Annotated in this window: 35 protein-coding genes (2 of these 35 running past the window's edge); 19 read left to right on the plus strand and 16 right to left on the minus strand. The window is 61.5% G+C overall.

Annotated features, from left to right (window positions below; genetic code table 11):
- The 3 genes from OVA06_RS12895 to OVA06_RS12905 all read right to left on the minus strand — a co-directional run.
- On the minus strand, nt 1-4,933 hold the 5' portion of the coding sequence (locus OVA06_RS12895) for a DUF3320 domain-containing protein (RefSeq protein WP_268158761.1). The gene continues 1,547 nt to the left of window position 1, outside the view; 4,933 of the gene's 6,480 nt are visible here — the first part of the coding sequence; its start codon is at nt 4,931-4,933; its stop codon lies off the left edge, out of view.
- 161 nt (nt 4,934-5,094) lie between these two features.
- Nucleotides 5,095-5,784, minus strand: coding sequence for a DUF6994 family protein (locus OVA06_RS12900; protein ID WP_268158764.1), 690 nt, complete (start codon nt 5,782-5,784; stop codon nt 5,095-5,097).
- Between the two features lie 540 nt (nt 5,785-6,324).
- A complete protein-coding gene (locus OVA06_RS12905) occupies nt 6,325-7,062 on the minus strand; it encodes a hypothetical protein (RefSeq protein WP_268158767.1) in 738 nt (245 codons plus the stop codon).
- Between the two features lie 258 nt (nt 7,063-7,320).
- Between OVA06_RS12905 and OVA06_RS12910 the strand changes: the two genes are divergently transcribed.
- The 4 genes from OVA06_RS12910 to OVA06_RS12925 all read left to right on the plus strand — a co-directional run bounded on the left by OVA06_RS12910 (nt 7,321) and on the right by OVA06_RS12925 (nt 8,927).
- The gene (locus OVA06_RS12910) at nt 7,321-7,539 is read left to right on the plus strand and encodes a hypothetical protein (protein WP_268158769.1); all 219 of its coding nucleotides are present in this window, start codon (nt 7,321-7,323) and stop codon (nt 7,537-7,539) included.
- A gap of 39 nt (nt 7,540-7,578) precedes the next feature.
- Nucleotides 7,579-8,193, plus strand: a complete 615-nt coding sequence (locus OVA06_RS12915; protein WP_268158771.1) for a hypothetical protein — start codon at nt 7,579-7,581, stop codon at nt 8,191-8,193.
- Entirely contained in the window at nt 8,157-8,513 is a 357-nt protein-coding gene (locus tag OVA06_RS12920; protein WP_268158774.1) for a hypothetical protein, read from the plus strand. The genes OVA06_RS12915 and OVA06_RS12920 overlap by 37 nt, the downstream gene beginning before the upstream one ends.
- A gap of 69 nt (nt 8,514-8,582) precedes the next feature.
- Nucleotides 8,583-8,927: a hypothetical protein gene (locus OVA06_RS12925; protein ID WP_268158776.1), complete on the plus strand. Its 345-nt coding sequence runs from the start codon at nt 8,583-8,585 to the stop codon at nt 8,925-8,927.
- Between the two features lie 7 nt (nt 8,928-8,934).
- Here the strand turns inward: OVA06_RS12925 and OVA06_RS12930 are convergent, their stop codons facing one another.
- Nucleotides 8,935-9,207: a hypothetical protein gene (locus OVA06_RS12930; protein WP_268158778.1), complete on the minus strand. Its 273-nt coding sequence runs from the start codon at nt 9,205-9,207 to the stop codon at nt 8,935-8,937.
- Between the two features lie 118 nt (nt 9,208-9,325).
- Between OVA06_RS12930 and OVA06_RS12935 the strand changes: the two genes are divergently transcribed.
- Nucleotides 9,326-10,615, plus strand: coding sequence for an ISL3 family transposase (locus tag OVA06_RS12935; RefSeq protein WP_268156385.1), 1,290 nt, complete (start codon nt 9,326-9,328; stop codon nt 10,613-10,615).
- Nucleotides 10,616-10,740: 125 nt separating this feature from the next.
- On the opposite strand, the gene OVA06_RS12940 is transcribed toward OVA06_RS12935, so the two are convergent.
- Together OVA06_RS12940 and OVA06_RS12945 are read right to left on the minus strand one after the other, a co-directional pair.
- Nucleotides 10,741-10,887 carry a hypothetical protein gene (locus OVA06_RS12940; protein ID WP_268158781.1) on the minus strand — a complete coding sequence of 49 codons (147 nt, stop codon included), beginning with the start codon at nt 10,885-10,887 and terminating at the stop codon, nt 10,741-10,743.
- 434 nt (nt 10,888-11,321) lie between these two features.
- Nucleotides 11,322-11,936: a hypothetical protein gene (locus OVA06_RS12945; protein WP_268158783.1), complete on the minus strand. Its 615-nt coding sequence runs from the start codon at nt 11,934-11,936 to the stop codon at nt 11,322-11,324.
- Between the two features lie 54 nt (nt 11,937-11,990).
- On the opposite strand from OVA06_RS12945, the gene OVA06_RS12950 reads away from it, so the two are divergent.
- The gene (locus tag OVA06_RS12950) at nt 11,991-12,128 is read left to right on the plus strand and encodes a hypothetical protein (RefSeq protein ID WP_268158785.1); all 138 of its coding nucleotides are present in this window, start codon (nt 11,991-11,993) and stop codon (nt 12,126-12,128) included.
- A 179-nt stretch (nt 12,129-12,307) separates the two neighbouring features.
- Here the strand turns inward: OVA06_RS12950 and OVA06_RS12955 are convergent, their stop codons facing one another.
- Nucleotides 12,308-13,009 carry a hypothetical protein gene (locus OVA06_RS12955; RefSeq protein WP_268158787.1) on the minus strand — a complete coding sequence of 234 codons (702 nt, stop codon included), beginning with the start codon at nt 13,007-13,009 and terminating at the stop codon, nt 12,308-12,310.
- 321 nt (nt 13,010-13,330) lie between these two features.
- On the opposite strand from OVA06_RS12955, the gene OVA06_RS12960 reads away from it, so the two are divergent.
- Together OVA06_RS12960 and OVA06_RS12965 are read left to right on the plus strand one after the other, a co-directional pair.
- Nucleotides 13,331-15,184: a DUF262 domain-containing protein gene (locus tag OVA06_RS12960; RefSeq protein ID WP_268158789.1), complete on the plus strand. Its 1,854-nt coding sequence runs from the start codon at nt 13,331-13,333 to the stop codon at nt 15,182-15,184.
- Between the two features lie 352 nt (nt 15,185-15,536).
- Complete coding sequence (locus OVA06_RS12965) at nt 15,537-15,857, plus strand: hypothetical protein (protein WP_268158791.1); 321 nt, start codon at nt 15,537-15,539, stop codon at nt 15,855-15,857.
- Here OVA06_RS12965 and OVA06_RS12970 read toward each other — a convergent pair.
- From OVA06_RS12970 to pglW, 7 genes are read right to left on the minus strand one after another with little or no spacing between them, the layout of a single operon-like run.
- The gene (locus OVA06_RS12970) at nt 15,854-17,974 is read right to left on the minus strand and encodes a DEAD/DEAH box helicase (protein ID WP_268158793.1); all 2,121 of its coding nucleotides are present in this window, start codon (nt 17,972-17,974) and stop codon (nt 15,854-15,856) included. The two genes, OVA06_RS12965 and OVA06_RS12970, sit on opposite strands and share 4 nt — an antisense overlap.
- Nucleotides 17,975-17,980: 6 nt before the next feature.
- Complete coding sequence (gene brxD / locus OVA06_RS12975) at nt 17,981-19,306, minus strand: BREX system ATP-binding protein BrxD (protein WP_268158795.1); 1,326 nt, start codon at nt 19,304-19,306, stop codon at nt 17,981-17,983.
- Entirely contained in the window at nt 19,303-22,050 is a 2,748-nt protein-coding gene (pglZ, locus tag OVA06_RS12980; RefSeq protein ID WP_268158797.1) for a BREX-2 system phosphatase PglZ, read from the minus strand. Before pglZ ends, brxD begins: the two co-directional genes overlap by 4 nt.
- Nucleotides 22,047-25,766, minus strand: a complete 3,720-nt coding sequence (locus tag OVA06_RS12985) for a DUF6079 family protein (protein WP_268158799.1) — start codon at nt 25,764-25,766, stop codon at nt 22,047-22,049. Before OVA06_RS12985 ends, pglZ begins: the two co-directional genes overlap by 4 nt.
- Before the next feature lie 45 nt (nt 25,767-25,811).
- A complete protein-coding gene (gene pglX / locus OVA06_RS12990; protein ID WP_268158801.1) occupies nt 25,812-29,357 on the minus strand; it encodes a BREX-2 system adenine-specific DNA-methyltransferase PglX in 3,546 nt (1,181 codons plus the stop codon).
- 49 nt (nt 29,358-29,406) lie between these two features.
- Nucleotides 29,407-32,979, minus strand: a complete 3,573-nt coding sequence (gene pglX / locus OVA06_RS12995; RefSeq protein WP_268158803.1) for a BREX-2 system adenine-specific DNA-methyltransferase PglX — start codon at nt 32,977-32,979, stop codon at nt 29,407-29,409.
- Nucleotides 32,976-37,226, minus strand: a complete 4,251-nt coding sequence (gene pglW, locus OVA06_RS13000) for a BREX system serine/threonine kinase PglW (protein WP_268158805.1) — start codon at nt 37,224-37,226, stop codon at nt 32,976-32,978. The genes pglX (OVA06_RS12995) and pglW overlap by 4 nt, the downstream gene beginning before the upstream one ends.
- Before the next feature lie 221 nt (nt 37,227-37,447).
- Here pglW and OVA06_RS13005 point away from each other — a divergent pair, with 221 nt between their 5' ends.
- From OVA06_RS13005 to OVA06_RS13020, 4 genes are all read left to right on the plus strand, one after another.
- A complete protein-coding gene (locus OVA06_RS13005; protein ID WP_268158807.1) occupies nt 37,448-40,075 on the plus strand; it encodes a sacsin N-terminal ATP-binding-like domain-containing protein in 2,628 nt (875 codons plus the stop codon).
- Between the two features lie 37 nt (nt 40,076-40,112).
- Nucleotides 40,113-41,984: a hypothetical protein gene (locus tag OVA06_RS13010; RefSeq protein ID WP_268158809.1), complete on the plus strand. Its 1,872-nt coding sequence runs from the start codon at nt 40,113-40,115 to the stop codon at nt 41,982-41,984.
- Between the two features lie 407 nt (nt 41,985-42,391).
- Nucleotides 42,392-45,730, plus strand: coding sequence for a helicase-related protein (locus tag OVA06_RS13015; protein ID WP_268158811.1), 3,339 nt, complete (start codon nt 42,392-42,394; stop codon nt 45,728-45,730).
- Nucleotides 45,731-45,734: 4 nt separating this feature from the next.
- Nucleotides 45,735-47,633: an AAA family ATPase gene (locus OVA06_RS13020; RefSeq protein ID WP_268158813.1), complete on the plus strand. Its 1,899-nt coding sequence runs from the start codon at nt 45,735-45,737 to the stop codon at nt 47,631-47,633.
- A gap of 78 nt (nt 47,634-47,711) precedes the next feature.
- On the opposite strand, the gene OVA06_RS13025 is transcribed toward OVA06_RS13020, so the two are convergent.
- The gene (locus tag OVA06_RS13025) at nt 47,712-50,450 is read right to left on the minus strand and encodes a DUF3427 domain-containing protein (protein ID WP_268160787.1); all 2,739 of its coding nucleotides are present in this window, start codon (nt 50,448-50,450) and stop codon (nt 47,712-47,714) included.
- Between the two features lie 174 nt (nt 50,451-50,624).
- On the opposite strand from OVA06_RS13025, the gene OVA06_RS13030 reads away from it, so the two are divergent.
- From OVA06_RS13030 to OVA06_RS13045, 4 genes are all read left to right on the plus strand, one after another.
- Complete coding sequence (locus OVA06_RS13030; protein WP_268158815.1) at nt 50,625-50,750, plus strand: hypothetical protein; 126 nt, start codon at nt 50,625-50,627, stop codon at nt 50,748-50,750.
- A gap of 170 nt (nt 50,751-50,920) precedes the next feature.
- Nucleotides 50,921-51,520, plus strand: coding sequence for a DUF7255 family protein (locus OVA06_RS13035; RefSeq protein WP_268158817.1), 600 nt, complete (start codon nt 50,921-50,923; stop codon nt 51,518-51,520).
- A gap of 52 nt (nt 51,521-51,572) precedes the next feature.
- Nucleotides 51,573-53,177 (plus strand): SIR2 family NAD-dependent protein deacylase, encoded by a 1,605-nt coding sequence (locus OVA06_RS13040; RefSeq protein ID WP_268158819.1) that lies wholly within the window; start codon nt 51,573-51,575, stop codon nt 53,175-53,177.
- On the plus strand, nt 53,167-54,054 hold the full coding sequence (locus tag OVA06_RS13045; protein ID WP_268158821.1) for a hypothetical protein: 888 nt from the start codon (nt 53,167-53,169) through the stop codon (nt 54,052-54,054). Before OVA06_RS13040 ends, OVA06_RS13045 begins: the two co-directional genes overlap by 11 nt.
- 46 nt (nt 54,055-54,100) lie before the next feature.
- On the opposite strand, the gene OVA06_RS13050 is transcribed toward OVA06_RS13045, so the two are convergent.
- A complete protein-coding gene (locus OVA06_RS13050) occupies nt 54,101-54,781 on the minus strand; it encodes an NUDIX hydrolase (RefSeq protein ID WP_268158823.1) in 681 nt (226 codons plus the stop codon).
- Nucleotides 54,782-54,874: 93 nt separating this feature from the next.
- Between OVA06_RS13050 and OVA06_RS13055 the strand changes: the two genes are divergently transcribed.
- The 3 genes in view from OVA06_RS13055 to OVA06_RS13065 are tightly spaced (at most 29 nt apart) and all read left to right on the plus strand, a layout consistent with a single transcriptional unit that may run on beyond the window.
- A complete protein-coding gene (locus OVA06_RS13055) occupies nt 54,875-55,840 on the plus strand; it encodes an ARPP-1 family domain-containing protein (RefSeq protein ID WP_268158824.1) in 966 nt (321 codons plus the stop codon).
- Nucleotides 55,837-57,366: an ADP-ribosylglycohydrolase family protein gene (locus OVA06_RS13060; protein WP_268158825.1), complete on the plus strand. Its 1,530-nt coding sequence runs from the start codon at nt 55,837-55,839 to the stop codon at nt 57,364-57,366. Before OVA06_RS13055 ends, OVA06_RS13060 begins: the two co-directional genes overlap by 4 nt.
- 29 nt (nt 57,367-57,395) lie before the next feature.
- A protein-coding gene (locus OVA06_RS13065) for a sigma factor-like helix-turn-helix DNA-binding protein (RefSeq protein ID WP_268158826.1) crosses the window boundary here: on the plus strand, nt 57,396-57,671 show its start. Its footprint extends 726 nt past the window's final position; the window shows 276 of its 1,002 coding nt (coding positions 1-276); its start codon is at nt 57,396-57,398; its stop codon lies off the right edge, out of view.

The raw sequence follows: 57,671 nt of genomic DNA on the forward strand, positions 1-57,671 counted from the left end.
GGATTTCGGCCACCACCGCAGCAGCCTCCTCGGGATTGGTCCGAAGGACCTTGGACGGTCCCGAACGGTGGAACTGGCCATCAACCCGGACGAAGTTCACGCCGTGCCCGCGGACACCGGCATTCGCTGCGCCGTGGGACGGGCCCGGGAACGAGGAAAGCTTGCTGTCGTAGTACTGCTGGTTACTGAAAGCAATCAGCGATTCGTCCTGGCTCCGGTAGTGCCAGGACAGCCACTGCCGCGGCACCCGCGCTTCCACGCATTCGGAAAGGATCGACTCCATGTCCTCCACCACGGAGATCTCGGCGTCACCGTCGCTGCCGGCGTCGGAGGAAATCTCCGCGAACGACGTGGGCGGCATCTGCTTGCTGTCACCCACCACTACCACTGAAGCACCACGACCCATGGCACCTACCGCGTCGGCAACCCGGATCTGTGAGGCCTCATCAAACACAACGATGTCGAACAGACCGGCCTTGGCAGGGAAGAACCGCGCCACCGAATCCGGGCTGACCAGCGTGCAGGGCATAATCCCCGTGATGAGATCTGCGTAGTGTTCCATCAGTTTCCGGACGGACAAGCCACCCCGCTGCCGGGTCAGTTGCCGTTGCAGCTCGCCCATGCGCCCCGAGGTCGACGACGACGAGACTGTCCGGGAGCGCAGGACCCCGGCGGCAAGGTTGGTTTTGAGCAGCTCACGTACGGTTTCGGCGCGCGAGGTGAACCGCTCAATGGTGCGCTCGTGCACCGTAGCATCAAAGTCGGCCAACCCTGTAGCGATGCGGCGTTCGGCCAGCGACCCGTCAGCTAGGCCGCGTTCAAAGGCTGCTGCTGCATCATCTGCTTCCAGCTCGCCGTCCAGGATGGCAATACGGGCGTCGATCAATCCCGCGGCACGCAGCGGTTCGACATGACGGATCAGCTCGAGCCACCGCGTCAGCGGGACCGACACCGCCGCGTCCAATCGCCGCGGCACCGACGTTTCCCACCATCGGGCTAGAAAACCTCGCTCACCGGTCCACGCACGCAGGTCATCGCTACCCACACCTTGGATCTTCAGGAATTCTTCCCAGGCATGGGAAAGCTCGCGCAGCCAGCCGACAACGTTCTGGTGGACGTCGGGGGCATCTTTCAGGAAGGTACGAAGCTCGGTCTGGAAGCTCACCGCGTCAGGCTTCGGGGACGGCTGCACCGCCTGCGCGGCCCAGCGAAGCCAGGAAATTCGGTGTCTCAGGTCGGCCTGTGCGTCCGGCGTCAGCGGGTTCCATCGCTGATCCGCAGGAAGCCCAGGCAAGGACCCCCGCGTTGCCCGCAGGCCGGAGACCTCCTGCTGGACGGCCACCAGTTTCTCCAGCAGCGGCACAAGCTCCTTGTGGCGGATCTCAGCTCCGGATACAAGCACGGGAGACAGTTCGGCGGCCACTGCCAGCAGCCGCTTCTTGCGTCCCCAAAACCCGGATGCTGCCGCCTGCTGCGCACGGCCGAGGATTTCCGGCAGCGGAAGATCCATAGCCCCCGGCGCTACCTGCTCAAGGCCCGGATGCTGAACGGACGCAAAGGCCGTAACCAGCTTCTCCAGCTGTTCAGCGTTAACCGACCAGTCCCCGGAGCGGACCACATCCAGTGTTCCCAGGGGGACGTTCCGGTCCTGCAGCAGCGTGGCAAGAGTTCCGACGTCGGCCGGCGTTTGCGCTGCGTCCAGAACCGACGAAAGCCCAGGCGTCGGCCGGAGGGCGTTCAGCGCCTCATTAAGGCGGCGTCCCACAGCCAGCAGCTGCTGCTCCTGCTGGTCGTCCGACGCAGCAGAGACGAAGCGCCATGGGTGGTCAGATCCAGGGCGGACGGGGTCGCTGAATTCCGGAAGTTCCCGGAACACCTGCCGAACCGAGCTCAGGGTTGAGTCGTTCAAGGACGCTGTCAGTTCCGGGCTGAGCGGAACCGTCGCATGGTCAGGTTCATAGGTCAGCGCCTTGGTCCGCGCGCTGTAGAGGGACAGCTGTGCACCATTCTCCTCATGGACGTTCTTGGCGTAGCGGATCAGTCCACGCCGGGCTGAGGCAAGATCGGTGGAGGCAGTCTCAAGCTGCTGCTTATTCGCAGACAGGCTCAGCTCCAGGGCATGTTTGATCTGCGCCCGCACCACCGCCGGCTTGCTGCCCTTGTCGTGCAGGTCAAGGGAGAACGGTCCCATTCCTACGTCGTCGAGCCGCTTCTGGACGACGTCGAGTGCTGCCCGCTTCTCGGCGACGAACAGGACCCGTTTGCCGTCGACAATGGCGCGGGTCAGGAGGTTGGTGATGGTCTGGGACTTGCCGGTGCCCGGAGGGCCTTCCAGGACGAACGTCTGGCCGGCGACCGCAGACGCGACTGCCTCCAGCTGCGACGAGTCCGCTGGTATTGGACACTGGGCAGCCAAGGCGTCCAGGTCGCCGTCGGGCGTGACGGCAACGCTGTCTGAATAGAGTTCCGTGGGGGTGCTGATCAGGTGTTTGACCAGGCTGTTGGCGGTGAATTCCTTCCAGTTCTCGTCAAGGTCCTTCCACAGGCGGAATTTGGCGAACTGCAACATGGACAGGTCCACGGTGTTTTCCACTCGGAAAGCCAGGCCCTTGGCCGAAACGGCGGCCCGCACAGCAGCGAACGCGGCGTCCAGATCGATTCCGGACCCATCTTCCTCCGGCTCCGCGAGGCCCGGAATGCGCAGGTCATGGGACTGCGCCAGCTTCTCGAGGAGGCAATAGTTCGGCGTGGACTGGCCGGTCTCATCGAGTGACACGCGGTACAGGCCGTTTTTCCCTGCAGAAGTCAGTTTGACCGGGACCAGAACCAGCGGGGACCGAAGCGCCCGGCCGTCCAGCTCCCACATCAGGCTGCCAATGGCCAGATAGAGGTTGTTGGCTCCCGTTTCCTCCAGCTGGGTCTTCGCCTTGTAGGCGAGCCCGCGCATCTTGGCGTTGTAGCCGTCTTCGCTGACCTCGGCGAACACTGCCTTTTTGGAGCTGAGCAGCTCCGCGAGTTCGTCCTGGGGAAGGTCTTTGCCGAAGCGGATGCCCCGCTCCTGGTGGATGGCACTGATCTGGTTGGAAGGTAGCAGGCTGACGGACGTGCCCTTGCTGATGAGGTCCTCGAAGGCCCCCATCCACGCTGTGGGCACTGCGAGTGGGAACCGGGCGGTGTCAGTGAAGTTGATGAGCCTGTTCCGCAGGCTCAGGTCCAGCAGGGCGTTCTTCCATTGGACCACCCGGGGTGGAACATCGGATGTGGTCCTGGCCGGTCCCCCGCTTGAGGCTGCTTTCTTCGGCAGCGCCGGCGCAGTCTTGGTCTCCGGGACGTAGTTGACCACGGTGTAGGTTCCGGCGTCGGACGTGGTCCGGGCCGGCAGCGGGTAGATGCCATCGAGGCGGGCGCGCCTGATGTCAGTCACCGCGTTGATCTCGTCATTGCCGCTTTCCACATAACGGTTCAGCGGGCTGCTGCGGAGTGCAGCCGCCGAGATCGGCTGACTGCCGGTGAGGAGCGTGGTTTCCACTAGGCCGATGAAGCCCCGCTGTACGAGGCTGACCAGCTCGGGCACTTCGTCGGAGGCCGCAGTGCTGAGGCTGCCTTCCTCGCGCCAGTAGCCGAGGAAGGCGTGGCCGTCCACCAGCCAGAGCAGAGGCCTGATGCCGCAGAATTCCAAAGCGGCGGCTAGGACCAGCGTGGTGTCCAGGCACGTGCCCAAACGGTTGTCAAGGACCTGCGCCGGCGTGCGTACCTGCTGGCCTTCCAGTCCCCAGCTGGCGGGTGGCATGCTGTAGCGGATGTCACGGGCGCTCATGGCCTGGGCGATGGCGAACACGATCTGGTCAACCCGGTCCCCGTCTTCCAGGTACCCGTCGAAGCTGCCGCTGCCCGTTGTTTGGGTGAGGATGTCGGCGGCCTCGGACATGAGCTGGGCGATGCTGGGGTGGTGCGGCTGCACGTACGCGGCCAGGAACTCATAGGAGACGAGTCCCCGTCCGGCGATCCACAATTGTGCGGGCAGGAGCGTCAGGTCTGTCTCTGCGCGGCCCAGCTCCCCCACGGCGGCATCGGCGCCCGCGGCGTGGACGGTCACCAGGACCTTCCCCATCTGGCGGTCAGCCAGTTCGTACATGGTGGCGGCCTGAACCGGGACGTTGAGGTCATCGAGCGTGATGGTTTGGCCTGCAGCAAGGTCCACATACTGCTGAAAGTCACCGGAGATCCGGCCTGACTGCGCGGAGGCCTCCACCTGGACCACTGCACCACGGATTTCCGCCCCCATGTTGGTGATCTTGACCTTCCTGACAAAGCGGAAGCCGTTGTGCGCCATCGCGTAGCTCAGAGCATCTGCTGTGGTCACCTCAACTAAAACGTGGGCAGCGGATGCAGCCGGTCCAGGGACCGAGGGCTCACCCGGAAGGCTCTCCTCCGGGTGGTCGGACTGCGCGACAGCGGCCGGCAGAGCCTGCTGGTCTTCTTCCGGTTGTTCCCGGTTCGGAGAGGACCGGTTCTGGTACTCGGTGAGAAGCACGACCAACTTGCTGTGAGTGTGGTCCAGCCCGAGCACTTTGGCCAGCCGACCTGCGGTGTCCAGGGCACGGAAGGTATCGGCGTCGTCGAAGCTCTCATTGTGGGCCCAGCGGTTCCGCGCCTGGCGCAGCTCGGAGGTGTGGCTGCGTGCCTCATGCGGGAGGTTGAAGGGGTAGCCAAGTGAGCCCATGGACTCAGTCATGATGCGCAGCTGCAGGCTGAGATCTGTGGGTGCGTAGGATTGCGCAGCGCGGCCGGCGTTCTCATCCTTGTGCTGAATGATCTTGGTCCAAGCCACGCCGGGGGCTACCTCAGAGAGCACTGCTGCGATGTAGGGCTCAAGGCCAACCGCCAGGGCCTCAAGGGCCCGGCCCACGTACTCGCGGTTGGACAGACTCATCACATTCCCCCATCTACGGCACCGCCATCAGTACCGTCATTCAATCAATGCAAACCAATCATGGCATCCGGCACTGACAATCCTGCTTGTTTGCTGGTTCTGGCGCCGCTCAGCGGTCCGGAAGACCGGTAGGTTACGGCCCGGACCAGTGGGTTTCCGGTTTATCGTGCGATCCGGCCTTCAAGTTCTTCGTCGATCCTTCGATTGCGTGCGGCGATGAAGGCGTTGCTGAGCCGCAGATACTCGAGGTATTCGTCACGGTCCTTCGGAACAGCTGGTGTGCTGAAGTCGGCGAACGAGTGGAAGAACCGGATGGTCTGTCCGTCGTCCTCCACGAGGTCTTCCAATAGAAAGAATCTGACGTACCCGGCGAAATCCCCGAACAGCGCGAAGAATTCCGCGTACCGGAGCAGGACTTCGGCGAGGGGGCTCGGCCCACCAAAATAGTGGCGGCGGATGCATTCCAGGGTCAGGTCGAAGCGGTCGGCGATCCTGGGGTGCAGTCCGCGAGCACCATTGACTGTCGGCCTTCTGCCGATCCTGTTGCCTGGAAACACGAGCGTGCTTCCGGCCGTGTAGCCGATGTACTTGGGTAGGTCGTCTTCCGGTATGTCACGGATGACGTTCCGAGCTTTCTTTCGCAGCCTGGTGGTGATCGTGTCGCTGGCGAGGAAGAAAACACCTGACGAGGAGCGGTGCACGAGGTACCTGCGGGGTTCCATAGCCAGGTGGAAGTGCTGGCCGGTGGGCAACTCTTTGCTCCACAGCAGCTGGTGGTACTTCCGCAAGGTGGGGCTGAAGGAGTCAGGGTCCTTGCCGGCCGGAGTATCGGAGTGGAAGTCGAAGCTCATCAGTGTCCCTGGAGTTTGATGCGGATTCCACGGCTGTGACTTTCACAAGTCTGAGCGTGCTGTGGTTGCGAGGCGCGCCTGGTGGCCACTTCAGTAGGCGCTATAAGAGCAGGCGCCAGCAATAATCTTTTATACTTCACTGTTGGAGACCCCCAAGTCGTGCGTTCTGCGCGTAGTGCGTGGATCGTCTCATGCGAACCCACTGGCAAAACCGGTCTTGATCCAATGCTTCCGCGTTCCTGCGCGAATGCTGAGAAGTGACCGGGCCCGTTTAATCTCTGACTCATTTCCCCGCAGGCAGACACGGAACGCGCGACGGCGGCACTCGCGTCCCGCCGTCGTCCTTCCTGACGCACGGACGCCAGAACCTACGGGTGCAGCGGAACCTTCACCGCCGTGTCCTTTTGATTGATGAGGGTGTCGAAGCCGTGCTCCATCAGGCCCTCCAACACGATGCAGCCGGTGATGGGTATCCGCCGCGATCTTCTCCGCTTAGCCCTCCCCACCGCCTGCCAGGTCACCCAGTCGGCGGCCCTGTTGTCAGGGCACTCCGGCTGCTGCTTCCGCCGCCGCCAGGGCCCGGGAAAACCGGTCCACCGCGAGCTTATACTCGGCCGGGTTACCTGCGGTTCTCTCGTGGTCGGCGGCGCGCATGGCCCTGAGCATGGCCGAAGTGGCCGGACGGGAAGTATCTGACATCGCGGGATAATCGAACTGCAGCTGCGGGTCCATCTCGTAGGTGAGCCACCGCCGCTTCAGCAGATCATGGCGGTTCGCGGTCCTTCCGTATTCCTTCAGGTCCGCCAGGGAAAAATCCGCTAGCAACACAGGGTCCACACCTGAGGCTTGGGACGCTGTTCGGACCGCCTCACGCTGGCGCCCCAGGGCGTCCTCGGTCCCCAGAGCCAAAGGCGTAACGCCCTTTTGGGCGAATTCTGCGTTGAATTGGTAGGCCCGGATCTCGGCCGGGGTCATGAAGTCCAGATCGGTCGGGGATTTCCTGGCAAACTCCCTGGCGCCGTAGGGGCTCGCGACACTGCTGCGGGGCACCGGGTAGAAGTACTTTCCGCCGAAAAACCCTGCCACCGTTGCAATCCAGAAAACAAGGTCGGGAGCATCGACCGACACTGCCCCGACCGCTGCGCCCATCGTGCAGGCGGCGTGGCCGGTCGTGAAGAGAATTTTGGACCGTCCCAGCCGGTGTACACGGCGGGGACGGTCTAGTTGTTTCTCATGGATTTTCTTGAGCCCCAATGCCCAATCACTGGCATTGCCCACCAGTCACGCTCCTCAGTAATTCCGGACGGCGCCTCCACCGTCAACTCGGACACCGGCAACGTGCTGCTGTGCGGCCTGCCGCGGTCAACCCGATCACCGGTGTAGGACTTGACCGTGTACGGTCCCCTCGCCAACAATACCTTCGTGGGCTGCCTCGGCTCGCGTGCGCCCAGATACAGAGCGAGGGTGACAGTCCGCGCGTGCCCTGCGCCGTGCGAACGAACTGGTCATCTCCGGTGTCCCGCGCGCGGAGATCCCGTGCCGCTGGTGGAGTCGTGGCGGCGGTCCATGGTGCTGGGCATCAGTCCGGACCAGCACAGCCCGCGGCACCTGCACGATCCGTCCGGGGTGGCGCAACTGCGGCGCGAGCACCGGCTGCAGAAGGTGATGCCGGCGCTGCAGGACCTGCTGGCGGACGATTCCAGTTCCGGCCGGCACCTGCTCGTTCTTACCGACGCCGGCGGCGAGGCCCTCTGACGGGTGGGCAGCCGCGAGGTGCTGCGCCGGGCGGATCGGGTGGAGTTCTCCGAGGGCGCCGACTGGTCCGAGGCGGGGATCGGCTCCAACGCCATCAGCGGGGCCCTGGTCACCGGCGGCTCGGTGCAGCTGTTCTCCGCCGAGCACCTGGTCCGAACCCACCACGACTGGGCCAGCACCGCGGCGCCAATCACGGCCCCGGCCACCGGCCGGCTGCTGGGCGTGCTGGATGTGTCGGGGCCGCTGGACACGATCAGGGCGGACACGCCAGGGATGGTGCGGTGCACGGTTCGGGTGGCCGAGTCGCTGCTGGGAACGTCCAACGGCGGTGCCTCCTTGGGTGGTTCGTCTTCTGGGCGTGCGGCGCGGCAGGGCGTGCGTGAGCATGGTGTTGCGGTTTCGTCGCCGGAGCTGCTCGATGACCGGCCCGCAGCGGTGTTTGCCGACGGGAGCCGGGTGCCGCTGACGCTGCGCCGCGCGGTGATCTTGGCACTGCTGGACTCCCGGTCGCAGGGGTGGAGCGCCGAGGAACTGGCGTACGAGCTGCACGGCGACGCGGCACCCCGCAGGCCATCCGGACGGAGATGTTCCGCGTGCGGTCGATGCTGGGCGACGCAGTGGAGTCGAACCCGTACCGGCTGGCTGCCGGCCTGACCGGGCGTTGGGATTCGGGGCGGGTGCTGCGGCTGTGGCGGGACGGGCGCGTGCCCGAGGCACTGGAGGCCTCCACCGCTCCCCTGCTCAGCCGCTCCGGAATCCTGGCCGTGCAGTCGCTGCGGGACCAGCTGGACCTCGCCGTCGGGTCAGCCGTCCGCGCCACCCGCGCTGTGTCGCTCCTGCTGCGCTGGCTCACCAGGCTATTGGGTCCGCGGATGCCGCGGCCGTCGAGGCGCTGGGCGTGCTTGTTGGTCCCGGCGACCCGCGGTACCTGGCTCAACGGGCCCGGCTGGTGGCGGCGGGGCGCTACGGAGTGATCCGGCCGAAGGGCCAGCGAAGCGGGCCCTTCGGCAAAGGCGCACCGCGTCTCGGCGACGCTGGCTGGCATGGACATTGAAGGCAGGCAGGTCTTGCATTCATGCGATACGCCTCCATGCGTTATCCCTGCCCACCTACGTCCTGACCTGAATGCCGAGAACGGCAAGGACATGACGGACCGCGGCCGCCAGGGCAAAGGCTCACACAAGCCGGCATCCAAAATGACCGAGGACCAAGTTCGCGGCGTCAAAGCTGCCATCCAGCTCGGCTGGCGGCACAAAGACATCGCGGCCAAGCTCGGCGTCTCTCGTTCGTGCATTACGATGATCGCGGTCGGCCGAACATGGAAGCACGTTACACATCCGGCGCCCCCTGTCGTCGCCCAGATGGCCGAGAATCTTCTCGAAACATGAGTAGTGGCTATCCCTTGGCTTCGACCGATTGTTCGAACGCTTCGTCTTCCCTGCCGAACATCCCGGCGAAAAGAACAAACAAGTGAACAAGGATCAGAAGCGTGCTAACGATTACAACCCAAGTTGTGAAGTCGCTCGGCGTCTTCGTCAGGACAACCCAGATGCAAAGGGAAAGCGAGAAGACTCCAGCAACGACCGACGCCTCGCGGGATTGGCGAAGCCATACGCGCCATCGTCTCGACGCAATCTTCTGTGGATTTAAGCGGTCCTCAAGTGCCACCAAAATGGCTCTTCGCGGTTGGTGGGGAAATGAGTTCGTGTCGTTGAAGACAAGGGGGCCCGTGGCCCTGTTGGGATGAGTGTGTCTAAGCATTCAACCTGGAACAGGACCACGAGCCTTGAACGAGCCTACCGGGGCCGCAGCCGATGCTGCCACCATCCTTTTCAACCTGCCCGACTACCGTGTCATCTCCACGACCATGTCCGCTGGCCGACGTCAGGTCATCGTCGAAACTGAGGCGCTACCGGGCTGCCCGAGCTGTGGGGTCATCGCCTCCCGGCGGAAGGAACGCCGGCTTCAACGACTCCGCGATATTCCCGTTGCCGGGCCGGTGGAGGTGCTCTGGTCCAAGTACCGCTGGTATTGCGAAGAAGCGGCGTGCGACCGGCTCTCGTTCTTCGAATCGACACCGCAAGTGCCGCGCCGTGCCCGCTCGACGAGTCGGTTGCGGGACCAGCTCGTGGACGCGGTCATCCGCTCCGGCCGGGCCGTGTCGGAGACCGCCGCCGGGTTCGCGGTGTCCTGGTGGATGGTCAGGGCGGCACTGAATGAGGCCTGTCTGCTGCAGCTGCCTGACGTGGACAAGCTCAGCCCGCGGATGCTGGGCATTGATGAACACCGGTTCCGGTCCGTGCGCTACTTCCAAGACCCGACCACGAAGACGTGGACACGCTTCGAGCCGTGGATGACAACCATCGTGGACTTGGACACCGGGCAGGTCCTTGGCGTGGTTGACGGCCGTGACCACAAGGGTGTCGGGGACTGGCTGTTCGCCCGGCCCCTGCAGTGGCGCCTGGCCGTGCAGGTCGTCGCAATCGACCCCTCCGCGGCGTTCCGCAAAGCCTTGCGGATGTGGCTGCCCCGCACCGCGGTCGCCGTCGATCACTTCCACCTCATCTCGCTTGCCAACCAGGCCATGACCGAGACCCGGCAGAACCTCTCTCAGCAGGTCAAGGGTCGCCGCGGCCGGGCCATCGACAAGGCCTGGGCGCACCGCATGCTCTTGCTGCGCGGCGGCGACACCCTCACCTGCCGGGCCGCCCTCCGACTCGAGGAAGTGTTCGCGCTGGACGATCCAACTGGCACGCTCCAGGCCGTCTGGAAGGTCAAGGAACAGCTCCGGGCCCTGTTGCGCACCGGCTCTTTGGAAGACGCCGCAGCAGCGAAGGAGATACTCGTGGAACTGGTGAAGGCAGCCGCACGGCCGGAGACGAACAGGCTCTACCGCACCGTCTGCAGGTGGTGGAAAGAGATCGAAGTGCTGATCATCACCGGCGCCACAACCGGAAAAGTCGAGGCAAACAACACGGCAATCAAGAACATCAAGCGAACCGCCCGCGGGTACCGCAACGCCGCCAATTACAAATCGGTTATTCTCTTGAGAAGTGCCGTCCGGACGGCGGCATGACGCTCATTCCAGGGATCCATTTCCCCACGAACCGCGAAGAGCCACCAAAATCAGCAAGGCTGGAATCACCTGCGCCAAAAGGCCAGCGGCATTTACATCAACTTCATATGCATGGTCAGGACCGACTACGGGGTGGACGGGCGGTCGGTAACTTTGGCAACCACAAAACCGACCATCGCGACAATTGTTGCGGCAATGACCTTCCAATACTCGGTCGGTTCGAAGCTTTCGACGCCAAGGATTGCAAGCTGGGCGCCAAATACAGTTGCCATAAGCAGGGGAATTATGAGCACCAAGATAGGAATCCACCACCACCCCCGCACGCGTCGCTTTTGCAACCCCGCTCCTAAGATTCCGATGACCGCTATGACAGCGAATAAGAAGGGGTGGGCCCCATTCAGCCCCTCAATAGCAAGCTCCGCAGCAAGGCCAACTAGGACCAATGCAACCGAGATCAATGGCGTCCACTCCGATAGGTTGGCTGGCCGTAAGCGTACAGGTGCAGGCGCGCTGGAATTATGAGACATGGGACCCCCAAATGTTGAATAGAGTGCGGCGCAAAATCCGCTTGTGCTTTCGCATCATATGTCAGCCCGCGCCATGTCATTTGCCGTGAAGAAACGTTCGCCGAAGCCGGAGCATCCCGCACATGACCTCGTGGCCTGCATGGCCGAGACACTGCAAGCTGCGTGACGGCCCGCAGCGCCTACTTAGCCTGAGGAGTTTGTACTTTGCCGTCCACCATGATCTCGAAACGCTCGACATCAGTAACTAGGTGCCGGTGCGCCTGCTTTATGGATGCCAATGCGTCAGATCTGTGGCCAAGTCTGGTCGACGAGAACTTAGGTAAGGCGATCATTGCGATAGTGCTCAGGTCACTGATACTTCGCAGGATGTCACTCGCGTACGGCTCTTCCCTTTTGACAGCAGTCTGGTAGCTGGCGATCAAGCGCCCCAGCTTTATTGGCCAAGTCAAGATAATCTCGCCGACAACCTCAGCGTCGCGACTGGACATCCAATATCTTGTGATGGCTGCCCTCATGGGAACCAGGTATGGGCGGGGGTCGAAAGGCTTGCCCGGTTGAACGTGAACGTAAACGACCCACTCCAGTTCCTCGATAGCGGCAACGATGTCGGAGACCGCCGCAATTTCGACAGTTCGTTCGACTCCTCGCCGCTGCTGTGCGTTCGTGAGTCGAACCACGATAAGAGCGACTCCGCCACCGATTACAGCCGCGACGAACGCGCCAACGGCTCCATTCCAGAAGGCGATCCAGGTACCGCAAGAGATACCCAGCGCGTCACCACAAACGATATTCATCCCCGGATCATATATGCGGGCAGGTCGCGGCCTGCCCGCGAAAGGACACACTCCATGGCGTGGTTCAACGCCGACGACAAGATGCACTCCCACACGAAGTCACGCTTGGCCGGGCTCGACGCCATGGGGCTCTGGCTGCTCGTCGGAACCTACTGCACGGACTACCTCACGTATGGCGCTGTGCCGCTCTGATTCGTGGAGTCCTGGCCGCGAGGCAAGCAACTGCTTATCAAGGCGGGGTTCTGGGAGGCCGGCGGGCGAAGGCTTCCAGTTCCTCTCCTGGTCGGAATACCAGCGCACAAAAGCGCAGGTGCTTGCGGACAAGAAGAAGGCCAGACTAGGGGTGCCGTCCATTGCGAGGCAAGAAAGCGTCATCTGTCGTCGTTATCCGGAATTAGGGTCGTGGCCTCCTCTCTCGCAGCTGTGATACGCCGTAGCGCCCATTCGTGAGTTTCGATGTTGTCCTGCTGAAACCAGGCAGCAACTGCTCCATTGACCGTTCCGGTCACTCTCTCCAATTTCAGGCGAATGTTCGCATCGGCAAGTATCTCTTCGGTTGTATCGTCGAACTCCGCGATGAAATCCAGAAGCGCTGCGGCAAGGCGCTTGTGTTCTGACTCCAGATAAAGACCATTGATGCCAACCAGGATTGAATCGACCTGATTCTTGAACTTCGATAAGGAGTCTTCAGCGCCGCGGTTCATGAGCCAAAGTCCGGACATGACAGCGGCGGCGGCTGCACTGGCTCGCTGCCGGGCTGCCTCGGCTTTCTGCGCCGCCAGCTGGCCGTAATGAAGCTGTTGGGAATGGTCCAGTTGGCGTTGATGGGTCGCTTCTTGATGTTCCAACGTGCGGCCCAGGACCCAGACAGCTACAGCACCGCCGGCCAACGAGCCGAAGAGTCCTGATAGCAACACGCCCCATTGGTGAGGTGTTACACCAAAGAAGTTTCCGAGAGCGCCAGAGTCGACCCTGAATCCCATATATCCAATAACGGTTCCCAGGCCTAGAACAAAGACTGATGCCGCTAGAAGCGCGAACCACCGCCCAGCATTGTTTTTGTTGTGAATCACCCCCAAATCTCACCACATGCTAGGACTCGAGGAGGCTCTCGATGGATGTTCCGGCTGGACTTGGTGAGCGTGGCGTTGCGTTATGGTGGTCGGTGTCCGGCCATGACGTCGCTCGTAATGCTCTCGTGCTTGAGGCGGCACGCCGCGCGGATCGCAGGAGGAAGCTAGCCGCCTATTATTACGGCCATACAATTCTGCGACACGCTCAAGTACCTCCGATTGGGATGACGCCGGGCCTATGGTAATCACGGGGGTTGGATAGGCCCTCAAGGGGCAATCACGAACTTGTGGTTCTACTGGTAACTACGCAGGAGTCCAACTGTGGCAAAAGATCGCAATCTTTCCGCTGACCCAGTCACGTTGCAGGATCGTCTAAAGGATGACGTGCAGCTGCTGTGTCCGCTTTTTCAACGGAAGTACGTCTGGAAGAAGCCCGAAATCGACCAGCTTTGGGACGATATCGATACAATTCTCGATGGCTCATCCGACCGCCGATTCCTTGGTGCTCTCGTCTTCGCCGATGTTGAAAACTCCTCTGCTACTAGCGCTGGTAAGTACCTGGTCATCGATGGCCAGCAACGAATGACAACATTGATCCTCTCGGTCATTGCGCTGGCTGAGCGCGCAGCAGGGCAGGGCCCTGCTGGCCTGGAGCTTGCAAAGGACCTTTACGAAACCTATGTGGTAAGTCGTAAAGCGAACACAAAGAATCAGCCCAAACTTGCCCCAACATTGGTCGATACGCGCCAATTCAACGAGATTCTGCGTAGTGCTTTCGGCTCCATCTTCTCTCTTGACGTGGACGGAACAAAGGAAGTCGGACCGGATCAGGGCACGATGACTAAGGCGTATTCCCTGATAAAGCAGAAGATTTCGAGCCGCACCCAGCCTGAGGACGATGTTGAGGATAAGAAGGCATCAGTCGTCCAAGGCTTAATACACCTAATGGAAACGATCCTCGATCGACTGGAATTCGTGGAAATTCTGCTTGGAGACGAGCACGACCCCAATGAAGTCTTCGATCGGCTGAACAAGGAGGGTGTCCGGCTTGGGATCGTAGATCTGGTGAGAAACGAAGTCCTGAAGCGTCTCAGCGATGATCCAAAGCAGGCCCTCCAACTGCACACTCAGGAGTGGTTGCCATTCGAGCAAGCATTTGGAGAATCTAGCGATGCTCTCAGCGGATATTTCTATCCGTTCGCATTGACGGTGGACAGCAAAGTTACCAAAGCTGCTACGTTCACCATGCTCACCCGACAGTGGAACAAGAGCTTCAAAGATCTTGACTTGTCCCCGGAGCAGCAGCTGAAGAAGATCATGGAGGAGCTGAAAAAACATGTCGTTTCCTACAACGCCATTGCATCAGGCCAGCTTGAAAAGATTGATCCTGAAGTATCCCCCTACGTAGCCCGGCTCGTACAACTGAATTGCCCCACCTCCGTATACCCGTATGTCATGCAGTTGCTGACGGCCCAGTCCGTCGAACAAGTGGACATTAGCGACGCGCAGATTTGCCTGAGGATAATTGAATCATTCTTGGTCCGACGAGGCTTCAGGGGCATCGAACCCACTGGTCTCCACGCCATATTCAAAGGCATGTGGGAATCCGCTGGTGCGGACCCGGTTAAGGTCCGGAAGGAAATTACGTCCCGAACAGTTGTCTTTCCAACGGATGAGGAACTCGAGGAAGCAATCACGACGTGGCCGGTGTACTCCCGCAAGGTTCTTCCGTACGCGATGCGCGAGTATGAACGCGCAGTTTCCACAGTGGAAGTAATGGACGTGCTCCCCCCGATTACCGTCGATCATCTGATGCCGCAGTCCCATAAGGGTGAATGGATAAACGCAGTATCGGTGGAAGATCATCAGCGTTTACTGGATACCTGGGGGAATTTGGTGCCGCTTTCCGGACCAGCCAATTCAGCGAAGAACTCCAAGAGTTGGAGCGAGGCTCGTCAACTTCTGCAGTCTGAGACAGTCTTTTCCTCGACGAAGCAGGTGTACATGCACCACGAGGTGTGGGATGCTTCCGCAATCGAGGCTCGCTCGGCAGCCCTCGCGGCATGGGCCGTCAACCGGTGGCCATCGTTTAGCGAATTGACCACCGAGAAGGCTCGGTCGGCTCTCGTTGCTGAACAAATGGAGCTCGTCGAGGCGGGCGAACTGAGCTCTTGAGCGCGCCACACGCTTGATGTCAACGTAATCGCTGCCCCATGGCAGAAAGAGTCGGTGCCGACCTCGAGCTGCTCTCCGAAAGTTGGGCTAAAAAATCAGCTCACACTCGGGGAGCAGTTCATTTCCAGCTGCGGCTCTTTCATTGCATACTCAGGCGCAGATGATGCGCTCCGGGGTCCAGATACGGCCGCACCGGTCTCAGCGGGCGGGTATTCATTGGAAGAGCAGTGGAACGTCCCGTTCACCGCAAGGGTTTATTTACAATCATCCGGGTTCTCAGGGACGGCTGCGGCTCAGGCCGCACCCCACCCCGAGCCGCCTACCCGCGGCACGTAACGGTATCCTCATCGTTGTGAATGACGTACTTTTCAACCTCGGCCCGGACGACGAACCGACTCAAAGCTTGACTCCGCCGGAGCTTCCCATTCGAGACGACCAGGTTCTCGCCATCCGCCAGGCATTCACCACCGCCGGGATCGATAGCCAGGAACGTCGCCAAGAAATTGCTCAAAGTTGCGTCGTGAGGCCGTTGGCTTCGCTTCGCGAACTGACAGCCGCCGAAGCCCATCGCGTTCTGAAGCGTATTAAGGAAAATGCGGCAGCGAAACCGCGGCCTGAAGGAGCGTCAGCCTGGGACCTCCGAGAAGAAGACACCTGGATCGACAAGCTCTAGCTCAAGTCAAGGAAGCCCCGAGAAGCGACTGCCTCTGCAGCCTCGTAGTCGGTCATGCGCTCTGCAACTGTTCGCATAGCGAGCTCCGGAGGCAGCATTTCGAAGAACTTAAGCTGTCTGACGGCTCGCTCATCAACACTCGGTACCACTCCGCGGAAGTCCGCTCCGAATTCGGCTTTGGCCGCGCTCACTGCGGATGCCACAGCACCCGCCGTTGCGTCACCCCGCAGGGCAATCTGCCAGTTATCGTAGGCGGTGGTCGTTTCGAAGAGCTCGGGGCGGACGGAAGAAAGCGCGGCCGTTAGAACTGCGTTACCTCTTGCACCAGCCCATGTCCACCATCGAACTCGGCTTCCTCCGCCGGCTCCAACGACAGTCCGGTTCTGGTCCACCCTGTTTGAGTACTCATCCCGGAGTTCCGACGTCATGTTCTCGGCCCTCTTCGTTGTTCGGACTCCTTGGGGATCCGCGCCCAGGAGCACGCGCCTGATCGCGTCGGAGAGCGCAAACGAGTACGGCTGCGGCATACTGGCCCATTTGACCACCCCTCCCTGACTCGAGGGCTCAACGTAGGCCCGTCGGCGCTTCCAATCGACGTATGTCACTTCCCAGGGCCTGCCGCCTAAAGTAATGAGTCTCGGCCCGTCCACCTTCCGTTGAAGCAACATAGGGTCCACGGCCCCGACCTCTTGCCTGCCATGAAGAATTGCGACCTGAGGATCCGCAGTAAAGACAGCCATCAGGTCCCTGTAATGAATGCGGCCGTATCGTTTTTCGGCTTCAGGCCCTGCAAATAGCATTCCGCCGTCCGAATCAAGGTGGCCTTGGTCGAGCAGCCACTCCTGGATCGACTGCCACTCCCCTGGCGTCGCCAGTTCGAGTCCTCCGAACCAGGACGGCCACGTGCGCTCACCAACGCGCCGTTCTTGGAGAGTGACGCCGAGTATTTGCTGTGCGGCGACGTGCCGAGGCGACAACGGCGGCACGACAGGCTCGACGTAGCCCTCAGACCAAAGCAACAGCAACCCGGAAGCTCGTAGGAACTCGGACTCTTCTGTTGCGAGGAACAACATATTTCGCGTCGTATCAGCGCGTCGGCCGGTTCTACCGAGCCTCTGCAGTAAGGAAGCCACCGTTCGAGGAGAGCCGAGCTGGATAACCCGGTCCAGGTCCCCTACGTCAATACCTAGCTCAAGCGTTGAGGTGGAGACGATGACGCAGTCACGCCCGACGGCGAAGGCCGCCTCCGAGCGACGCCGGGTGTCCACCGACAGCGAAGAATGGGAGACATGAGTCTCGACTCCATTGTCGTGCAGTCCCAATGCCAACTCTTCGACTACTCGGCGAGAGTCGGCAAAAACTAAGCGCTTCTCACCGCGGTGAAGTCCAGCGACAATCTTCGCCGCGTTCGAGGTGCTTCCCACGAAATCCAGGTCCATCTGCGGGGCAGCTGCCGCGCTGGTATCTGGAGACACCACTATCGCCGGTCTTCCTACCCCGCCTCCCTGCAACCAGTGAAGCAATTCGGGCGCGTTGCCAACCGTCGCGGAGAGACCAATTCGCTGGAGCGGCTGGCCCGACAATTTGGTTAGTCGTTCGAGAACACCAAGAAGGTGCCAGCCCCGGTCATCGCCGGCGAATGCGTGGACCTCGTCCACGACGACGGCGCGGAGATCAGCAAAGAATCGTTTTGGATCGCTGCTGGTGGAAACCAGCATGGACTCGAGCGACTCCGGGGTGGTTAGCAAGATATCTGGCGATTCCAAAAGCTGGCGTCGCCTCACGCCTGCCGTCGTGTCTCCATGTCTCACCGAAGCCGTGCGGCCCAGCCATGACGCGTAAGTGGCAATCCTGGGTTCCAAATTGTTCAGCAGCGCCCGCAGCGGACAAATGTAAAGGACCGATGTGCCGCGCCACTCCTCAACGGACATGCGAGATAGCAGTGGGAACATTGCTGCCTCGGTCTTGCCGCCGGCTGTGGGAGCGAGCAGCAGCGAGTCATCACCCCTTAGCAGAGGTTCTACAGCTTCATCCTGCAGCGGGCGAAGGGCCGGCCAGCCCAGGGAATTAACAATGTGATGCTGCACTGCAGGACTCAGCCGATCGAATCCGCTCATACCAGCTTAGAGTTCCAGCTCTATATCACCGGCTGAGAGATTGCCCGCGTTCTGCTCTACGTCACTCATGTCCTCGCGGGACAACGTCAATGAGTAGTGCTGGCGCGGGTCGAAGTCAGCAAACTGGTCGACGCGATCCAGTACGTCACCCACCAGCTTCTTCAAGAAAAGCCTGGGGGCAATGCCGACCCTTCCGCCCAGCCCGCCGGCGACTGCAGAAGCCAGATCCTTGAGGTAGGCGTCGTCCACCAGAGCCCCGATGCGGTCGCCAGAGGAACTTCCTGTCGCGTATAAATTTCTCGCGCGTTTGCCCAGGTCGACCAAGGAATCATGGTTGAAGCCGGTAAGCCTGATCTGGACGGCACGAGGGTTGTCGAAGCGACCGTCCGTAGCAAAGTCCGTGGCTAGCCGCTGTGCCAGCGGGGGCAGACGCGGTACGCCGGAGGGCCCGTCGAAGAAGGCAGGGGTGCCGGTCATGACAAGGTACAAGCCGGGGAACCTTCCAGAATCCACTTCATCCATGAGCTGGCGCAGGGCATTTAGCGCTTTGTCCCGCACGTCGCCCCGGACCCGCTGCAGGGTCTCGACCTCGTCCAAAACGACCAGCAGACCTGGATGCCCGGCATCCCTCAGGACAAGCAACAAGCCCTGAAGGAACCCAAGTGCACCGAAATGATCGAGGTCACCGCGGACTCCCGCGATACGTTTTGCTGCTGAGGAGACGTGGGGTTGGCCGCCAAGCCATGCGGCAAGCCCGTCGGCGGCTGGGGCATCCCCCGTGGCGACAGCGGAACGGTAACCGCGCAACGCCTGCGCGAATGCAGGCGTCTTGGCACTTACCGAGGCCAGCCGATCGTCCAACAGCCGGGCCGTCGCCGCTTCGAGCGCGGCCGCACCGGCGTCAGCGAGGCCTGGCTCCGCCGCCAAAGCGTCATCTTCCAGTGTGAACAACCAGGCATCCAGGACGGAACGGAATGCACTGGGGGCAACCGATGCAGTCCGAAGCGATTCTGTAATCCGTCTATAGACAGTTTCGAGCTTGTGGAGAGGTGTCTCCGTTTCCGAGATTTGCACTTCAGCCGTGGCGAAGCCGTTCTTCAATGCCAGCTCGGACAGGTATCGGGCGAAAAACGTCTTGCCTGTGCCATATTCGCCTCGTACTGCCTTGACCGTGGCGCCTCCGGATGCCACTGAGCTGAGCTCGTCGCTCAGTGCAACGTGGAATCGGTCCAGGCCTACGGCCAGCAGGTCCAGGCCGTTGGCAGGTACGGTACCGCGGCGGAGCGCGTCAATTACCTCCCTGCGGCGACGAGGCGAAACGTCGGCCGTCACGTCCCGACCTCAAATTGCTCGCGGAGCAGTGGTTCGTCGATGACAAGTGAATTCCCGTCAAGCCGCAGAACTGGGTAGCCTTCCACATTGAGCAGCTTCTGCAACTGTGCAACAGCACCAGAGATGCGCTGAATCGGAACGCCAATGGCGACCGCAGCAGCGTGAAGGGGCAACCGTGAACCTGCTGCAGTAACCGCAGCGTCGACGAAGGCTTCGATCTGTCCATCGAGGAGCGTCACGCGCCCAGCAATTTTTCTTTGGGACTTATAGCCCGAGGTGGCCACGACGCGAGCCCCCAAGTTGGCGGGCTTGTTTCCGGCTGTAGGCGCGTTCTCAGAGCCTTCCAGCTCCGAAAAGAGGTCCGGGCCTTCGTCACGGGCCTTCTTGCTTTTGGGCGGAAGCGGCGCGGGCCGGGGTTGAGTGGCGCCCGACGAAAGCGACCACCAAAGCGGTTCCTGGGGTGGCGCCAGTTCCCACCCGTCTGGCACCACTCCATCCGGAACGACGACGGCCAGCGGTACGACGACTTCAGCCGGTGATCCACCCCCATGGTATCCAGCCTTGAGAGGCCCGTACCTGAGTCCTTCGTCGACCGCCAGGATAGCCTTTCCTCCGTGGTCCAGAACTCGTGGCCCGCTCACGGCGATTTCGTCTGCACCAGGGGTTCCGAATGCTGCGCGGGACCGGGCGCTTGAGATTTCGTCATAGTTCCGCTGCGTCCCGGCGCGACGCTCCACCACGTGTCCGTGGTCGGCGGTCAGTACCACCGTTCGGCCGGCCGCGAGGGCGGCGGACAGGAGGGGTCGTAGGTGACGAACTGCGTCGTCGGTCCAGGAAGTGCCGGCGGGATCGCTGCGATCCAAGGCGTCGTCGATAGTATTCAGCACGGACCCGACGAGGGGAAGCCCCTGCGTGTCGGCGATGGCCGATGCCACATCGGCAGAGAGTAGGTGTCCGGGACGGGAGGAATCGAGCGGCTTCTTGTGAAAGAGCACCGAGCCCTTCAGGCCGGCTGATTTTGCGACGGCGGCGAACCCTGCCCGTTCCTCCGACTGGCCGCCCGAGAGTAGTCTTCCTGTCAAGAGGGACGTGCGGCTGTGCTCGGTAATCGTCGGGAGCACTGCCAGTCCGCAGGCTCGCCTGCTGGTCCCCTTAGCGACTATCTCGGCCCATCCGTCCGGACGAGCTAAGACGCTGGCCATCACCTGAGTCGCGACGCCTGTGCTCATGCCGTCGAGGACAAGCAGCAGGGTCGGGCTTTGCCTCGCGAGCTTGGCGACCATTTTGGGCAGGATATCTTCGATCAGCCAGACGGGCTCAAGCCTGGATGCGCCCTCGATGCGGCTCTCAGCAGAAGTGGCGATGGCCAGCTTCTGCGCGAATTCCCGGTCATGCAGGGTTCTGCGCTGCTGGGCTCTGAAAACCGTTGATTCGATAGAGCGCGCCAGCTCCGGTTCGTCGATCCCTTGTGCAGCTGTGTTGATCGCAGCATCAACCCAAGCGTCCGTATGGCTTTGCCGCCGGGCCAAGGAGGCCAGATCATTGCCGTTGGCAATATCCTCGGCCAGCCATCGCTCAAGCCGCACCGCGGCCTGGAACGGCTGCCGCCTGGAGTCCTGTGCGTCCTCGAGCCCCACGGCGCTCAGCGGGTGTTTGGTGACGAGTTCCCAGACAGCTTCTACCGACTGGATAGTCCCGCCGAGGGCGCAGCTAAGATCACGGTATGCCTGGTTAAGGGAGGACGGCAGCAGATAAGACTCGTTTGCGAATGGCTGGGCGTTGACGTCCTTCAACACGCGGTCAGCCGCCGCAAGTGCCGTCTGACCTGTGCGCCAGCTCTCCGGACGCGCCAGCATGTCCCTAACCACGCCGATGCACATGGCTCCGAAGGCCTGGAGTTCAGCGCCGGTGATGGACTCGCCTGCCCAACGGTGTTCCAGTCGCGCCAGGGCGAGTTCTGCCTGTGTCCGTCGCTCGCCCGCTCCGGTTGCCTTCGCAGACGTCAACACATGGAGGACGACACCGAGCGGCAACACGTGGTCTGGTTGTCCGCTTGTCAATAGGCGCAACATGGGGCGTTCGCCGTCGCCGAGCCGCGCAGCGAGCCAGTGGAGGACCGCATCGGCCAAGGCATCGCCCGCATCACGACGAAGGTCGCCGATCGTTGCCGCCGCCCCAAAGCCGGACGTCCAGGAGAGCACCGCAAAGGCATCGATCCCGTGAAACGGCAGACCAAGCTGCCTACTCGCCACAGAGCCGAGCGCGTGGTCGCGGGAAAGTACGCCGGCCGGCGCAGGCGGCCATCCGTCCTCGGGTGCCGTCCTAAGAAGCCCGTAGGCAATCTCCCCACGATTCCCTTCACGAAGCAGTGCGCGGTCCAGTGAAACGGCTGCGAACCTCTGCCGTACCGCATCCCAGGGATCGGGGTTGCGTAGCTGCTGCCAGACGAAATGCGAAAGGATTCCTGGACCGAGATCGGACTCGGTCCGGTCGGTGAGAATCACCAACCACTCTGCGTCACGTTGCTGATGCAATGCGTCCCGAACCGCCAGTGAGGAAACGCACGGCACCACGTCGATTCGCTGCCCCTTGTCCGCGAGCGTCGCGGCAGCGTCCGGATCAGGAAGCGCACGAATGCCAATGATGCCGCCCTTGCGTCGCCCATCCGTCCCCCTGGCCTTAGCAACCATCGCTTGAATTGCGGCCGGGGTAACGGAAACAGGCGCGGGCGCCAGTCCAATCATTCGATCACTCTCCACTGAACCTCAACGGACTTGACGCCGGACGAGAGAATTTTCTCTAGTTCAACCTCCAACAGGCTCAAAGCATCACCAGGCTCGAGAACTGTCTGCCGCCACTGGCCAGCTCCGCCGCCCGTCCCTCCGTTCGAGCTTCCCGTACCGCCCGCACCTGGACCTGGTGGTCTCACTGCTCCTGCTACCCAAGCAAAACCTTCTCTGTCAGCCTTCTCAAGTGCGGCAGTAGCCCGGTCCGACTGTTCGTTCGCCTGCAATGCCCCGCGAAGGTCGTCGAGGATGAGGCGCGCCCGAGCTGACCGCTGGTCCACACCTACGCTGCCCTGTCTCACCGGCCCGAGTCGCTCCCATTGGAAGTCCCGGAGTCCTTGGGCAACAAGACTTGCCGATGACAGGGATTTGGCGGCCTCTTCGTCTTGACCTGGCAGCTCGAGGCCAGCCAGGTGACTGATAAGGACGACGCCGCTTTGGTCTCGCAGCACGCCGACCAGTACGGAGGTGCGGCGTGCCATCTCGAGGCGGTCTCCGTTTGAGATTCCGAGCCTGGAGTAGGCGTCCTCGAGTCCTGAGACCAACGTCTGTGAGGGTTCGTACAGTGCCTTAGCGCGTTCCTGGACGTCGCCGGACAGAGCAGCAACCGCCGACGGCGTCAGGTAGGGACGGTCGGCAACACCAAAGATCGTGGCCGCACGCTTTCGCGCCTTGTTCCACTCCTCAGCCGTCGGCATCGGCTGAGGTCGCAGCTCCATCCCCGGCTGCAGTGTTCCAGGCACCGGCAGCCCGGCCTGTGGTGCGCCGAAGTTGAACCAGGCACGCTGGCGGAGTAGCCCCCACCCCAGAATCACCAGGTCAGCAACTTCCGGTCGCAGTCCTTGGGATGGTTCCACGGCATCGATGACGGCGCGCAGCTGCGCCACAGTTACGGGGCCGTCTTCATCCACGCCGTTGCGGGACAGACCGCGTACCAGCGTCGGGCCCCAGTCGCCGAAACGGTCATCGCCGAACAGGAAATGGGTCTCAGTGGCTTCGCCGACGCGGAGCGCGTTGGCCACGCGTCGGATACTCCGCGCGTCGCCTTCGAGCTGGACGCGATGCTCAGGGTCACCTGCAGCACGTTCGAGATGTGCGACAACGGCCTTCAGCTCAGGTTGGCGGACTTCGGCGTCGGCCGGTTCGAACTTGGGGTGCCCTGGATAGGTCGCATCGAAGGCCTTCGCTACGAACTGTTGAAAAGCGGATGCCAAGCTCGCGCCCACCGGCGGAGCAGGATCGAAGCCAGGGTCAAGGGACCACAGAACCTGGCCCGTGCCGCCGTCGTCCAGCAATGCCCCTGGCTCCGCAGACGCTGCACCGTACGCCTGCTGGATGACTCGAAGCAGGCTGTCACGTAGCGAGCTATGCTGCGCTTCCAGAATATTGCGTGCCTGGGCGCGGTCCACCTCTCCCAGGTGGTCCGCGTGGCTAGCCCACCGGTCACCGCTGCCACCGAGCAGCCAGTCAAGGATGACCAGTCGGCGCAAATCCTTCATACGGTCTCCGGAGAGGAAGCGTGGCAACCACAGCACCGTCCGCGAGGTGAAATTTCGGGACCGGAGCGAATCGATGCGCTGGATGTCCTCCGCCAACGAGTGCCCGGATTCATCAAACGGGTGGTCGATGACGAAGCGCCAAGCGCCTGCGCCTGCCTGAAGCCGGTCCTCCGTGATGTCCCCCGCATCACGGACATTCCCGAAGACGATTTCAATCTCGCGCTTGGAGCCACGCCAGATGACGCTGTGACGGTTTGCGCCGCTGATATCCGGTGAACCAAGATCAATTCCCAGGCTCTCCGTGACCAAGGCACGCAGCAGCTCGCGCTGCCTGCCCGCGTTATCTTCTCCCTTGGCACGCTCCACGATGGATTCGTAGTCCACATCCGAAAGTTGGACCCGAATGACTGGATTGCGAGGATCCGCATCCACGTGGATTTCAGGAATGTGGCGTGCCCAGTCGCGAACCTTGGACAACACAACTCCTGCCTCACCGCCCCGGAGTGGGGAGACGATTGAACCGTGATTCAACGACGCTAGGCGTGCAGCAGTGAGTCCTTTCAGCGCCGGGACCTTGGGCGCAACGGCGGAAAGCAACAGAGTCTTGGCCAGCCGGTCGTCGGCAAGATAGCCGCTGGTGATGCGGTCCGGTTGATCCAGATCCGTCTGCGCCAAGCCATGAACCCGCAGGATGAGGGGACGGAGCTTCTCCTGATAGAGCTGCGTCGCCGAACGGAACAGGGCGGCAGCCTGCGGGTCGAGGACAGCGTCACCTTTGCCCTGGACAATGTAATCGAAGGCGTCACCCACCGGGATAACGTCATCAATGGTCAGCGCATCGCGACGGTCAACCAGCATCTGCTGCATGACTTTCAACGCGGTCCTGTCCCTTTGCATGACGCTGGACAGGGAGCGCAGGGTGGAGACCAGCGCGGGGGAGAACGGGTAGGTCATCCGGAAGGCGGCCTCGTCAGATCCGCGGTGTTGATCATCAGCATTGACCCCGTCCAGAAGCACATCCCAGACGGCAGGCGCACGATCAAGTCCGGAGAACGCGTCCTCGATGGCGTGGCGTGCTGCATCGTTCTTCGGCTTGAGAAGTCGTCTGCTGGCTACATACGGCAGGTTGTCGTCACCCAGGACGATGGACGAAAATCGCCCTTCCTGGTGGCGGAAGGCTCGGTCCAGCGCTTCCTGTTCGCTACCGCTGGCACCCGAGTCCGCAAACCACCGGCGGAGGTCCATTTGGCGTGCAACGACGGAAATGAGTGGTGCCGCAAGCCTTTCATATTCACCTTCGACGAGTTTCGTTAGTTTCTGCGATTCACGGCGGAAGAACTCGGGGGTCTGCATTGCGAAGGCGAGCCAGAGAACGAGTTCGTCGAGGAACAGGACGACGGCGTCGTATCCCAGCGACTTGGCGTGGTTGGACATCGCCTCAAGTCCGGTATCCAGGTCCACGTACTCGGCATGGCGTGCGTAGGACTTGAAGTAACTGTCCACGAGTGCGCTCACTAGTTCCTGGCGCTCCGCGCTCTGGGGTGCCGCTGCCCGGGCTCCGTCATAGCGGCCACGGTCCCAGGAGCTGGACCCAAGGAGTCCTGCCCACTCATCGTCGCCGGCTTCGGACCCAAGGCCAGCAAAGAACGCGTCATCTCCCAGCCGCTCTCTCAGGCCCTCGGCGTCGCGCAAGAGAGCATCTGAAGGGAAGAAGGCAGGGAGGGGTGCCTCCGGGTGGAGAACCTTGATCTGTTTGATGTAGCTATCAAAGAGCTCCTGCTCCATCGAATCCGCGTCAAGGAAGTGGAATGCCAGCGGCAGAATCTTCTTGTTCTCCAGCGTCGGATCATGACGCGCGACGACGGATTGCAGCTCAGGGAGCGAGCGTGCATTCGGATTGTGCTGGAGGAGTGCGTGGAGGACGGCCATGAAGTGCGACTTACCGGAACCAAAAGACCCTGCAAGAAATGCGCCCCGGTTGAATCCCGTGCTGAGCGCGTTAGAGACGAGTCCGAGCGCGGCATCGAAGGCGTCAGCAATCGCGGGGGTGACCACGTAGTCTTCGACAGCATGTTTGGCACCTTCGCCGGAAACGCTGTCGGTCAGCCGAAGGACGTAGTCTTCGCTTCCGGCGCGCTCGGAAATCTCAAAGACATCCCTCAACAACTCAGGCATTCTGCCTTCCTCTTTTCCGGCTCTCGTTCTTGTCGTTCGCGAAGCTCATTGTGTCACCTTAGTTCTTCGTCCGCGGGCGGTCGTTGTGGGACGCCACGAATTGAGCTCGTCGTGGGATCGGTCGATCTGGGCTGCCCGTTCTTCGAACTGCTGGACGCAGAAGTCGCCCATGCTCACGCCGTAAGCGGGGTCGATGTCAGCGTGCCAGTGTTTCACCCACGGAAGTATTTCGCCCAGACCCGCCACCAGCGGAATTAGTTGTTCGTCCGGCGCGCCGTCTGCCACCAGCTGATCCATGATGGTGGCCAGCGCCAGGAACTGCTCGACATGGTTCCAGCCGGCCCAGCCAAGCAGGAGTGTCTGGTCGGTAGAACGACCTGCGTCCGGGTAGAGAATGAACCGTTCCTTGGGTACATCCAGCTTGCCGCGGGCCTGCCACCACGATGCCCTGTGGAAGTCCGCTGAAGTATATTTCGGTGGGACCGGAATGGAGCCCACATCTTCGCCGGCGTCCTCGCGGCGCTGCAAATCCCACGTCTGCTCCCACGCTTCGAATTTTCGGAGACCCGAGTCGTTGAGTCGTTGCGCCGCGAGATACGGTACAGCCTCGTCGGTCAGGAGCTGAGTGAGTGCCCTGACGACGTCGACATCTCGGCTGCCGTCCCACAAGGACAGAACAGACAAGAAGTCGCTGTCACGGGAGAGGGTATCAGCGAGCTGGCTCACGCTCCGGGCCGACGGTCGGCCCTGCCGGTCGAACCACAGCGAGCGGTCCTCCAGGCGGTCCAACAACCAGCGGCGCAGGGCGCGATCCTGCTGCTTTTCCCACGGCTCAAACGCCCAACGACGCTTGTACTCCGGACGCTCCAGGAAACGGATCGACGGATTCGACTCAATCAATTCCAGACGACGCTGCACGAGGTGACGGTAGTCCTCCGGCCAATGCGACGGGATCTCTGTAAGCGGCGTCGATCCATGCCGATCGAACCATGAAGTGTCTGCCTCACCGACACGGGCCCTTCGCGCTAACGCGATCTCAAATGCACGCTCGCCAAGGCCAACCTCGGGCAGATCCGTGCCCATGTAGGTCACGTCCTCATCGATCAAGCCGTAAAGTCGGTAAACTTCCCAGTCCAGCTCCTCCTGCTGCGCAACAATACTTCGTCCGATCAACTCGAACTCAAGCTTCGACTTTATGAAGAGGTCTGTACTTGGGACGGTCATATCAACAAGCCTGCTGGGTGCCTTCTCCGCTTGTAATGTGGCAAGCCGATCCACGTTTCGCGCCCGCTCGACTGGCAGTGAAGCCGGGAGCGGCAAGTCTTGAAGGGTCGTCCCAGTGAATTCGAATGTCCGAGCCCACGCTAGATCCGCAGCGCCGCCCTTGGGCTGAGACTTCTCTTTCATCCAGAAGCACGCGGTCGACGAGTTCAAGACACCGAGCAGTGCGAAATGATCGTCTTCTGTGGCGTCCTCGGGCAATTTGATAATTGGTGCGGACCTATTGAATACTCTGCCGCCCCGGTCCAGTACGAAATGATTGTGAGTCGCAATAAATGCGAAAGCGATCGACAATGAAGTTGCAAATCGTTTAGCGAAGAACATGGAGTATTCAAACCATTGCAGTCGCCGTTCGATCTGAGTAGACCCGTAAGCTACACGCGACTCGAGCTGAGCGCGGTAAGGCCACAAAAGTCTCACAATAGCTTCGTTCTGCTCTGCCTTTAGCGATGCAGAGTTATATGGCCAGAGCGCAACAATTGGATCATTGATAGTCCAGTCCCTAGTTACTTCCCCTTCAACCATTGGTCGCTGGTGAGAGACGGACACGCCGCTCCTTCGCAGTTTTCCGCGTCCCAAAAGGTACGCAGAGTCTTCGCGTGTAACTGCGCCAAAACCGATCTCCGAAGTCGCATTCTTCAACAACATCTCCGAGGAAGATTCGATCTGCTGCTGCAGCCGAGGGGCGCCCCCTCCTGTCAAACTCCACGGATGGTGCGCCAAGGATTCACGTGGCAAATCGGCGATGCTCACCCATTGGTTCTCAAATCCGGCGTTCGACAAGTTGTTGATCAGGGACGTCCAGTAGGGCCCGGTACCGTTGTTTGCAGTCGATCGTGGTTCCCTTAGCCCCATGCTTAACACGCAGCGTACGGTCCCTCCTACAGGCGGCTGGTTCCGCCCGATCACGATTACCGTCGGAGTCCCATCCGTGTTGTGACCCGGAATCCAAGCCCCCTCGGAATCGATGACATGTGTGACGTCCTTCTTGGGAAGGAAGTTCTCGATGAGTTTGGTTCCAGATTCCCGCTTCATGAATGAGTTGGATGTGATCTGGCCGGTCCAACCCGCAGGCTGGACAGCTGTGCAGTGTTTGGCCAAGCCGAAGAATCGCTCCATAAACGGCACGGTCAGCATCAGCTGTCCACCTATGGACTTATAGCGCTTGCGATAGGCCTTATTGAGAGTCTTGTCCTTGACCGTAATGTATGGCGGGTTGCCGACGACAACGTCATACTGGCCGGGCCTGAGAATGCGCTTGAGCTCTTCAAGATCCTCGGTTGCATATGAGAATCCTGAGAGCTTCGAATCCGCGTCGAAGCCGTCGAACTGGAACTCACGCTGGATGTGCCCGTGAAGCAGCGAGTCGCCCGCGGCGAGGTGGAGGTTGAACGCTGGCGCTAACTCCAGAGACTTCTCATCACAGGCCCTCAGAGCGGCGACGGTGAGCCGGAAGCGGGCGATGGCCACAGCGAACGGGTTCAGGTCCACGCCGTGGACTGCGTCCAAGGCCTTCTGCACCCGGGCACGCACGTCCAGGCCAGGCGCGTTGCGGGCCCACGCATCAGTTAGCCTCGCAAACGCTCCGAGCAGGAAGTGCCCGGACCCGCAGGTCGGGTCAATCAGCTTGAACCCCTCCAGTGGCCGCTCCGCCAACGCCGGGGTAAGGGTCTGGTCGAGAATGAACTCCTCCACAAACTCCGGGGTCTGCAGGAGCGCAAACGTCTTCTTTGCGTAGTCAGACAGGTCCTGATAGAGGTCCCCCAGAAAGCGGGTAGACAACTCCGCATCTGCCAGACCGAAGGACGGCCGCCCCGCGTCGTCCGTCTGCCGCCAGAAATCAAGAATTGCGGTGGCCATCCGGCCCGAAGGCTGGACCTGCCACAACGCCGAATGTTCCCCCACCAGATCAGCAGTGGCGGGCAGGTTCTTCAGATATGCCACCGACTCGAGCAGCCACTCCCGGTCTGTGAGTTCCGGGTGGGCACGGAAGAACACAATCTGCGCGTCCAGCGCCTCCTGACGCCGCGCCCCAGGGCCGGAAATCCACACCGGCCGAACCAGCGCGTTATCCTCAGCGAACCGGACGAACACCGTCGTCAGAATCCATGCAACCGCGGCCTGGGTGATCTTATCGTCCCGCCACGCCTGCCACGCCGACGACGTCCGCTGCGCATCCAGCGCACCCTGGTGCTCAGCCCTCCAGCGCGACAAGTTCTCATCGTCCTGCGCCAACCGTTCACGCAAATCGTCCTCCAACCGCAGAACAAGCTTGCGGAGTTCAGCGGTCAACTCAGACGAAACAATCATTCAGAAACTCCTTCAACCGGTACAAATTTGGAAACCTGCCGGGCAGCAACTAATTTCGTACTTTCGCATTGGACCTTCGTCGGCGGCCCGTCATGGTGGGGCGCCAGGCTTTGAGCTGTTCTTGAGACCGATCAATCTGGGCCGCCCGATCTTCGAGCTGCTGGATACAGAAGTCCGCCATGCTTACGCCGTAAGCGGGGTCGGTGTCGGCGTGCCACTGTTTTACCCACGGGAGTATTTCCCCCATACCTGCGACGAGCGGAATCAGTTGTTCGTCTGGTGCGCCGTCCGCGACCAGCTGATCCATGACGGCCGCCAGCGCCAGGAACTGCTCCACATGGTTCCAGCCGGCCCATCCAAGAAGCAGAGTCTGGTCGGTGGAGCGGCCCGCGTCCGGGTAGAGGATGAACCGTTCCTTGGGAACGTCGAGCTTGCCGCGGGCCTGCCACCACGACGCCTTCCGGAAATCCGCGGAAGTGTATTTAGGTGGAACCGGAATTGAACCGACGTCTTCGCCGACGTCCTCGCGACGCTGCAGATCCCACGTCTCTTCCCACGCTTCGAATTTTCGGAGGCCCGAATCTTTGAGCCGTTGGGCTGCGAGGTACGGGACAGTCTCATTCACCAGCAGCGCGGTGAGGGTCTGGACGACGTCCACATCCCGCGTCCCGTCCCACAATGATAGGACCGAGAGGAAATCCTCATCGCGAGAGACGATGTCGGCCACCTGGCCGATACTCCGTGCCGCCGGTCGGCCCTGGCGATCGAACCACAGCGACCGATCCTCCAACCGGTCCAGCAGCCATCCGCGAAGGGCGCGTTCCTGCTGCTTCTCCCACGACTCCAAAGCCCACCTACGTTTGTACTCGGGGCGCTCCAGCAGACGGATCGTTTGATTCGACTCGATCAAATCCAAGCGACGCTGGACAAGGTCTTGATAGGAGGCCGGCCAGCGGGACGGTATCTCGGTAGTTTGCATGGAATGATGACGGTCGAACCATCCAATGTCCGCTTGCCCCGCCACGGCTCGACGCGCCAAAGCTATCTCGAATGCTCGCTCTCCCAAGGCGACCTCTACGTCGTCGCCACCTGCGTACGCTAAGTCTTCTTCGATTAAACCGAACGCTCGGTACACCGCCCAGTCCAGATCCTCCTGCTGGGCAATAGAGCGTTGCAGGAGCGACTCGCACCGACTCCGGGTTTCAGCCAATTTCTCTGCAGTGGGAACCCGGCCCGAGGCTTGAGCTTCTGCGACCAGCAGACTTCGACTCCTTACGAGTGCATCAATCGCGCGAGCGTACCCGATCGGCAATGACGCCGGAAGAGGAAGGTCTTTAATGTTCGTGGCGTTGAGCTGGTAAAAATCCTCCCACGGAGACTGGGTCTGTCGAGCTCCCTGAGTATCCACAGTGCTGCCCTTGTTATGACACTTTTGCTTCAGCCAGAAGCAAGCGACAGATGAGTTGAGTACCCCTAATAATGAAAGGTGATCGTCCTCGGTCGCGTTCTGAGGCAGCTTGATAACCGGAGCTGTGCGGTTAAAAACCTTCGCCTCAGTCTCCAGGACAAAATGATTGTGTGTGGCCACCTCTGCGAAGCCGATTGTCAGCGCGCTTGCAAATTCGTCGCGCGGAAGCTGATGCCATTCGAGCCAGGATCTTTTCGCTTCTTTGTATGTCAATCCGCCAAAGACGTTTCGGCCCCATAGAACCGAGCGGAAAGGCCAGAAGTGCTTTAGAGTGCTTCCGACTGCTGCGTCGACTCGCAGCTTTCCGTCCTTGTCGTACGGGCGGAAGGCCCTCTCGGAAAAATTAGCGGCCCAGTCCCGCACTCCGTCACCTCGGGTCGCATCTGGCGCGTACTCCAGAGAGAGGCCAATGCGGCTGGCGAAATGGCGGGGGAGAAAAAATATCTCATCCGCGTGCGAGTCTCCATAGAACCCGATTCGGAGGGTCTTGTCCTTGAGCGTTCCACGCGCGTTGGCCTCGATCTGTGTCAAGACCGCATTCGCCCCGCCTCCGGATAGGCTCCAAGGATGCCTGGCCAAGCTCTCACGCGCGAGATCGACAATACTGATCCATTCACTGTCATGACCGGGGTTGTCAATATTTTCCGCGAGGGCGCGCCATACGAGTCCGCGCGCAGGATCGCTTGGTCGCACTGGTTCTCCCCGAACACCTAGCGCTGCGCGCACCATGGCAACGGTTGGGCGTTGACGACGTCCAGCAATGATCACAGTTGGGGTACCGTGCCCCGGGATGTAGGCCCCGGAGGTGTCAACAACTAGCCGAACATCCTGCCGGGACAGGAACTCTTCGATGAGTTTGGAGCCGAACTCGCGCTTCATGAAGGAGTTAGAGGTGATTTGACCAGTCCATCCGGCTGGCTGAAACCCGGTGCCCTGCTTCGCCAGACCGAAAAATCTCTCCATAAACGGAACCGTCAGTGCGTAGGTACCCTTACAGGTGGTGTACCTCTTGCGATAGGCCTCGTTGAGGGTCTTGTCCTTTACGGTGATATAGGGCGGATTGCCCACTACCACGTCGTACTGGCCCGGTTTTAGGATACGACGCAGCTGTTCGAGGTCCTCCGTGGCATACGCGAATCCAGAGAGTTCGGCGTCGGCGTCGAATCCCTCGAACTGGAACTCGCGCTGGACCTGACCGTGCAGCAGCGAATCGCCTGCAGCAAGATGAAAGTCGAACGCCGGTGCCAGCTCTAAGGAAGTCTCGCCACAGCCTTTCAACGCGGCGATAGTTAGTCGGAAGCGAGCAATGGCGACTGCAAAAGGGTTCAAGTCCACGCCGTGGACCGCGTCCAATGCTTTCTGCACTCGGGCACGTACATCCATCCCAGGCGCTTGGGTCGCCCACGCAGCCGCGAACCTCTCGAACGCGCCGAGCAGGAAATGACCTGACCCACACGTCGGGTCAATCAGCTTGAACCCGTCCAGCGGACGCTCAGCCAACGCCGGGGTAAGCGTCTGGTCAAGGATGAATTCTTCTACGAACTCCGGGGTCTGCAGGAGCGCGAACGTCTTCTTCGCGTAGTCGGACAGGTCCTGATACAGATCACCCAGAAAGCGGGTCGACAGCTCGGTGTCTGCCAAATCGAAGGTCGGCCGTCCGGCCGCGTCCGTCTGACGCCAGAACTCCAGGATCTCCGTGGCCATTCGTCCCGACGGCTGAACCTGCCATAACGCCGAATGCTCCCCCACCAGATCAGCAGTGGCCGCCAGCTTCTTCAGATACTCCACCGGCTCGAGCAGCCACTCCCGGTCCGTCAGTTCCGGATGTGCACGGAAGAACACAATCTGCGCGTCCAACGCCTCCTGCCGCCGGGTTCCAGGGCCGGAAATCCACACCGGCCGAACCAAAGCGTTATCCTCAGCAAACCGGACGAACACCGTCGTCAGAATCCATGCAACCGCGGCCTGGGTGATCTTATCGTCCCGCCACGCCTGCCACGCCGACGACGTCCGCTGCGCATCCAGCGCACCCTGGTGCTCTACCTTCCAACGCGACAAGTTCTCATCGTCCTGCGCCAACCGTTCACGCAAATCGTCCTCCAACCGCAGAACAAGCTTGCGGAGTTCAGCGGTCAACTGAGACGAAACAATCATTCAGAAACTCCAATAGCAGGCGTGGTTTTGAGGATGGCGTTTGCCTTTGTGTCGACCCATATGTGATCGAACCGGACAAATTGATTCGGCGAAGTTTGCACGGGAACGCCATCGAGCAGCGGACCTTGATTGGCGGCCAGTTGAGGTACCACCAGCCAGACGGCTTGTCCCCTGGCCACGGCCAAGTCGCTCAGCCGTCGCAGAACGTGGGCGTGTCCGTATCTGGCCAGTGGAGCGGCTTCGGTGAGCAGAACCGGACGCGGAGTGCCGCCGTCGTCCTCTTGCGTCAGCGCCTCTGAAATGGCGAGCTCGACGGCTGGCAGGGCCCGTTTCACCACGGCGGCGAGGCCCTGCCCGGCGCGGCTCTCCCCCGGCTGAGCGTCGGCTGCCACGAGAACGTCCCACGGCGGCACCTCGCGCTCGTTGGCAAGACGCTTCATCTCGTCCATGAGAATGCCCGTGAGATCAAGAATTTGCGCGTTGAATTCGTGTTCGAGGACGTTGACCAGCTTATCAATTCGATCCGCCGGACATCCGAGGGTGAGGAAAGAGCGTCGAGCCGAGCTTTCCTCGAGGCGCCGGGCCACTGACCCCCCATCGATATCGTCAGTCTGGGACGCCACCACAGTAGGCATATACGAATGAAGTCCTGTGGTGTCGCCGCCCTCGGTGGGACTGTAGTACCACTGAGACCCCTCATCGAACTTCAGGCCCAACCCGGCCCGATCCAGGAGCTCATCGAGAGACGGCCGGCGCGGCAGATCAGGCAGCGCGGGGAAACGAGCGTGGACCCGGTCCTGAATTTCTTTGGGGCTGAGCCTTTCCCCGGTGCTGATTCCCTGGAAAGTCAGTGCCACGGCCTTCGCCTGGTCCAGATCGCGCCGGTACAGCTCGGCTGCACCAGTGAAGGCGGCGGTCCGCGACATTTCCGCCGCCAGCCGGACCAGTCTTGTACCCTCGAGAAGTCGTGGATTTTCCGCGGCGACCGATCGTGCCGTGGGCAAAAGTCTCACCCGGGCACGATCCGCGGGGATGAGCTCCTCGCCGAATGAACCGCCAATTAGGAGCGCGTCTGCATCTCTGCCCAGCGACTCGGCAATGTCCAGGAGACCCGGCTCCCGAGCGATGGCGAGAGCCCGGCCATCGCGGCGCCGCAACTCCATGGCACCGAGTTCTTCTTCCGCACGGAGCTGTGCACGCCGTCGATCAACAACGATGCGAAGAAGTCCTAGGGAGGAGCGGCGGGCAATGTCGTCCCGGGTGCGGGCGCCCGCGCTGGATCGAAGAATCTCTGAAGCCAGCTCATTGATGCTGGCCACGCTACCGAGCGCATCCAGCCGTTCATCCACAATGCCTTCGAGGCTGCGAAGAAGCCCCAACGCCTCTGCATCTTCGGCCCACGCCTTATGGAGCGCCTCGAGAACCTGATTAGCGCGGCCAGAGGTCACTGGAGTGGGCAGCGCAGCCGCCAGCTGAGCTTGGGTGGCAAATGCTTCTGTGTGCCCTTCATTGCCCAGAATCAGAGCCACCATCTGCCCACGGCCGGGGGACCGAGTGGAGAACACGCTGGCGGTTAGGATTTTGGCGATGTCCTCCACCGCGGGCAGGACGCCGGTGTCCGTTCCACGGTCTCCTGCACCGAACCGCTCTCGCCATTGTTTGGCACGGCTCTTGACTTCCTTGCGCGTCGGCTCCGCGACGCCCGACAGTCTGTTGAGGCGCACAGCGTCCACCGCCGCCAGGTCCCCTACCGTGCGCACACCAAAAGGTTCCAAAGCAGACAAGGCCCGGGCGGATAGGCCAGCTGCCTCGAGCTCGGTCTCGACTGTTGCTTTGGCGGCCAGCTCGTCAGCATCCTCCGGCGCTGTGGTCGTTCCGTGGGTAAAGGCGCCGCGCCACACCGCGAGCATTTCCGCCGCCGTGTCGTGACGCTTGCCTGCATCGCGGGCAAGCGCGCGGCGAAAGAATTCAGCCAGGGAAGCTGCTACCGATGGGTCAAAGGACTTGGGCTCAACGGTAGCTTCGTCCGGAACAGCTGCTGGGTTTGCCAGTGGGTCGCCGTAGTAAGGACGGTGCCCGGTTGCCATTTCGAACAGCACGACGGCCGCCGCGTAACGTTCGGCAGCGGAGTCGAAGCGGGGACGTCCTCCGCCAAGAAAAGGGTCAAGGTACGGCGGCGTGCCTGCATCGAGGGCGGCAGCCGGCGCCCGCGACAGCGAGAAGTCAAAGAGAACAAGGTGCTTCGCCTTGCGGCTGTCTTCCCGGACGCCGAGGTTGCTGGGCTTGATATCCCTATGATCGATGCCAGCTTTATCCAGGGCCACGACAGCTTCAAGGAGGTCTGCGCCGAAGCGTTCCAAGAGGTCGATGGAGAGTCTGCCCCCACGATCACGAATCAGTTCGTCGAGGGTCTGGGAGCCTGCACTCTCCAGCAGCAGTACTGTACGGCCGTTGAGGTTGAACGGTCCTTCGACGAGAGTGGCCAGGCGGGGTCCGCGGAGCCGTCGGATAACTTCGGCTTCGGCCGTCAGCCGGTCCGAAGCCTTGTCATTGAGTGCGACCTTCAGCACCCGTTCAGTTTCGGTGCCGTCGGGGCGTGTGTCCTTGACCATCAGCCCCTGGGCTGTTGATCCCTTGCCAAGCCTGCGGAGGACAGTGAACCGTCCATCTCCCAGAAGAGTTCCTGGCACCGCATCGAGCGGATCGGTATCTGGCTCGCTGCCCCTCGGTCCGGGCGCACTGCTGTCTAAGGCATTGAGAAAATCCTGCACTGTGCGCAGCCGCTCGCGCGGGACTGGGCGGGTAGCGTCCAGTACCGCTTTGCGCAAAGCCTCGCCGACTTGGGGAAGAACCGGGGCAATGTCCAGGCCACCTTGCTCCCGCAACCGCTCAGCAAGTGCCAGTGAAGAAGCCGCAGGCCGAACCATGGTGACGATGTAGTACGCCAGTGCGCCGAGCCCAAAAACGTCCAACCCCACGCGGTCGGTGGCAGCAGCACTCCACCGTCCCTCAGGCGCACGAAACGCCTCAGTTAGCCAGGCGTCATCTCCCGCTGCGGACGCGACGGACGTCTGGTCCGCGCCGAAAAGCCGTGTGACGCCGTCGTCTCCTGAAAGTCCGGTTGCCACCGCGGCCGCTGCTCCCGCCGTTTGCCAGTCACTGACTTGCACGCGAAGGCGATTGTTGGAGCGTGCAACCCATACAACCTTTGGCGACAGCCCGCGGTGCACAACTGCGTTGCGGTGCGCGTAGTCGATAACTTCTGCAACCTGCCGAATGATGCTGAGTTGGTCCGCCAGGCTGACGCCGTTTCCCTGCTCAGCAATCCACAGATCAAGCCGCTGCATGGACTCGTCGAACGGATAGACCAGCCCCACCCCGAGGTCGGACTCGACCATGTCCCGGGGTTTGAGCAGCCCGTCGTGGGACAGCCGGTTCATGACCCGGTATTCGTGTTCGGCAATCTTTCGCGCTCGGATCCGCTCAGCATCACCTGCCCCGGGATCTGCCACCTGGAAGCGGATACGGGCGGTGTCCTGCTTGACCACCTGGTGATAAGCGCGCCAGTCCTGCCACCCTTCACCCTCGTCCAGAGCTCCGTCTTCGATGATCCAAGAGCCTGCGGTTCGTTCGCGGCGCTGGACAAGGCCGATCCTAGCCATCAGCTCGGCGAGGATGACTTCCTGGTTTTGACCGATGGCGCGATCAGCACGGGGCTCCTCTAGAAGGAGTTCGCTGATTCCTGGGAGATTGGACTCGTTTTCGCGCTCGTCGAGACCGTACAGGTGCGAAGCAGCCGTGCCGCTCATTTCGCTGACCATGCCCGGGTGGTGCAGAAACACCGATTCCTGGACGAACGGAATAATCTTGCGCTCGTCCCCAATATCGACTTGCTTCTCGCGAGCCCAGGACCGCAGCTCATCCTTGAGCTTGGAGCTGAAACGCTGAGCCTTGCGCCTTGCCAGGAGGAGCGGTGATTCCTCGGCCCGGCGGCCGTCACGCAACCACTGGGTGTCGTTTCCGTGCAGTCGGCCGGAGTAGTACTTCAGTTCGATCAGGTGAAGGCGGCCGCGCGCAAGCACCAGGGCGTCGACCTCATGCCACCGCCCCTGGCTGTCCAGGAACTCGAAGTTAGTCCAGGCACGGAAGGGCGTGGTGCTAGGCAGCTTCGACTTGAGATAGCGCAGTCCCTCGATCTCATGAGGAAACTGCGACGGGCTGACTTCAACCCAACGCTCTTCAGTCAATGCTCCCCCTGTGAAATTCGCCAGCCGGCACCTACGTTGGCGCTCCAAGCCGTGACACCCTAGCCTTCCGATACTACTGGGTGATGCGACAATCCCTGAAGCTGACTCTCACGTGACTTTCACTTCGGTCCGCGGTGGGTTGCACAGCGGCGATACCCACCGACCGATATGTTTTGGGAAGAGATCTCTACCGCATGCGATCCCCTTCAACTAGGAGACTTGTGCCTGGACAACTGGAAAGCACCTTCGACGTCGACGAGGCCGCCGAAGCCGCAGCGCGAGTGTTTCATCATGAGCCTGGAACACCGTTTCTCGATCCGAAAGAACCGAAAAACGAGGCGGCCGCGGCGGCAGCTGTTCGCAAGCTGGGTGAACTATTCGCGGAGCTCCCTGCTTCGATTCGCCAAGCCCTGCGTGGTGCGGAAACGAATGCGGGTCATTTGAGCGATGACCGGCTACAAGGGCTTTCCGAGCTAATCCAAAATGCCGACGACGTCGGTGCAACCCGGGTCGCGTTCGCGATCGAGTCAGGGCCGACGGGAAGCGCCATCCTGTGCAGTCACAATGGCAGCTCGTTGCGCCTAATGGATGTCATGGGCCTCGCTACGCCTTGGTTGAGCCTCAAGTCCGCTGACTCCAAAAGTCTCGGGCGGTTCGGGATCGGGCTCATGACTCTCAGGTCACTGTCGGATTCCCTAGAGGTTTACTGCGGCCCTTTCCATCTCGCCCTAGCGTCGCAACTACTGACGCCCTTGGATTCCCGCGGTTTCCCCGACGGCATCGGAGGTGAAGGAACAACCGTTTTTCGGATACCCATAAGGGGCGATGCCGTAAGGGCGGACGAGATTGCATCCTGGCTGAATTCGTGGGGAGACGCGGGGCTTATCTTCCTAAGTAGCGTGCGATCCGTGGAAGTTCTCGGTCGTGATGGCGCTCCCGTTTCAAGTGCAGCCCTTTCGCGGGGAGAACCAATCCAGCTCAACATTCCCGGCGGAAATATGGTGTCGCGCGTCGTGAACGCCAGCGACGGTCGTCAATGGCTCGTGTACTCACAGGACGCGCCGACACCTTCGCACCTAAGCCGTTCCCTGAAGGCTCAAGCTGCTACAACGCTAGTCTCCATTGCTTTCCCTGCCGGCCATCATGATCCCGGACATCTTCACGTCGGGCTCCCCGTGCGCCCAGTTGGATTTCCCTTCCGCGTCTCAGCACAGTTTGATCCGCTCGCCAGTCGCCGCGATATTGCAGACAACGACTGGAACATCGGATTAATCTCTGCAATCAGTCAGCTGTGGCTAGATGCAAGCCTTGACGTGTTCAAACGGTCACCTGAACTGGGATGGGCCACGATACCGCTCGTCCATGAGCTGAGCCAGGACGTGCGAACGCAGGGCAGACTACGCGAGGCAATCGACAGCCAACTGATGACGGATGCCCGAACCAGGCTCGCCAAAACGCTGACGTTTTACCTTCCGAACCACGGTCGTCTCTCGTTGGATGAGTTGGCATTCGAACACCCCGACCTCACTGCCATCCTGCATCCCGAAGATACTGCAAGACTGGCCGGACGATCAGCGACCCTCCCATTCGAATCGAGGGATGCGGAAGAGCTGTGGCGAATCGTGATGAAAGATTTGGCCGAGTCCGGGGCTTCTACGCCCGAAGAAGTGGATGTTGCCAGCGCCGTCTCCATGCTTGAAGAGAACAGCCGTACAGTTGCCTTCGTTAGCGATCTGACATCCGTCGCTATTGCCCATGACCTTGGCACAAGACTTTTCAGCGTTCCTTGTCTGGTCCTGGATGACGAGTCGAGAGTCTCGCCGGACGATGTAACAGCTACAGCGGCCATCGTCGACGATGATGCTGCGCCACTTTGGCGCCATTTAGGAATGGGCCTACGACTTCACCCCGGTTACATCTCGCGTCACGGCTGGCATCAGGTCCGGGCATGGCTTGTCGAGCATGAGCGTTTTCTCGCCGGAGCAACACCAGGACAGGCCCTTGCACGGATTGCACGCTGCGGCAGAAGCGGGGAAGAACTTCCCGGCCCTCTGAGTGACGCCCAGGCGGAGGAGCTCCGCGCGGCGCTCGAGGCGTCCAATGAGGCGGACCGAGCCAGCTGGGGACCAGGCATTGGCATGGCCATCCGATTAGATGCCACAACGTATGGACCGAAGGGACAACGCATCTCCGTTAAGGCCCGACCCTGCGAGGCCTACATAATCGAGCGCGAAGCGGGCACGTGGCAAGCAGCCGCGGGGAAGACGGCCGGACTGATTTGGCTTCACCGTCGCTATGGAACAGCCTTGCGTGCTGAGACTGGTAGGACTGGCATCGGAGCGCAGCGGCTCTTCCGACTTCTTGGGGCAGAGACTGCACCGCGATTGATTGCTCATCCCAAAGCGAGACAGCGGTTTGCGTATGGGAAACCGGGCGTACCCCGAGACCTTCCAGAACTACCGAATCGGAGAGAAGCCCTTCTGCAGAAGCGCGCCACGTTCACAATTGACGACTTCATCTCACCTGATTTGGATGCTGTACTTCGCAGCATCGCGGCCGAGAAGAGCGCCTTAGAGCGCAGACGGCGCGCCAACGCAGTGCTGTCAACCCTGGCCAAAGCTTGGGAGAGGATAGGCCCGCACGCCGAAGCATCAGCAGTGGAGCCACACCACGTATGGCAGGACCGCGGCGTTGTTCCCGCCTGTTGGCTTTTCAGCGCGGCGTCGATTGCCTGGCTGTCCGACGGCAACCGGAGGGCCGCTCGACCCCTCCAGCTTGAACCTCCGCAGCGCCGGGAATGTAGCCCTTCACGGCCCAGACCCAGGCAATTTCCTCCATTCAGAGCATGACAACCCTGCTTGGCATTCCGTCCTTGAGAAGCTCGAAGTGCACGGCGACCCAAGAGCAAGTGAGCTGATCCGGGCACTCGAAGACGTACGGACCGCCTATGAAGATGACGCGACTGCAGCTGAAGAGGCCGCCGTCCCGCTTTATCAGGCCTTAGCACAACAGATCCCGTCCAGCACGGGTGCCGAGAGGGTCCTCGGCGATTTGTCGAGGGCCGATGCGATGGCTGCGTTCGGGCGAGGGCAGGGTCTCATCGCCACAAAGAGCGGCTGGCGGCGTCCGAGCTTGGTCTTGAGCGGCCCCCCTATTTTCGGAACTTATCGCACCTTCGTCCCGGCAGTTTCCGGTACGGAACGCCTGTGGCGCCTCGTTGGTGTTCGGGCACCCTCGTTTGATGACGCTCGCGATGTCATCCGCGAAGTGGCCAAGAACGAGGTGCTGAATCCGGGTCAACGGCTCGTAATGCTCGAGTCACTACGGCTCATGTCCAAAGGCGCAGATAGTGCGTCCGGACTTCGCAGAAGAAATTTGAGTCGGACACCTGTATGGACGAGTCAAGGATGGAAAACGCAACGACCGGTACTCGCCGTCATAAACATCCAGCTCGCAGAAGCATTGGCAGAGACCGCGGCAGTCTGGAAACCGGGGGGCGACGTTGGCCAGTTCGAGAACTTGATCGCACCCTTCGCTCTGACGAGACTCGCTGAGAGCGACGTGCGCGTTGTGGCTGGGGAGAACGCATTTGAGGATGACTGGCTTACCGAAGTCTTCCCGCGAGCCGTGCGAAACCTCCAAGCCGATTTGTCGATGAACGACGAAGGGGCGGAGCAGGCCCTGACCGTACCCTGGGATGAACTCGTTGGATACAAAATTAGAGTTCTCCCCGGACTCAGCCTGCGCATGAACCACTCCCAGCTCAAAGACAGATCAACTCTCAGAGTGGGTGCATGGATCGACCTGTCAGCAAGGACTTTCTATCTTGAGAGTGCCGCTGAGGGTGGTCGGGCAGCCACCGGAGGCAACGCACTTGCCTCCCTATTCAGCATCGAGGCCCGTCGGATCGCTCAAGCATGGATGGTAGCTTGGTCCGATGGAGTGGATGGGCACCGGGCCGAGACCGTCACTCTCGCCTCACGCCTAGCAGCCGATGAGGCTGCCAGACGCGAAACCGCAAGTGGGAATCGGCTTGACAACCTCCGGCATCAGGCCAGAGCGAAGCGCGGAAGCGGTCGCGGGCCTACATCGAAGTTCCCGACCGTTGCCGGCTCGCGGGCGGAGCAACATGACAGGCCTGCTCTACCTGCCCGCATATTGGTCGACCCCAGTACCTTGATAATTCTCAACCCCGATGGAACCATTCGTGATGGTCGAGAGACTGCTACCGATTCATCACGTCGCACGGAGAAAACCGCGGCACTGAAGTCGCCAGATCCCCGCAATCCGAAGCAAAAGTCAGTGGGGCGTGGCCCGGTCAACTACACTCCCGAAGAACGAGAATCAGTAGGTATGGCTCTCGTCCGCCATGTTCTCGGCGGTGAGGAAGCAGGAATGGTAGACATCAGAAACCAACACAATGTTGGCGCCGATGCCATCGATGATCTGCAGCGGTTTTTCGAGCTGAAGGTTTACCAAGGCGCAATACCTAACGTCGTTCGTCTTACGGACTCCGAAGTTCAGCGAGCATTGAATACCGAGGACTTCTTCTTGGTGCTGGTTGGAAACGTGGAGCAAGGCACTGATCAACCTGAAGTGCGCATCCTGACGGACCCCCTGACTCAACTTTCCGTGGAACCGACGGGAACGATTTATCTCAGTGGCGTCTACACCGCGCGAGCCTTGGTTTACTCGTTCAGCACGCCGCAGCGATCCGCCGACAAAGGTCAAGCTCCAGACGCAGAGTCCATCAGTTGATGGGCACAGAAGACGGCGCGCCCGACCTTTGACCGCGCAGACACTTTGTCGCCGTCATATTAGTGACTCCTTACCGATCAACGGCTGAGCATCGGACAAGTTACAAAATACCGGTGACGCGCGGCCAAGCTGGCCAGGGCGTCCTGCTGGGCCTGTTGTTCACGGATGGCACTCCCTCAAGCTGATGGACTTTGCGGCCATGTTTTGGGTCGTCTTCGACCGAAGCTCATAGCACGTCTGTCTCCTCACCCAGCAACACGGCCAGCCTTCTGATAAGAACCAGAACACTTGGACCTACAATCAATTTAACTTTGCCGCGCGCCCCGCCGTCGCGCCGCATCATCGACATGGGGGTGTTTCCTTGAACTGCAGTAGGACCAATGCGGCCACGAACAAAAGGCCTTCTTATGGCTACTGACAATACGTGCGGATACCAGCCTCAGTTTTCCGATCTCGGCGCTCTTGATGACGGCAAGATCGGCAGAATCCTGCTCGTCGCTCCACAGCCAAAAGACCTGAACGTCACTCATGAGTATCGAGTGCTGCACAGCTCGAATCACGACATCCCGCTCCGCCCTGGCATCTACTGGGCGAAGGTAAACGGCGAGCTGGAAGCTCTCGTCATCGATGGACAAGCTGTCCCCGGCCGAGCACCGTTGCCCGCCGAACAGGTCGCACTAGCCGAAGCAGACGAAGCTTCCCTTGGCGTAGTAGGGATGGAGTGGCTCGAGTCCTGGTGGGATGAGGGCACACACATACAGGCGCCCAAGTTCCCAACATCCGGCGGTGCAATTTCCCGCAGTACCGGCCGTGACGTCGTCATTATGCGCCGGCAGCTCACCGGCCCACGCTGGTCCTACGTCATCCGCCAAGATGGGCGAACAGTGACGGTTTCCGAATCGGACCTGGAGCCGATCCCGGAGATAAACGCCGCTGAATCCTGGCTGTACGAGGAGCCTGCCTCTCCTGAGGCGTTCTCAGCCATGGTTACAAGAGCCAAGCTGAACCGGGGCGTCACCGACGCCATCTTTTCGTACGGTGTTACGAAAACCATCATCAATCCATTCCAGTTTAAGCCAGTCCTGAAGTACCTGGACTCGGCGATGGAAAGGATGTTGATCGCCGACGAGGTTGGTCTCGGCAAGACCATTGAAGCGGGCCTTCTCTGGACCGAGATGGCGGCACGCGGCCAGGCAAATCGGGTCATGGTGGTCTGCCCCGCGGCACTCGTATCAAAATGGCAGCGTGAAATGAGCGAACGCTTCGGCTTTGAGCTGGAGCACTACAAAACGGCAGATCTTCGCCGGATGGTCGAGAGGCTGGAAGCAGGGACTCTTGCCCAGAACTTTGCCGCTGTGGTCTCCATTCAAACGTTTCGGGGGTTTGACCGTCTCCAGCAGATGGAGGAGCTCAACTTCGCGCTGGATCTCTGCGTCGTCGATGAAGCCCACCAGATGCGAAATCAGGGCACCGCAAGCTCTCGGCTTGGGCTTTTCCTCCGCGATGTCTCTGGCTCGTTGGTGCTGCTCAGTGCTACCCCGCTTAATCTCGGGAATGACGACCTCTTATCTATGATGCGCCTCATCATGCCTGGTGAAGTTGAGACGAAGGCGGACCTCGAACTGCGTATCGACCATCACGACGCACTCCAGGCCCTGCGTAAGAGCGCAACAAATCCCAAGATCTCCAACCGGCAACGCCGGGAATGGCTGGGCCAGATTGCACGTGCCCGCATGGGACGTGCGCTTCGCGAGCGGGCAGCTTACAAGAGGCTTGAAGAATTACTCGCTGATGACAACTATTCTGTCGCCTCGGCACCGGTCATCCGTGATGCCTGCAACCAGCTTCACGGCCTATCTTCGGCCATTACGCGGACTCGAAAAACAGAGGTCCACGCAGTCCGCTCGGTTCGGGAAGCAATAAACGCAGCCGTCGATTGGACGGACGGTGAGAAGGCCTTCTATGACGCGTACGTGGACTGGCTGAGGCAGATTGCGATCGAGCGGAACATGCCCCCCGGTTTCGCGCTCCAGATGCCTTTGCGACTTGCCAGTTCTTGTCTTCCTGCAGCTGCACGACAGGTCCTCCGTCTTGAGTCTGAAGAAGCCGGTGACGGCGATGCGCTGCCACCCGCAAGCAGCGGAAGTAAGCTGCTTGCTGCCGAGGTCCCGCCCGCCAACGTCCAAACGCTTGCCCGCCAAATCCAGCGGGTCGACACAAAGTTTGATGCCTTCCTCAAAGCCCTCGCAAGCTCGGAGATGGCTGGTCGTTCCGCCCTGGTCTTCACCTTCTCAAGGAACACCCTCAGTTACCTCCACAGCAGGCTGTCCCCGACCCATCGCGTGGCGGTGCTTCACGGAGGAGTAGCTCCGGAGGACCGCGAATCGATCATGCGGCGCTTTCGGGCGGGAGAGTTCGACATCGTGATCGCCACCCGCGTTGCTAGTGAAGGTCTCGACTTCGAATTCTGTTCACTCATCGTCAACTACGACCTTCCCTGGAACCCCATGGAAGTCGAACAGCGCATCGGACGTCTAGATCGCATCGGCCAGAAGTCGGACAAGATCCTCATCCTGAACTTCTCAACACCGGGAACGATCGAATCTCGCATCCTTGATCGCCTCATGGCCCGTGTCGGCGTGTTTGAACACTCCATTGGAGAACTCGAGCCAATCCTCGCGGAGAAGTTCGATAGTCTCGCCGAGCTTGTAGTGGATTTTCGGCTGACCAACAATGAGCGGGACCGCAGGATCAATGAGGCCATCGCGGCGGTCGAACAAGGCAAGGCCGACGAAGCGCAGCTGGAGGAATCTTCTTCCAAACTCCAGGCAGAAGATCAGTTCGGCATCAAATCAGTTGAGGAGCGGATTAGCCGTGGCCGATATCTCGGTCAGGTCGAACTTGCCCATCTGATCGGAGACTGGGCACGCCTCCGCGGCGGTTCCGTCAAGGTGGACACAAAGGCCAAAAAGCTACGGGTTGACCTTAGCCAAGAGATGCTGATCAAGGTCGTGGAATGGCGGAGGAAGGAAGGCCTGACGTCCGCCGAAGTTTCTCGTGTAGAAAGAGCCGGACGAGCCAGGACTCCAATGATCATGTGCCTGGACTCTGAAGAGGCCCGCGTCGAAGGCGGTTCGCTCCTGAACGGCCACCACCCGTTGGTCCGGGTAGCTGCCCACGACTTTGCGCTACACAATGTTCCACGGTTTTCTGTCCTGCGTGCAACAACTGATGAGACGTGCCGGCCAGGTACCTACCTGCTGGCCCTGGCTGCAGCAGGATGGTCCGGACTGCGTCCGACAAGCGAGCTTTGGGTAGAGGCGGTCAACTTGGAGACCGGCGAAAGCGCTGGCGCGGAAGCCGGAGCCTTGCTCATGACGAGAGTGGCCGCAGGTGCACTTTCGGAAGGCTCCAGCGCCACTAGGCATCCAAATGCAGATCTCTACTGTGAGCAGCTACTTACCGATCTTGAAGTACGACGCCATACAGAGCAAGAACTTCGCAAGGCGGAGAACGACGCGCTCATCCTCGAGCGAAGGATCCGCGCGGAAGAGGTTTATAGGAACCATGAGAGGTCGATTCGCGATCGAATGGCCTACATAACCGGACCCACCATGCGAATGTTCGAAGGCCAGCTGCGGCGAGCCGAGGAACGACGCAATGACGCTCTCGCGCGCATTAGCCAAAGTGCTCACTCCAGCCTCGATCTGGAAACCCTTGCGCTGCTGCAGTTGGAAGTGATCTGAGCCGTTGAATACCAAACAGCAGGTTCTCGCGTTTGAGAACTCGATGAACGACCTCTACTTGGAACAGGTAGATAAGCAGTCGAAGCCGCTTGTTGCCGGCATACGCCAGCGCAAAAAGACGGACTTCAGTCCACTCACGGGGCGTATCTCCCTTGAGGGCGACAAACCAGGCCAGGTGGAGAACTACTACATCGGGCCCATGCACATCGATCAGGATGATCTCTACGTCATCAGTTGGACGGCGCCCGCGGCGGCGGTCTTCTTTCGAAACCTGAAGTCATGGCAATCCAGAAACGTCCGGGTACAGCGGCGTTTTATACAAAAGGTACGCACGCTGACGAATTACGCCGATGTGTGGGTAGGACGCCCCAATGGTGAAGCTTTCCCCACCAATCGGCCTGAGGAGAAGCCTCCGACTCCGAAGTCAGGCGGCAAATCGAGGTGGCTGGCCGGCGTGAAAGCCAAGGTGGGACCACAGCCAAAGGAGGCCGCCCCGGCGAGCTCTGCCCCGGCACCGTCGGCACCAACGCGGACCGACATGCCGCTGACGACGATGGAGGATCTGCTTCGCGAGACACTCTCAGCCCCTCGCTCGCTTGGCCTCTCATCCGTTCTGGCAACTCTTCAACCGGAGCAGTACGACTTGGTCACGTATGCAGCTGACAAGTCGGTTGTGGTCCAAGGACACGCTGGAACGGGCAAGACGATCATCGCGACGCACCGCGCTGCCTGGCTTGTACACCAGGACCGTCAGGACGCCTTGGAACACATCCTGCTTCTTGGGCCGACGCCGGCGTGGGAAGCGCACGTTTCCACCGCCGTTGGTGATTTCGGAACCCCGGGGAGAAAGATTCTTGTGGGCTCTGTACACGGCCTGATCCTTGAGGTGTTGGGGTTTGAGCCTAGCGCTGTGCGTCCGCGACCTGTTGATGCAGCTAGGGTTCCAAATGGAGCCGACGCCCTCGTCAGGAGTGCCGCCCTGAGGGCGCGCAGTAGCCACAGTAAGGGGCTGGACGCTCTTGGACACTTTTACGAGGACTTTGTCACGCGGTCGCATCTAGACGGTGAAACTCCCGCTGTGAAGGAATGGGCCAGAGGGCTGCCTGCAACGTTCAAAGGAGCACGAAAGGACCCCCTTATGTGGCCGCTGCTGGCCTACATGCGCATCCTTCTCGAGCCCGGGGACGTCTTTGAACACGTAATCGTCGATGAGGCTCAGGACCTCAGCCTCTTCGAATGGCGCGTTCTAGAGGAAATGAACGCCGGCAGCTGGACCTTGGTGGGTGATATGCAGCAGCGCCACTCGATGCAAGTGAAGACCTGGTCAGACATCACTTCCCGACTTTCTGCTGCTCGGTGGGACGAACGTGTAATCAATGACGGTTATCGCACGTCTCAGGCAATCGCGGATTTCGCCGCGGCGCTTCTTCCAAAGTCCGCTGGCCTTCGCCGGGCCTCTCCCCTCGGTCGGGGCATTCCACCGAGAATTGTCAATGCCCAGGCAATCCAGCGAACCGTCGAGTCCATCGCCCTGGAACAATGCCAGAGGCTCGCCACCGACCGTCCTGAGGGGACGGTTGCGGTGATTACTCCTGACGTTGACAGGGTCCTTCAGGAAGCCCGCATATCAGGATGGTCGGCACAAGACAGATGGACCTGGGCTGACAGGGATCTTAATAGGTACTCCTTCCTCACCCCGGAAGAAGCCCGCGGTCTGGAGTTTGACTCAGTCGTCGTCGTCGAGCCCGCTACCTTCCGCGCCAACTCTGGGTCAGATGGAAGGTTGTACACCTCGTTGACCAGAGCCAACCTGGAGCTCGTTGTAGTTCACAGCCGTCCCCTTCCCACAGCTCTGGCGCGGGAGGCCCAGCGACTGACACTGGAGAATCCCTTCGCCCCATAACAGCTCGGGCACGGGGCGAAGGGGCCTGGTCATGGGACCTGGGACCCCACAACTAGTTCCATCTCACGCTGGCGCAACTCATTGGGCTACCGCTGCCGCGGTAGCCAACACATCCGCCGGCATCGACCGGTGCAGCTTCCAGGTGATCGCGATCGGCTTCTCCCCCGAATGCTGCACATAGTCCACCTGTCCTAGGCAGGTGTAAGGAACCGTCAGCCCGGTCTCGTCGTCGGCTGTGTCCCTCGTGAAGATGAGAACCCTCGAACCATGCGAGGCCGGGTCCAGATAGCGGCGTCCCGTCGGGCTCGTTGGCGACGTCGCATTCTGCGACTCCCAGTGGAACAGCTCCGGGCTGATGGCGTAGTCCTTGTACATCGTGGTCGCTGAATGCTTCTTGTCATCCTTATTCAGGGTGACAAAGAAGGCATCTGTGGAAGTCACCGGGCACCAAGCAACGCCCTCGCGGTGCTGCACGTTCTTGCCCTGTTCGAGTGAGCCGTACTGCAACGCTGCCAGAACTTCCTCGCGCCGGTAGGTGGCATGCGACAGCAGCGGGATGTGCTGCAGCCCAGCTCCGAGGCTCTTCGCTGCGTGTTTGGACGCCGCCACTCCCAGCTTAACAACCTGGCGAATCTCGCGGCACACAAACTGGTAGCCGCGCAGGTGGTCCAGTCCGTCGTCGTACGTTGTAAACCCGCCGCCGTCATCCCACAGCGTGTAAAAAAGCATTCGCGCGAAAGCTTGCTCGCGCATGCCAAGATCTGCGTAGCGGGGTGCGTCGGGAGCAACCAGCATGGAATAGGCTGCGGCGCGTTCCGGATCGTCCACGTGAATCAGCGCGGCCATGCGGCCCAGCAGCTTCTTCTCTTCCGTGTCCGACAGTTCCTCGATCTTTCCGCGCAGCACAGTCTCGAGTGGTGAGAATCCTTCGATTAGTCGTGCTTGGCGGAGGTAGCCGGTCCAAGAGTCCCTGGTGGACCGGTAGATCGTCTTCACCTCGTTCCCCGACCGCTCCAGGTAGGCCTCCAGCTCGGTCTCGGCGTACGAGGCAATGTCCCTGGCCAGCTGTGCCCGGTTGAACCGGAGCTGTGCCTTGATGTTGTCCATCACCACCTTCTGCGCCACCCGGTCCAGGATGATCTGCGAGCCGGAGGGCAGGTACGGGAACTCGTCCTCGACCGCCTTCTCCAGCTCCTTGCGCCCGTAGCCGGTCAGCGCCCGGTAGCGCAGATCAAAGCGGAACTCACGGCGCTGCTGGCCGATGAAGTCCAGGACCGTCAGCACGGCCTTGCCCTCGGCACGGCGCAGCCCGCGTCCCAGCTGCTGGAGGAAAATCGTGGCACTCTGCGTGGGCCGGAGCAGCAGGATGGTGTCCACTTGCGGCAGGTCCAGGCCTTCGTTGAAAAGGTCGACAGCGAAGATGCAGTTGATCTCCCGCTTGCCCAGGCGCTTGAGGGCTTCCTCGCGGTCAGCATTGTCAGTGGTGCCGTCGACAGCTACCGAGGCGATGCCGGCACGGTTAAAGACGTCAGCCATATAGTGGGCATGCTGCACGGAGACACAGAAGCCGATGGCCCGCATCCGTTCAGTGCTAGTGACCTTGTCGCGGAGTTCGCGGATTACCTTGGCGGCGCGGGCGTCGTTTCCGGTGTAGAGGGCGCTTAGCTGAGTGGTGTCGTAGTTGCCGCGTTTCCACTCCAACTGGCTCAGGTCGACGTCGTCTGAGACGCCGAAGTAGTGGAACGGCACCAGCAGGTCAGCGTCCAGGGCGTCCCAGAGCCGCAATTCGCTGGCGGTCCGGCCGTCGAAGAACTGTTTGGCGACGTCGACGCCGTCGCCGCGTTCCGGAGTCGCCGTAAGTCCAAGGAGCTGCTGCGGTTTCAGATAGTCGAGCAGGCGGCGGTAGGTGGGTGCCATGGCGTGGTGAAACTCATCGATTACGACGACGCCGAAGAAGTCCGGCTCCAGCTGCTCGATGCCGAGTGAGGACAGCGATTGGACGGAGGCGAAGACGTGCTTCCACTCTTGCGGCTTATTCTCCCCCACGTAGAGTTCACCGAAGGCGCCGTCCTGCATGACGTCGCGATAGGTGCGCATGGCTTGTTTGAGGATCTCCTGCCGGTGGGCGACGAAGAGTAGCTTCAGATCTCTGCCGGCAGCCTCGACTAGGCGTTTGTAGTCGATAGCTGCGATCACAGTTTTGCCGGTTCCGGTGGCGGCGACCAGGAGGTTGTGGTTGAAGCCCTTGATGCGCTCCGCTTCCAGGTCCTCCAGCATCTCCTCCTGGTGGAGGAACGGCTGAACCTCAAGCCCGGTCGCAGCATCTGGCGCCGCGGTACGCCGGCCGCCGTTGCGTTCCAGCGCAGCATCCAGCTTTTCGCCGTCGCGCTCTGGGTCGTAGCTTTGGAAGGCCCGCTGTTCCCAGTAGCTGTCGAAGGTGACCTCGAACTTCTGCAAGAGGGCGGGCGTTGCGACGGAACTGATGCGGACGTTCCATTCCAGACCGTCAAGGAGCGCAGCCTGGCTCAGGTTGGAGCTGCCCACGTAGGCGGTGTCGAAGCCCGTGTTGCGGCGGAACAGCCAGGCTTTGGCGTGCAGCCTTGTGGCCTGGGTTTCGTAGCTGATCTTGACTTCGGCCCCGTACCTCTTTACGAGTTCGTCAATGGCGCGGCGCTCAGTGGCACCCATATATGTTGTGGTGATGACCCGGAGCTTGGCGCCTCGTTCTTTGAGCTGCTCTAAGGCAGGCTGTAGGAGGCGCAGGCCGGTCCAGCGGACGAAGGCGCAGAGGAGGTCGACAGTGTTGGCTGATTCCATCTCGGCCCGAAGTTCGGCGGCGAGGTTCGGATCGTCCTTGCTGTTGGTGAGCAAAGCCGAATCCGACAGCTTGGTGGTCGGTCTGCGGAGTTCGCGGCGCTTGAGAGTGTCTGGGCGGTGGAGAGACTGGAGCTGAGTAGGGCCATCGGCGATACGGTCACGGTGTTGCAGCTCTTGGAGGAGCCGGTTGGCGAGGCCAACTCGATCATGCGGCTTCGCTGTAAACAGAGCCTTCCGGACGGCATCGGCCACATGACGGGAAAGAACATCCGGGGTGTCATCGTCCTCGACGTCTACTAGGAGCGGCTGCAGTCCTGGCGTGTTGCCAAGCAGGTTGCCGAGAACATCCGTGTTGAGTAGTTCGTACAAACCTTCGGGCAGCTCTGCCGCCGCCCCTCCCCCAATGGCATTAGTCACTTCGCCAGGTTATTTGTTATGTGGCTGAACCCCTAACCTAAACACCGGAAAGAATGAGCCGCTATGCTCTCTCCATGCCTGTGGGAGACTGTGAGAACGCTTTTATGGAGGCCGCCCGCCGTGAGGGTGTGGAACTCGTTCGGTATAAGAAGCCATGGATCAATCAAAGAGGGCATTTCGGTCTGCCCGATCGAGCCTTCGGCGTGACCGGTCCGCTGAATTCCATCTTCTTGTCCCTTGGCGGTAACTCCACTGAACAGGCGGCCAAGCGAACTACAGCCTTGCCCGGGGACTTTATGCACCCGCCAACCGGAACGATTATTGAGGTCGACGAATTGCAGCACTTCACCAGCTTTCGGTTGCAGTCGTTCGAGTATTATCCAACCGGCTCTCGGCTGGGATTCGAACCCGACGAGTACCAAGAACTCTGTCGCAAGTTCGCGCCGGAAGCCGACAAGTATAGACAATCGAAGACGGCTGTAGCTTTTGGCCCTGGTGGTCGCCAGAGGCAGCGCGCGTATTATGACGCCCTGCGGGATCTGGCGGTGCCAGCGATGGGGCTTCCTCCTGTAATCCGGATACCTGCAGCCGACGGCAATGGTAGAACTGCGTTCGAGCGAAATCGCGAGCGAATACTGCACGCCCTCTCTTAGCCCGCGGACTAACTTGCCCGCGGCTCTCGGCCTATTCTGATAAACAGTTCCAATGACCCAACCGCATGTTTTCGTAGCCATGGCCGACATCTTGAATGTCCGGTGTGATGCGTGGTTGCTGCCCACGGACTCCACTGTCAAAATCGAGAAGCATTGGCTGCGGGCACATCCAGAGCTACGCAGCATGGCAGCGGCGTCTGCGTCGGCGGAATTCCGTGACGGAAGCGCGCTCGCCGAACCCATCCGCTCCTGGGAGTCCGTGTTACCCCTGCCCATCATGACGGCAGTGCCGGACGACGGTACATGGGGGTCCGCCGTCGTCGCCGAACGTCTTGAAGCGTTCGTCTGTGCCGCGCTCATGACGATGCCAGTGCCGCCCGACCGCCGACCTTATCGACTCCTTGCCTTACCCTTCTTCGGAACCGCCGGTGGAGGCGCCGGGAATCATCTCGGTGCTGCTCTGCGTGCCATCCTCGATGCCTCCGCGGAATTGGCCAGTCGCTACGACGTCGACATTGTGCTCGTGCTGAGAGACCGAGCCGCGTTTTCACTGGCTCAGAAGCTGCGCCGAGAGGCGTCCGACGGCTCGCCCTGGCCTTCCCTAAAACCCCACCTGCATGCCAAGGCGAAATCCCTCGGGCAGACTGCAGGCGCCGGTCACCTGGTCCCGTTCCTGGGCGCAGGAGTCAGCGTCAGCGCTGGCGCTCCCAGCTGGGGCCAACTCCTCGACACGTTGCGGACCGGCGTCCGCCTGAAAGAAGCAGAGGTGGAGGCGTTTAAGGGGCTGGGACCGCTGGACCAAGCCGGCGTACTTGAGCAACTCTATGCCGATCAACACGGATCCAAGGCGGCCTTCGGCCGAGCCGTTGCTGCGGCGGTCGACCTGCCGAGATACGGGCTTGCCCCCGCGCTTCTCGCCGCGCTGCCCTCTGCCGGAGCGATCACTTTGAACTATGACCGGCTTTTCGAAATGGCCTGCGGAGATGCCCAACGGCCGCGAACGGTCATGCCCGAGAACATTCCTGCAGTTGGCAATGACTGGCTGCTAAAACTTCATGGCTCGGTCAGTGCGCCGGAGAGCATTGTGCTGACCCGTGACGACTACCTCGGGTACAACAGCAACCGTGAAGCGCTGTCCGCTCTAGTCAAGGCACACCTGCTGACCCACCACTTGTTGTTTGTGGGGTTCGGGCTCGCGGATGACCATTTCCATGAGATCGTCCACGATGTCAGGCGGGCGCTTCCGGCAACGGGCTCCAAGGAGCACCAGATGGGGACCGTACTCTCGCTCTTCCATGAACCGCTGCAGAGCCTTGTCTGGTCTGGAAATCTGGACATCCTTCCCATGTCCGACGCACCAGCGCAGAACGCGGGCGAAGAAGAAGTGCACACGGCCCTCGCGGCAGCAGGAAGGGAGCTTGAAATATTCCTCGACATGATGGCCTCGTACGCAACCGACAACCACTCGTATCTGCTGGCCCCGGCCTATGACGCCGGACTGAATGAGGCCGAGTCCAGGCTACGCGCCCAACTGATGGAGCTGGCTGCGCAACCGCGTTCTCCAGAAACGGAGGAAGTCTGGGCACTACTGGACAAGACACTCGAGCGGCTGGGCCGCAGCCTTTCCCATCAAGGACGGACAAACTATGAAGGTTGAGAAAAAGGTCCTGGAGCAGGTTGCCGAGTATCTGGGGAACTACGTCTACCTGCTGATAGACCCCCGAACGGGGATTCCGTTCTACGTTGGCAAGGGCACCAGAACGCGGGTACTCGACCACGGGCTGGAGGCCGATGCTCTAACGGCGCCGGCGGAGGAACCCCAAGGCGAGCACTCTCGAAAGATCGCTGCTATCCATGGCATCCGCCAGGACGGCCTCGAACCGGAAATCTGGATACTGCGGCACGGCATGGGGTCCGAATACACCCAAGTTGAGGCGGCAGCCATTGATTTGGTCAGTTCCTTCCTACTGATGCCGAGCCATGCTCCCCACCCGCTCGCGCACTTGGATCAGCTCACGAATGCCCGACGTGAATCGTCGCATGGACACGGAATTGAGACCTTGGGGAACATCGTGTCGGAGTTCGCAGCGCCGGACCTTGGCATTGATACGCCGCCACTGTTGCTGGTCACCCTTAAGTCGTGGGTTGCTGCGGAGGAAGTAGCGCCCGGTGGCTCTGTGCGCGCTGGTTACGGCTTCAAGTCCGACTGGCTCAACGCCAGAGATAGAGCGCAGTATGCTTCCGAGCTCGGCGACTCCGTTCGCTGCTGGTGGAAGTTGAGCCAGTCCCGCATTGAAAGGGACGGGATCGAACACGTTGTGGCTGTACACCGCGGCGTGACGAGGGGCCTGTTCAGGATTCGTGCGGACGCCTGGGAGCAGGACCCTATTACGGGCAGGCGCGGCTTTCAGGTCAGCCCGGTGTTTGAAGGTCCGGTGTTCGACAAGGTGATTGGCCAGTACGGTTTCCGGACGCCCGCCAAGAAACGAGGCGCCGTCACGCCGCTGACTTACTGGCCAAGGATGACGGACTAGGGCTTTCTCCGCGAAGATATCCTGACTGCGGCGGACGACCTCAGGCTTAATTGCCCTCTAGGTCCCCCCGCACCCATAACCGCGACGGCCTCCCCCTCGCCCCGTCGGACATCTGCCCCGTCCCGGTCAGTTTCGGCTCCATAAACCGCCGGAACGTGTCCCTCATCAGCGGGGCGCCGGCCACCGCCTCGTGCAGTTCCCGCAGATCCTTCAGCGTGAACGGCTCGTCCAGCAGCGCCCCAGGGTCCGGCGCTTCGGCATAAACGGCCCGCAGCCACTCCACCGCCTTGGCCACAATATCGGCATGTCCATAGGGCAACGCGGCGATCAGCTCTGGTTCCCCGGTCACGGAAGCCAGCCGGACGCCGTCGGACTCCAATGCATCCTCCAGAGCAGCCAGCGGCACCACATCCACGTGCGCCACCGACAGCACCCACCCGCGGTCATCACGGCCCGGCTCGTCGAACACCTGCAGCTGGCGCGGCACCCGCCCGGAAATCCCAGCCTTCTCCCGCAAGCACCGCAGCACCGCGTCCGCCAGGGTCTCGCGTTCGCGCAGGAACGTTCCCGGCAGGGCCCATTTTCCGTGCTGGCGGTCCTCCGCGCGGCGCACGAGCAGCACGCAGACGCTCCCGTCGGCCACGGTCAGCACGGAGGTGTCCACCGCCACCGATGGCCGCGGGTAGTCGAGCAGGGACGGCCCGGGGCTGTGCTTGGATTCCTTCACACCTCCATTTATCGCAGTCTTGCGCTAAAGAAGCAACGCGTGCATACTGAAACCAATTAGCGCAGAAATGCGATAAATCAACTGGAGGTCATCATGAAAGTCCCGCAGCTTCACGTGGGCGCCGGCAGCAGCCTCGGCCCGCTCAGCATCTTCCCCGTCTGGACCTCCGCTCCCGGAGGCCTCGGCATCAGCACCGGGACCCATGCAAACGTCGCCGTTACCGAACTCGACGGCGGCGCCCAGGTGTCCCGCCTCACGGTCACCAACAACGGCCCGCACCCGGCACTGCTGCTCGAAGGCGAGCTGCTCGAAGGCGGGCAGCAGCACCGGACCTGCGCCCGCGACGTCGTCCTCGGCCCGGGCGAAAGCCGCGGCATCGACACCTTCTGCGTCGAGGCGGGCCGCTGGGAAGCCGGAGAGAGCAGCCACCGGCGCCAGGCCCGCCGCGCTCCCCTAAACGTCTGGTCCGAGCTCGCCAACGGCCTGAACGGGCAGCGGGGAGGAAACCAGCAGGACCGCATCTGGGAACGGGTCCGCCGCTTCGACGCCGCCCGGGGCGCCTCCGCCACCAGCTCCCTCCTCCAGCACATGGACTGGTTCAAGGACGACAAGGAACAACGGAACAGGTTCAACGCCGCAGACGCGCCCGCCCCTCTGGAGGGCCAGCGCGGCGTGGTGATCGGCCTGGCCCGGCAGCCGCTGCTCCTGGAGGTCTTCGGCACCAACACCCTGTTCCGCCGCCACTACCGGCAGCTGGTCGAGTCTGCGCTGCTGGACCTCGAGCTCTTGCCGCCCCAGGCGCTGGCCTCCGGGCCGATGCCCGGCCAGCGCGCCCGCGACTTTGCTGCGCAGGTGCAGGCGATGGACTTCGGAACATTCGACGGCGGAGCCGCCGCTGTGGAGGTACGGAACCACGGCTCACTCCGGAGCCGGAACGTCTCCGGCGCCGCCGGAGCGGTCACTACCGCCGGCATCGCCGTCGCACTCCCCCAGCGCCGCCCGCAACTGGCCCACCTCACCGGCTGGAACACCCAACACCCCCTGATGGAGATGGCATGAAACTGAACCCATTGCAGAATGACCGCGCGGCCGGCGTCCTCGTGGCCCTGGCCGCCGGCGACGCTCTCGGAGCTGGCTACGAGTTCGGCGCCCCGCTGCCGGACGGCGCCGAAGTAACCATGAAGGGCGGCGGCCCGTTCGGGTTCGCGCCCGCCGAGTGGACCGACGACACCTCCACGGCCATCCCGATCGCCGAGGCGCTGCTGGAGTTCGGGTCCGACGGCGGCGCCTCCTCCCCTGCGGGGCTCACGATGGTGGTTAGGGCGTGGTCCTCGTGGGCGGCCGAAGCGAAAGAGGTTGGAGCGCAGACGAGCGCCGTCACCGCTACTGCACGGAGGCTGGCTGTCGCTGCTGGTCGCGAGGTTGAGGCCGCGGACTTCACTGCCGCGGCCGCTGACTTCCACGCCCGGACCGGACGGAGCGCCGGCAACGGTTCGCTGATGCGCACTGCTCCCCTCGCGCTTGCATACCTGGACCGGGAGCCCTCTGAACTGATGGCTGCCGCGGGTGAGCTGAGCGCGCTGACGCATGCCGATCCTGATGCGCGGGAGGCATGCGAGCTGTGGTGTGTTGCCATCCGTCACGCCGTTCTTACCGGGTTGCTCGATGTCCGGGTGGGCCTCCGGCTGCTGCCCGCCGAGCGGGCTTCGCTGTGGCTTGAGCGGATTGAAACGGCTGAGCGGTCCCGGCCCCGCGACTTCAGCCGGAACGGCTGGGTGGTTGAGGCTTTCCAGGGGGCATGGAGCGCCATCCATTATGCGGGCCTTTCGGCTGCCGGTCCGGCCCATCTTCGGGCCTCCTTGGAGGAGGCGGTACGCGGCGGGCGCGACACCGACACGGTGGCAGCCATCGCCGGCGGCCTCCTGGGAGCTGCCTACGGCTACACCGCGGTGCCCTTCGCATGGCGGCAGCGGCTCCACGGGTGGCCGGGCCTGCGTGCCCGCGATCTGATGGGGCTGGGCATGGAGCTGGGCCGAGGCGAAGGCCACCGGTCCACGTCCTGGCCGCGCGCTGAACGGCACGACTACAGCATGTGGAGCCGCACCGACGCGCTGGTCCGGCACCCGCACGACGACGGTGTGTGGCTCGGTGGGGTCGGCTCACTCGAGCGCGTGACTGAGTTGGGGATCGACGCCGTGGTGTCGCTTTGCCGGCTGGGCCCGCTGGATGCGCCGGGCGTCGCGCCGGAGGACCACGCCACTTTCTGGGTGGTCGACTCCGCTGTTGAAGGCGACAACGCTCACACAGCCTTTGTCCTCGGGGAGGCGGCGGCCGCCGTCGAACGCTACCGGGCGGAGGGCAAGACGGTGCTGCTGCACTGTGTCCGAGCGGAATCCCGGACACCCACAGTGGCTGCCGTGTATGGCGCCCGCGTTTCTCAAATTTCTCCACTGGAGGCGCTGGAGGACGTGCGGCGGGCACTGCCTAGTGCGCGGCCAAATCCTCTCTTCATGCAGGTGCTGGCAGAAGCCGAAACCACCACCGATTCGGCGGCCGGCGGTGCCACGCGCGCAGGTGCCCGATAATGTCCGAGGCTGCTGATAGGAATATGACCATGACAACAACTCCTGAACTCAGCCGGGAGCAGCGCGACGCTGCGATGGTCGAGCGCTACGCCGATGGTGAGACGCTGGACGCCATCGGCCAGAGCTTTGGCATCACCCGTGAGCGGGTCCGGCAGATCATCGCCAAGGTGGGCGGAACGAACGCCGAGGAATCCCGCAGGAACCGGATCGCGGCACGTGAAGCGGCCACCAAGGCGGCGCATGAAACCTTCCTCGCTGAGTACGGGGACCTCACCCGCCAGATGGCCAAGCGCGGCGTGACCCGG

Source organism: Pseudarthrobacter sp. SL88 (assembly GCF_026672455.1).
Classification (GTDB): Bacteria; Actinomycetota; Actinomycetes; order Actinomycetales; family Micrococcaceae; genus Arthrobacter.

Excerpts from the sequence above, each read along its gene's own strand:
- OVA06_RS12900 (WP_268158764.1), bottom strand. The coding sequence starts at position 5,784 with ATGAGCTTCGACTTCCACTCCGATACTCCGGCCGGCAAGGACCCTGAC.
- OVA06_RS12985 (WP_268158799.1), bottom strand. The coding sequence starts at position 25,766 with ATGCCTGAGTTGTTGAGGGATGTCTTTGAGATTTCCGAGCGCGCCGGA.
- pglX (WP_268158803.1), bottom strand. The coding sequence starts at position 32,979 with ATGATTGTTTCGTCTCAGTTGACCGCTGAACTCCGCAAGCTTGTTCTG.
- pglZ (WP_268158797.1), bottom strand. The coding sequence starts at position 22,050 with ATGATTGGACTGGCGCCCGCGCCTGTTTCCGTTACCCCGGCCGCAATT.
- OVA06_RS13040 (WP_268158819.1), top strand. The coding sequence starts at position 51,573 with ATGACCCAACCGCATGTTTTCGTAGCCATGGCCGACATCTTGAATGTC.
- OVA06_RS12925 (WP_268158776.1), top strand. The coding sequence starts at position 8,583 with ATGGACATTGAAGGCAGGCAGGTCTTGCATTCATGCGATACGCCTCCA.
- pglX (WP_268158801.1), bottom strand. The coding sequence starts at position 29,357 with ATGATTGTTTCGTCTGAGTTGACCGCTGAACTCCGCAAGCTTGTTCTG.
- OVA06_RS13025 (WP_268160787.1), bottom strand. The coding sequence starts at position 50,450 with ATGGAATCAGCCAACACTGTCGACCTCCTCTGCGCCTTCGTCCGCTGG.
- OVA06_RS12970 (WP_268158793.1), bottom strand. The coding sequence starts at position 17,974 with ATGAGCGGATTCGATCGGCTGAGTCCTGCAGTGCAGCATCACATTGTT.
- OVA06_RS13060 (WP_268158825.1), top strand. The coding sequence starts at position 55,837 with ATGAAACTGAACCCATTGCAGAATGACCGCGCGGCCGGCGTCCTCGTG.
- OVA06_RS13055 (WP_268158824.1), top strand. The coding sequence starts at position 54,875 with ATGAAAGTCCCGCAGCTTCACGTGGGCGCCGGCAGCAGCCTCGGCCCG.
- OVA06_RS13015 (WP_268158811.1), top strand. The coding sequence starts at position 42,392 with ATGGCTACTGACAATACGTGCGGATACCAGCCTCAGTTTTCCGATCTC.
- OVA06_RS12940 (WP_268158781.1), bottom strand. The coding sequence starts at position 10,887 with ATGGCAACTGTATTTGGCGCCCAGCTTGCAATCCTTGGCGTCGAAAGC.
- OVA06_RS12950 (WP_268158785.1), top strand. The coding sequence starts at position 11,991 with ATGGCGTGGTTCAACGCCGACGACAAGATGCACTCCCACACGAAGTCA.
- OVA06_RS13045 (WP_268158821.1), top strand. The coding sequence starts at position 53,167 with ATGAAGGTTGAGAAAAAGGTCCTGGAGCAGGTTGCCGAGTATCTGGGG.
- OVA06_RS13035 (WP_268158817.1), top strand. The coding sequence starts at position 50,921 with ATGAGCCGCTATGCTCTCTCCATGCCTGTGGGAGACTGTGAGAACGCT.
- OVA06_RS12945 (WP_268158783.1), bottom strand. The coding sequence starts at position 11,936 with ATGAATATCGTTTGTGGTGACGCGCTGGGTATCTCTTGCGGTACCTGG.